This window comes from Pseudomonas sp. GW704-F2, from assembly GCF_059423025.1.
In genome coordinates, this window is the sequence record NZ_JBWKXO010000047.1 from 1 (window position 1) to 43,865 (window position 43,865).

Here is a 43,865-nt window from a genome sequence, read left to right on the forward strand (position 1 = left end):
GAGACAAAGGGAAACCCTACAGTTAAAAGCTGCAGGGCGAGTTGGCTTTTAGCCTTGACTTGAGACCGGCTAATGGGTGTCTCCTTTTGCTGCTTTTGCTCCGCTTCAGGTTTGGAGAGATATTAGAATGCTAAGGGGTCAGGCCTGATATGCGTCCTGATGACGAGGAGGAAATATGCGGGCAGTTGAAAGGGCTTTTGAGGGCGTTGAAAAGCTTTCCATTATTTCCGATTTTGATTTTTATAATCTAAATCTGATGCAGGGGCTCAGCTTGCAGCGTGAAAGTACGGGAGAGGCAATTGAAACTTATAAGGTTAGTCTGGAGATGCTTTATGCGTCTGAACAGTCGGAGTTTGAAGTTGTTTTAGCGTTTACGGGGGTTCGTCGCTTAAAAGTTCCTGATGTGTGTGGAAGTTTTTACTTAAGCGAACTTGAAATGGAAGATGTCTCAGCTGATCAGCTTGAGGGCGTTAAATACAGGCTGAAAGACTATGGAGGCACGGGTTTTGAAGTGCTTGCTCGAGGATTTTCAGTTGTAAGCTGCAAGTCGCGTCAGTGACGCTGGGCCGAGTGGTGTTTACGTGAATGTTCTGCCATCGAAACACAGGGGCGCGCGCCGGTCCATGAGCTGACTTCGGCCGCCTCCTTTTCCTGCAGTTCATTGCTTTGCCACGCTTTGACAAGCTAATCCAACACGACTAACTTTCCTGGCGTGCTCGCTCATGCGGCTCACGCTACGCAGCATCCTTACATCTCTACCACGTTCTTCCGTGGCACCGTTGCGATCAAATGACTGTTAATCATTGGGTCCCTGGTTCGAGTCCAGGTCGTGAGCCAGATAGAGAAAAGCCTGCAGCGATGCAGGCTTTTTTTGGCCTTGGATTTCCCGGGGCGATCAAAACGCACAGCGTGACCAGCATGAATGCATCTCAAATCCTACGATTCAGAGGTAAATATCATGAAAGTCGCCGCAGTCGTTTCAACCAAAGACAGGCCGGGTAAAACTGTCAGTCGCGACAGGCAGAGATCAGCCAGAAGCTGTCACTTAATATCATTCGAAATGTCAGAATCGTAGAGAATACGAGCATCGCGAAAACCTTCGGCGTTCTCTGCTACCCACATCCACAATGGAATCATCCGCGCTAGCAGGCCCCGTCCCAGCTCGGATAATTCGTAGTCGACACGTGGCGGCACCTCGTTGTAATCCCGGCGTAGAACCAGGCCGTCTCTTTCCAGCTGGCGCAAGCTGCGGGTCAACATCCGCTGCGTCACGCCACTCATGCGCCTGGCTATCTCCGCATGCCGCAGCCGTCCCTCCACTCCTAGTGTGTGGACGATTCCCAGCGACCAGCGATTACCTGCATGGGTGAGAACTTCCCGCTTCAAACCATCATCTTCTGCGCTGAGCGCTTCGCATGCAGCTTGCGACTGCCTAATGATTTCTTCGTTGTCCATTCGCCCCCCAGGATCACTCGTGTACCTACTTATGGGCAGGCTCCAATGGTGACAGGATAACGCTCACTCACGTTGATCTGCACATTGGAGAACATTCATGCAAGCGCCAAAACCAGTGGAAACCGACAACATTCTGGTGCTGGGGGCCGGTGAACTCGGCATGTCCGTGCTGCGCGAGTTGGCCAGGGCTGTGCCAAACAAGAAGGATGCAGGCGTTCGTCTTAGCGTGCTTCTGCGTCCACCCGTGGCCGTGATTCAAGACGCTTCTAAAGCGCAGGCCATTGAAGAACTCCGTGGGTTAGGCGTATCCATTTTGCAGGCTGACGTCATTAACGATTCAGTTGAGGAGCTTGCCGAGCATTTCGCCCGATTCGACACGATCATCAGTTGCGTAGGTTTTATCGCCGGTGCCGGCACCCAGCTGAAACTCACCCGTGCTGTGCTTCAGGCACGTGTAAAACGCTACGTGCCGTGGCAGTTTGGCGTGGACTACGACGTGATTGGCAAAGGCAGTGCGCAGGATTTGTTTGATGAGCAACTTGAGGTCCGTGAACTACTGCGTGCGCAGCGCACAACCGAATGGATCATCGTCTCCACAGGGATGTTTACAAGCTTCTTGTTCGAGCCAGCGTTTGGCGTGGTTGACCTGGCAAAAAACACTGTTCATGCGCTAGGCAGTTGGGATACTCAGGTCACCGTTACTACGCCAGAAGATATAGGGATGCTGACGGCGAAGATTGTGTTCGCCAAGCCTCGCCTTGCCAATCAGGTGGTCTTCGTGGCCGGAGACACTCTGACCTACGCACAGTTGGCGGATGCGATTGATGCAAGACTCAACCGCACGGTATCTCGCATCGAATGGAGCGTTCCCAAATTGAAGAACGATCTCGATGCTGCTCCGAATGACCAGCTAAGCAAGTACCGGGCTGTGTTCGCTGAAGGTAAAGGAGTCGCTTGGGATAAGAGTCAGACCTTCAACGCCGCACACGGTATTGATCTGACGACGACGGCCGGTTGGATTGAGCAGAACCTGAAGTGAATGGGAGGGGCTGCCAGATGTCTAGTCCTGAAATAGGTTTACACCTATTTCAGGACTAGACAGGGTTGACCCAACAACCAAAGCGCCCAGCGTGATTTGCATGAAGCTGTCTCTGATCCTTCGATTCAGAGGTAAGCCCCATGAAAGTCACTGCAGTCGTTTCACCTGGTAAAGCTGCACTTACGGGCGACTACCGGAAAGTGAGCTGGGTATTGGCGGTGTCGCGCGGTATCCATAAGACTCCTTCATGGGTAGTGGCGCGTTATAGCAACGCTTGGCCCGGCATAAATCCCTGCCCTGGTGCCAGCCACCGGCATGCCCGGGCTACAGGTTGCGGGCGATGTTCAGCGCAGCGTAACTCTGGGCTACCGGCATGATTTCCACCGAGTTGATGTTCACGTGCGGCGGCTGGCCTGCGATCCACACCACCGTGTTGGCCAGATCCTCAGGGCGGATTGCCTCCACGTCGCGGTACAGCGCGTTCACCGCGTCCTGGTCACCGGCCAGGCGTACCAGTGAAAATTCCGTGCCCGAGCACAGCCCCGGCTCGATGTTGCTGACCCGTACCCTGGTGCCTGCGAGGTCTGCGCGCAGGTTCAGGCTGAACTGTTTAACGAAGGCCTTGCTGGCGCCATATACGTTGCCGCCCGGGTAGGGATACGTGCCGGCAATGGAGCCGATGTTGATGATCAGCCCGTTGTTAGCTTCCACCATGGCCGGCAGCAGCTTGTGGGTGACCATGGCCAGGCCGGTGACGTTCGTGGCGATCATGCGTTCCCAGTTCTTGGCATCGGCGCTCTGGGCGCGGTCGATACCCAGTGCCAGGCCGGCGTTGTTCACCAGCAGGTCGATGTGCAGCGACGCGTCGCGAATCGATTCGCAAGCCGCGTCCAGCGAGGCGGCGTCTGTCACGTCCAGGGGCAGGGCAATGAAGTGCTCGCCCAGTTCGCGCTTCAGTTCCGCCAATTTATCTGCGCGGCGGGCGCCGCCGATCACGCGGTAATTGTCAGCGATCAATGCGCGGCAGATGGCCTTGCCGAAGCCAGCGGAAGCGCCGGTCACAAATGCAGTTTTCATCAGGTTCTCCTTGAGGGTTGAATCAAGCCAGGTACTTCACGCCAAGGCTGGCGAACAGGCAAAGCATCGAAAGCACCAGCACCTTGCGCACAACATCGTTGCCTTTACGGATGGCCAGGGCGCTGCCTATGTGGTTGCCCAGGATGTTGCAGGCCACTAGTGGCAGGGCCAGCAGGTACACCACCTTACCGGCCACAATGAAGGCGACCAGCGCGCCAATGTTGGAGGCGAAGTTGAAGCTTTTCGAGTTGGCCGAGCTGGACACCAGGTCCATCTTCAGCAGGTAGTGGAAGGCGATGATGAACATGCTGCCAGTGCCCGGCCCGAAAAAGCCGTCGTAGAAACCGATGACCAAGCAGGTCAGGGGCACTACGGTGAAGAGCATGCGGTTGCTGAGTGTGTGCTCTTGTACCGGCCGGTCCTTGGGCGTGAGAAAGATCAAGATGCCAAGAGGGATAAGCGCCAGGATGATCTTGCCCACGGTTTCCGGGGAAATCGACACGATCAGGTGGGCGCCCATGTAAGCGCCCAGCAGCGCGAACGGCACGCCCACCAGCGCCACTTTCCACACCATCTTGCTGTTGGCGAAGAAGTTGCGGATGGCGGCCAGAGTGCCTAGGGTGCTGACCAGCTTTTCCTGGCCCAGCGCTACCTGCGGCGGTAGCCCTACCAGCAGGAAACCAGGCACTAGGAACAGCCCGCCCCCCCCGGCAATGCTGTCTACGAAGCCGGCGACAAAAGCGATTGTGCCCAGCAGCATGATGGCCAGTATCCAGTGCTGGGCCCAGAACGATCCGAGTAATTCCATGGTGGTACCTGTTTAGTCAATGTGGCGATCAGGAAAGGACTTCGTAAAGGTGGTCGGCGCGGCTGTGGCGCACACGGGTCAGGTCGTTGACCGCGAACAGACGGATCAGCCAGCGATCAGCGCCGTCGTTCTGCGGCTCGAAACCGTCGCGGGCGTGCAGCACGCGCTGGTTCTTGAAGATCATGAAGTCGCCGGGCAGCAGCAGATGTGGCTCATCGAACTGGCGAGAGTCGAGCAGTGCTTTGAGTGTGTTCAGCGCGCACTCGCCTTTGAGGCTGATTGCGTGGGTGTTTTCGCAGTCCATGCGGCACAGCCATTCGCCGCTCAAGCCACGCACCAGCACGGGTAGCTCGGCGGTCTTGCGACGGTTGCTGGTGAAGGAGTCGGGGCGATGAATCACGAACTGTGGCGCGGTCAGTTCATTAACCGTGCTGGCAGGCAGTGCAGCCACCAGCTCGTCGACATTGACCAGCGTCGTGTTGATGCGTGGGTCACAGCGCATGCCGAAGAACGACAGGTATTCGGGGCAGCAGGAGAGCGTGTCGACGTTTTCCGAAGATAGCGGGAGGTCTGGATTGTCGACGTGGTAGGAGAAGCGCAGGCGCGACCCGTGGGAGCTTTTCTGGCTCGAAGCGTTGCGCGACGGGATCACGTGGCGGAACAGACGGCCGTCATTCTCGCCTTCGTATACCACTGGGTTAATACCTAGCAAGCTGTGAATCGATAGGCTGACCAGGCAGGCGATGGGTGTGCTGCGCGGGCTCAAGACCCCGGAGTAGGGCGTTGGCGGTGTGTCCCGATCACGAGGGCAGTTGCGGATGGTCAGCGCGGTCAACTGCGGGTTATCGACAAAGGAGCGAATCTGCTCGGTCAGCGTCGTGCCCAGCACGTCCTGCGCCTGCTCTTTGAGTTGGAAGTAGATGTCCCGGTTGTGTTCGAACTCAAGTGGCGTCTGATTCAGCACCGCTTGCCAGGCGCTGGCTATGACCCAAGGCAGTCGGATTTCCAGGGCTGTGGTGGCGTCGACTGCGGTCTTGAGGTTTGCGCTTTCCATTTCAGGTGAAGTTCCATATTTTGATGTGGATGGGTAAAAAATATTGAATCGATGCAATCATTCTAATTCCTTGAAATAAATCGACTCAATATGTTTTTGATACCTAAATTGACATTGTTTCGCTTGACTGATCATAACCTAATGATTTTATTGATTTTAATTGGCAATAAAATCTGCAGAAACTGCTGCCGGACTGCACTTTCCCTCCGCGATGGCGCAGATGCTCCGTGCAAAATTCGGTCGCGTTGCCTTGCGGTGACGGCTGAAGTCTTGTGTTACGGTAGAAAATCAATGACATGTATTTGATCGGTGTAATGTTTTGAATCGACTAATATTGAGTCGATTGTTGTGCGATTACGCTTATGAAAAATTTCATGGTAGGATTTCGCGCTTCAGTTGTTTCTGGTGTCGTTCCTATGTGGGTTCCTGAATACAGCGGCCATGGCCAGCCGGTTTACTTGATGATCGCCGACGCACTGGCGCGTGACATCGCTTCCGGGCACTTGGCCGCGGGCGAGCGCCTGCCCACCCTCAAGGAGCTGGCTGAAGCGTTGAAAGTGACGCCGGGCACCATAGGCCGCTCCTACGACGAGGCGGCCAAGCGCGGCCTGGTGATCGGGGAAGTGGGACGAGGCACATTCGTGCTGCCGACCCGCGCTGTCTTGGCGCCGGTGGCCAGACTCGGCGTTGCCTCCAAGGTAGATACCGGGCAGATAGACCTGTCGATCATCAAGCCCTGCGACGCCGGCATGAGCGACTGGCTGCGAGGAGCAATCGAGGAGTTGGCGCAGGCGCCCGAGTTGGGATCGATCCTGGATTACGTCACCGACGGCGGCCATTCCGTGCATAAGGAGGCCGGCGCGTTGTGGGTGCAGCGCAGCTTGCCGGACGCCAACGCCCAACAGATCGTGTTGACCGCCGGTGCCCAGCACGGCTTGCTGGTGGCCATCGGCGGCCTGTCCAGCGTCGGCGATATGATTCTGTGTGAGGAATATTGCTATCCGGGGATCATCTCCCTGGCCCACAGCCTAGGCCGTCGCCTGCACGGGGTGCAGGTCGATGAGTACGGCCTGGTACCGGCGGCGCTGCGGGCCGCGTGCATCGAGCACCGGCCCACGCTGCTGGTGACGGTGGCCACGCACCAGAACCCCACCAACTCGATCATGCCCGAATCGCGTCGCCTGGAAATCGCCGAGATCGCCCGCGAGTTTGACCTGTACATCATCGATGATGATATCTACGGCTTTCTTGAGACACGCCCCGCGCACAAGCCGTTGTCGGCCTATGCCCCGGAGCGCTCGGTATACCTGACCAGCCTGTCCAAGAGCTTGTTACCGGCCCTGCGCATCGGTTACCTGTACGCGCCGCCGCAAACCCTATCGCGGCTGTCGTCCATGGTGCGCAGCAGTGTGTGGATGCCGTCGCCGTTGATGGCTCAATTGGCCAGCAACCTGATCACCAGTGGCCGTGGGGCGCAATTGGTGCGGGTGCAACAGGAGGAAGCTGCGGAGCGCCAGCGCCTGGCGCGGCAGCTACTGGGCTCGTACGATATTCGCACCCAATCCAACAGCTTCCATGTATGGCTCGAATTACCCGAGCCCTGGACCAGCGACGAGTTCGCCAACCTCGCGCGCGCCAACGGCGTGATCGTGGTCAGTGGCAGCCAGTTCCTGGCCCAGCGCAGCGCCAGCACCCGTGGGGTACGCATCGCCCTGATGGGCCCTAGCCGTGCGGAGTTGGGGTTTGCGTTGACCAAGTTGGTCAGCCTGCTTGCTGCGCCGGAGCCGCGGTTGTTTTATTGATTGTTGTGGGGAGGTCGGCGGGAGGCCTGAAGGCGATTGTCTTGAGGTCTTTTGCGCTCTCAAGATTGAGCGCCGCTCGTGCGACGTTCCTCGGCTCACCTTCTCTGCCGCGAGAGTTGGCAAGCCGGATGTCAGCCTAGTCCTTTCATGATACGACTCGCCCAAAACCTTGCGCGGCCAGTCACCCATTCGGCCTCGCGGTTTTTTAGCATTCTTGTGATCTGGCTGCCCATCGTCGGATGGCTTTCTTTGCTGTTGGCGTTTTTTTTAGCCATATGGCGGAGGAGGGAGGGCATGATTCCGGCGAGCAAAACCCTACAAGCAACAGCATACGATCCGGCCAGGCCTTTACCGCTGCTGTTTGGTGAAGGCACGAAACTCAAGATCACCAGCGCATTTGAGCTTCATTCGATGATGGAGAAAGGATTTCCGTCGGAGTTGGTAATCGCCCCCGCTACGTGACCACCATGTGTTTTCGAAGGTGCTCGGGCTTTCGGATCGAACAGTGCAGCGGCGAACCTAAGCGGTGACAAATGAATGTCCTGCTATTATAATTTGATTATCATTGATCGATTTAGGCGACAGGCAATTCCATGGAAAACAAGACTGCACGACTGACTGTGCTCATTGATCCCGTCAAGAAAAAAGCCCTTGAGGAGCTTTGCGCGTCTCAGGACCTGACACCTTCTCAGGTCGTTCGTCAGCTGATTCGGGACTACCTCGAGACGCATGGCGTGTCCTACGCGACCAAAAGCAAAATTGCGGCCAATGCCAAGTAATTCATCCCTGTATGAGCGGGCACGACAAGTGCCTGCTCATCGCGCGTCATTCACTGTCTCCTACGTCTCGCCCTGACTCTCGTTGATCTGGGTATGACTGACCAGTGCGCCATTGAAGTCCGCATGATAATGCTGTGAACCGAGCACCTGAAGAATCCCGGCCCGGTCGAGTTTGCCAAGCACTTTCTCATTGGCTTCACACAGCTTTACGACAATGCCGCGCTTGTGCAGTTGCTCAATGACTTCGAGCAGCGTTTGCAAGCCCGTGATGTCCATGAACGGCACGCGCTTCAGGCGAATAATCAACGTTCTGGGATCGGTGTGCGTTTGCGCCAAAACACGTTCAAAGGTTTCTGCGGCGCCAAAGAACAGAGGCCCCTCGATGGTGTAGACCAAAACACCGGGAGGAAGATGTGCATGTCCATTTGTACGCAACTCTGCCTCCAGCTCATCTTCGACCATTAGCTGTACCTCGACAGAGGACGCCATGCGACGCATGAATTGCAGCATGGCGAGAATCACCCCAATGTTCACGGCGATCGTCAGGTCACTGAAAACGGTCAGGCCGAAGGTGATTAGCAGGATGGCAACGTCGGCTTTGGGCGCGCGGTTGACCATGCGCTTGAAGTGCTTCAGTTCGCTCATGTTGTAAGCGACCACGAACAAGATCGCCGCCAATGCGCAAAGCGGGATATCCGAAGCCAGCGGCGCCAGAAAGAAGATCAGCAAAATCAACGTGAGGGAGTGGGCAATACCCGCGATTGGGCTATTGCCGCCATTGCGGATGTTGGTGGCCGTTCGAGCGATCGCCCCTGTCGCAGCGAAGCCACCGAACAGAGGGGTGACCAGGTTGGCAATGCCTTGTCCGATCAACTCCTGATTGGAGTCATGTTTGGTGCCGGCCATCCCGTCGGCGACAATCGCCGACAACAGTGACTCGATAGCCCCAAGCATCGCGATTGCAAACGCAGGGCCAATCAACTCAATGACCTGGGGCAGCGTTATTGCTGGAAGGCCGATTTGGGGAAGGCCTTGAGGAATGCCCCCAAATGCACTGCCGATCGTGGCCACGCCGTCGAACTGAAAATAGGCATGCAACGCCGTCACCACGACCATCGCGATCAGCGGGCCGGGAACACGCTTTAAACCCGGCAGTTTAGGTGCAAGGATCACCAGCGCCAGGCTCAGCAGGGCCAACAGTGTCGTGGGTACATGAAGGTTGGGGAATGCCTGGATGAGGTGCCACAGCCGCTGGTGGAAGTGCTCGCCACTGATTTTCGGCAAGCCCAGAAAGTCTTTCCATTGCCCGACCCAAATGATCACCCCGATGCCGGCGGTGAATCCCACAATCACCGGGTCAGGGATGAACTTGATGAGTGCGCCAAGTTTGGTGATGCCGAGCAGCAATAAAATTGCCCCGGCCATCATTGTCGCGACCTGCAAGCCATCAACGCCGTACTTGGCTGTCACGCTGGCCAGAATGACGATGAATGCGCCTGTGGGGCCCGCAATCTGCAGCCGGCTTCCGCCGAACAGCGAAACCAGCAAACCACCCACAATGGCTGTGTAGATCCCCTGTTCCGGCTTGACGCCGGAGGCGATCGCAAATGCCATGGCCAAGGGCAGCGCCACGACGCCGACGATGATCCCTGAGACGATATTTCCAAGCCAATGCTCGCGCCCTAACAAGCCCGCTTTCCAAGCTTCTCGTATCGCAATCATGACTAGCCTCGTTCTGGTGGCATGTGCATACTATTCACACGTTATGATAATAGCAAAGCAATTGGCCTAGCCTCGGTACAACACCGGCGACGCTCTAGATTCAGTGCTCAGAGAGCTGAACCCAATGCTCGGAGACCGCGCATGAAACGCGAAGATGTCAAAACCAAACACGGGGAAGGCATGCACTTCGACACGCATGTGATAGCCAACCCGGCCAACACGCACGAGTGGATCATTCTTTTCAAAAAGGATGCCGGGAGAAGCTATTTTCTGGTCAATGACAACGAGGAAGTGGAGTCATTTGGACGCCTCGATGATCTGATCCATGAGCTTCGCGAGCTGGGTATCAAATCTGCCGAAGTACATTTCTGACAGCCACCCTCAGAAAGGTTGAGCAGGTCAGTAAAGATTGAGTTCTGTTAAAGAAAGAATCGACGCCCCCCATCCTTTTTCGCGATCGCCTGACACGGATCAACGCTGATCCGGCCCCATGAGCCGCGTCGACGCCCTTACGCGATTGTCGAAGTGCGTAGGGCGGCTCCAAGACGCGATAAGCAAACCCCGAGTCCTAGTGTGTCGTGCTTGGTGCATGGCGCGCCGGGCTTTCGAGCGCGCAAAAAAAAGGCCACGCAAGGTGGCCTAAACGGGTTCAAGCATAGGAGGGCTCTATTGGCCAAAAAATACAGGCCCGCCCTGAAGTCTTAGGGCCAATAGCGTTGGTCTGCTGGCTGACAAACCCCTTCGTCAGCAGCATTCAAGCCGGCAACTCGATCCTGGTCTGTGGCTCAGGACCTCGTTGCCTTGTATTATAATAGTGTTAACATAATATTGTAATCAACGTCTAATTAGGGGCTCGCATGACTACCGACTTCAAGAAGGCTGCACTGGATTACCATGAATTCCCGACCCCAGGAAAAATCGGCATTGCGCTGAGCAAGCCTGCCGATACCGCTGCCCAACTCGCACTGGCGTACAGCCCTGGCGTGGCCGAACCCGTTCGCGAAATCGCGAAGGACCCGGAGAACGTCTATCGCTTTACCGGAAAAGGCAATCTGGTGGCCGTGATCACAAACGGTACGGCCATTTTGGGTCTCGGCGATCTGGGCCCCTTGGCCAGTAAGCCGGTCATGGAAGGCAAAGCGTTGCTGTTCAAGCGTTTTGCCGGTATCGACTCGATCGATATCGAAGTCAATGCCGAGAGTTCCCAGGCTTTTATCGACACCGTCGTGCGTATCGCCGACACCTTTGGTGGGATCAATCTGGAAGACATCAAAGCCCCTGAGTGCTTTGAAATCGAGGACGCACTGATCGAACAGTGCAACATCCCGGTCTTCCATGACGACCAGCACGGCACCGCCATCGTCACCGCGGCCGGCATGCTCAATGCGCTGGAGATTCAGGGCAAAACGCTGGAGAACGCGAGAATCGTCTGCCTCGGCGCCGGTGCCGCAGCCACGGCGTGCATGCGCCTGCTGCTCAGCCTTGGCGCGCAAAAAAGCAATCTGTACATGGTCGATCGCACCGGTGTCATCCACTCGGCGCGCAAAGACCTCAACCAATACAAAGCACAATTCGTTAACGACGGTGGCCCGCGCACGTTGATGGAAGCCATGAACGGTGCCGATGTGTTCGTGGGGTTGTCTGGAGCCAATCTGCTTCCGGCTGAAGCGCTGGCGGCGATGGCTCCCAAGCCGATCGTGTTTGCCTGCTCGAACCCCGATCCTGAAATCAGCTACGAGTTGGCCATGGCCACGCGTGATGACTTGATCATGGCGACCGGTCGCTCCGACTACCCGAACCAGGTCAATAACGTTCTGGGCTTTCCGTTCATCTTCCGCGGCACCCTGGATGTTCGGGCAACCCGGATCAACGAAGCGATGAAAATTGCGGCAGTGGAAGCACTGCGCCAATTGGCCAAAGAGCCAACCCCTGTGGAAGTGCTGCGAGCGTTCAACGTCGACAAGCTTGAGTTTGGGCGCGATTACATTCTCCCCAAAGCGCTCGATGCTCGCCTGCTCGGGGCAATCGCCGGCGCAGTGGCCAAGGCCGCTATCGACACCGGTGTTGCGAAGCTGCATTACCCGGCGCACTACCCGCTGTAAGCGGAGGTCAATCAGGCTGATGTGCGGCAGTTGCACGACCTTTTGCACGGTTGGCAGCTGTCGCACTCGGCGGACATCCGGCCGCCGCAGCTCCTGAACATCGACAGCCCGCCATTTGCAAGATCATCCGTTCTTGAATGATCCGAGCCACAACCCGTCTTCCTTTTATGCCTGCCTAAAAGCGACCTCACCCTGTCACGCACAGGCGTTCTAAGACCTTGGTATCATCCGGAAAACGCTGCTTTCTACCACGTGGAATTAGCATTGTATGTTAATGTTATGCGCGTCATCGATGGAGCAAATGACTGCACGCTTGATCCGGGCGCTCACCTGTAACCGCCGCATCCATAGCGAGAGCTGACACCCGTTCAGGTCGCTCGTCAATTGATCCGCAATGACCTGCGCGGTCACGGCGCGGAGGATGAAACATAGCACTCTGCCGCGGTGAAAGCCGTCAGACAGTCAATGCCTATCAGCAGACTCGTGACACCAGTCTCAGTGACCCCATCAATACAGCAGGCTGACACAGCGCTGTTAAGGAAGAGACCATGAGCAAAACCATCGCAATCATCAAGGGTGACGGCATCGGCCCTGAGATCATGCAAGCGACGCTACGCGTACTCGATGCCCTTGACTGCAATCTTCAGTACGACTTCGTTGAGGCCGGCTTGGAGGCCTTGCAGCAGCATGGGCAGCTGATGCCGCCCGCGTCCATCGATACGATCGCCAAACACGGCGTCGCACTCAAAGGCCCTCTGACCACGCCGATTGGCCGCGGCTTCTCCTCGATCAACGTCCACCTTCGCCGCCACTTCGATCTCTACGCCAACGTCCGACCGGCGATCAGTTTCCCCGGCACTCGTTCGCGCTTCGAAGGTATCGATATCATCACGGTGCGTGAAAATACCGAAGGGGCGTACCTGCCAGAAGGGCAAAGTATTTCGGAAGACGGCGAAGTCGCTCTGGCAAGCATTCGCGTAACACGCACAGCCTCCGAACGCATCGTGCGCTACGCGTTCGAGCTGGCTCGTAGCAAAGGTCGCAAAAAAGTGACCGCGGTACACAAGGCCAACATCATCAAGTCGTGCTCCGGGCTGTTCCTTGACGTGGCGCGTGAGGTCGCCGAGGATTATCCGGAAATCGAATTCCACGAGATGATCGTCGACAATGCCTGTATGCAGTTGGTGATGAATCCCCATCAATTCGATGTCATCGTCACCACCAACCTGTTTGGCGACATCCTTTCAGACCTGTGCGCAGGCCTGGTCGGTGGGTTGGGCTTGGCGCCGGGGTCCAACATCGGCGCCGATGCTGCCATCTTCGAAGCGGTCCACGGTTCGGCACCGGACATCGCCGGCAAGAACATCGCGAACCCGTGTGCATTGTTATTGGCCGCCGCAGACATGCTTGATTACCTGGGTATGGTGGACAAGGGCACGCGCATTCGTACCGCTATCCGCGTTGTTCTGGAAAACTCCCGTGATCAAGTGACACCCGATATGGGCGGGGCCGGTACCACTGAGTCCTTCGCCGATGCCTTGGTGGCCTACTTGCATGCCTGAGTAGAGCGTCAGGAAACTCGCGCCAGCTCACTGTGAGCTGGCGACTTTCTACGTGTGCTCCACGCGGACCTGCCCGTAGGGCCGCTGGCTGGAAAACCTTCCGATACTCGAGTCCTCCAGCAGTCTTTTGTTGCCGTAACGTTGGCGTTAATAGACGTTAATCCAACATCATTATTTGCTGCGATCGCACTTGTAGATGCGCGAGGTGCCAAGGAAACAATTCAGAAATGAATTTCAGCTACCTTGATACCGATTTCGCGCAGCTCATGAATCAAATCATCAAGGTACCGAAAAGGTTCGATTTCTTCGTTGTCATTGACTAGGAAGAAGCTTCTTCCGGCATCCTTTTTAAAGAAGACGATCCACTCCTGGGTGTTGGCCGGGTTGGCAATCAAATGGGTATCAAACTGAATGCCTTCAGCGTATTTGGTTTTTACGTCTTCACGTTTCATACGGGTCTCCAAGCGCTCACGTAGTGCTGCTTTCATGCATGTCTCTGCCTCCTGGCAATCAATCAAAAGACCTCGTCCGGGCCTGAGGCCAGGGCGACGTCGATTGCCTTTCTATTATCACTGCATGATAATATTATGCACATATGATCCAGTGGAGGATAGTCGTGTGCAGAGCTGTCGAAGCGCCTGAGCCACGCGGGTCTGCCCGATGCCCTGGCGTTCAAGGCACACCGCCATGCGGCTGGCTTTGCTTTTGATTCAATGCATAAGGTTTCTGAATTTTAAGGACGACAGTCATCATGCGCAAAACAGCAATTGAGAAACGCCTTGCGCTGAATGCTCCGCCCCTGGAGCCAGGGCAGCGACTGTTGGTTGGCCTTGAGCAATGCGTCGTCGTTCGGCAGCGAGAAACAGGGATCTATCAAGTTGTATTCGACTGCAAAGCCCCCAAGACTTCTCGGGTTTTTTGGGCGGAATACGAGTGGATGTTCATCGGCCGGATTAAGCGGCACGCTGAGCAAGATCCTTCATTGGAACGCTTTGTCTCGGTGCTGAGAGCAGGGTCTGAAGACTGACAGGCAGTCACGGCTCTGATCTACAGTACGCTTGGCTGAGCGCAGCCAGGTTCGCCTAGGATACGAACTTGATTGGGATCATCGTAAAGATATAAATCAGCCTGATTTCATTGGGACACAGATGCTGGTTTTCTATTCGCATCCAGGCCGTGCCAGATAGAGAAAAGCCTGCAGCCCTGCAGGCTTTTTTGCTGGTGTCGTTCCAGTCATCCAGGCGCACGGTGTGAGCAAGCCGAGCGACACTTCAATCCAGCAAGCGCTTCAACCCGGCGACGCCAACCGGCGGCTCCGCCGTCCACGGCACTACGATGACAGCATGGTTGGTTTCTTCGGCCACTCTCGCCATTTGTTTGCGCTCGCTATCCAGGCGCGCTCGTAGCAGCGGGTCTGTCGTATCGGTGGCCAGCAACGACTTATTGACCACCCAGGCAAACGGTTCGATGTCGGCCCTGCGCAAGTCCTCCTGCAGCGCTGCCGCCTGCGACACCGGGGTGGCTTCGGGCAGCGTGACGAGGATGATCTTGGTGTAGTCGGCATCTTGCAGGCGCATCAACGGCGTGACGATGTGGTCCGAGGCTTTGCCTTTGAATTCGCGAACCATCTGGCGGTGATAGGCGCCTGTGGCGTCCATCAGGAGCAGGGAGTGACCTGTGGGGGCCGTGTCGAGTACCACGAACGCGCTTCTGGCTTGCGCAACCACACGGGAGAATGCGTGGAACACCGCGACCTCTTCGGTACACGGGGATTGCAGATCCTCGATGAGCAAGGCGGTTTCGTCTTCCGTCAGGCTTGGCGCGCGGGAGGCGACGATCTTGTCCACGTACTTTTGGGTCTCGACCTTAGGGTCGATGCGGCCGACGCTGAGCCCCTGCACATCGGCATTGAGGGTTACCGCCAGATGCGCCGCAGGATCTGTCGTACTCAGGTGTACGGACTTGCCATGCTGTACCAGTCCCAGGGCGATGGCGGCGGCAATGGTGGTTTTGCCCACGCCGCCTTTGCCCATGACCATGATCAGGCCGCGCTGGTCGTGGGCTAACTCGGCGATCAATTCCGCGAGTGCGGGATATTCCAGGCGCGACGGAACTGGGTTTGCAATGCTGGCAGGGACAGCAAGCTCGGGTGTCAGCAGTGCGCGAAGCGCGGGCAAGCCAACCGAATCCACGGCCTTGAGTGGGATGTAGTCGGCTGAAAGCTGGCGCAGTGACGCGGGCATCTCGTCGAGCGCTTGCTGGCCCATAGCTTCGATCGCGGCGGCGATCGGGTCATTCAAGTCGCTGCGTTTGAATACAGCATTGACCACCAGGCGCTGGTGGTTCAAGCCCAGTTCACGGAGTTCGTCGCTGGAGCGTGCAGCCTCGCTGAGCGCGCCTTTATCAGGACGAGTCACCAGAACAACGGTGGTCAGGGCTGGATCATTGAGCGCCACCAATGCCTGATTGAACAACTGCTCCTGCATTTTCAAGCCCGAATGCGGCCCCAGGCATGATGCGCCACGATCGTTGCCTTTTAGAAAACCGCTCCACGCTTTTGGCAGGCTCAACAATCTGAGCGTGTGCCCCGTGGGCGCGGTATCGAACACGATGTGGTCATACGCCGCGCTGCCCTGCGACAGCAGGTGGGAGAACTCATCGAAGGTTGCGATTTCGGTCGTGCATGCCCCGGAGAGTTGCTCACGCACCAAGGCGATGTCTTCATCGCGGGCATGGTCGCCCATTTGCTCGATCACCCGGGCCCGATAGTCAATTGCTGCGGTCCCTGGGTCGATATTGAGCACGAACATTCCAGGCACGTGCGGCACCGCGACAGGCTGATTGCTCAGCTCGACGCCGAGCATCTCGTCAAGGTTCGAGGCGGCGTCCGTGCTGACCAGCAGTACCTTCTTGCCTGCCTCGGCCAGTGCGAGTGATACCGCGGTTGAGACCGACGTTTTGCCGACACCGCCCTTGCCGGTGAAGAACATATATCGGGTGGGTTGATCGAGCAATTTGAGGGTGGGCTGCATGGCGCGCTGACTCCCTTGCGGAGCATGACTGGGTTTTGCAGTTTAGACCGATGTTCAGAATCGCCAATGGGGTCATATCAATCAAACGGTAATTTTTACCGTCCTGATAGAGGAGTGTTCTGTCGGAAGAGGGCAGTAATCCACAGCCCAAGTGAACAGCCTGTTTGGCTGGTTTTTGCCCTGCGGATCACATCGTCGAGCGTGCTGCAATTCAAATAATTGGAAAACAGAGAAAAGCCCCACAGCACACGCCGATTTTTCGACGTAGGTATTTCTTTAAAAAGCCTTGATCATCGACGCCGCTCTCTCACAACAAGAGGGCAAATCTGAAAAGCAAAGACGAGCTGGCTGACAGTCATCCGCCTGTGGAGCTGTTTGCTCTAGAAAAAGGTTGGCATTGAGACTTGCTCCCCAGTAGTTAGTTGAATGCCTGCATAACTTGACGTGATAAGGAATAGTCGTGTGAATAAAAAATTAATCGTATGCACATTGTTGGCGTGCTCTGCATTTTCGGCGCTCAGCCATGCGGCGGACGGCACTATTAACTTCACCGGTACGATCACCGATGCCGCGTGTACTGTTACACCCGGTACTGCCAATCAGACGGTGACAATGGGGACGGTCAGTTCAACGGCATTGGCCAATGTCGGCGATACCGCAGCCCCGACCCGGTTCGATATCGTCCTGACTAACTGCCCGGCCACGGCCACCAGCGCGGTCGTAAAGTTTGATGGCCCGACCGACGGGAATAACAGCAGTTTGATTGCCCTGACGAGTGGGGCTGGAACCGCCGAGGGTGTGGCGATCGGTGTGTATGAGGGGGATGCCGCTACGTTGATTCCCGTGGGCTCCCCGTCCGTCAGCAAGCCTCTTTCTCCGGTAGCCGACACCACCTTCAACTTCTTCGCCAAATATGTGGCAACCGCTCCAGTGGTGGCCGGTTCCGGCAACGCCGTCAGTGATTTCACAGTTATTTATAACTGATCACTAAGACAGGCCGGGCACGCTGCTCGGCCTTCTCAACAAGTGGGTTTGCTCACGTGCAGGCTTGAGCAAAGCGTCGGTAGGAGATACGTCGATGGGGTGGCTGAAATACATGTTAACCGCCGGCCTGCTGGTCGGTACGGTGCATACGGCTATTGCGGGTGTGGTGGTGGGGGGCACGCGGGTGGTGTACGACGGCTCAAGGAAAGAAGCCTCGATTTCGGTGAAAAACACCGAGAAGACCAAACCGTATCTGATTCAGTCATGGGTTGATGACGGGGCGCAGACTGCACCTGGCAAGGCGCCGTTTATCATGACGCCGCCGCTGTTTCGGCTGGATGCCGAGCAGGAGAATGTGCTGCGCATCATTCGCACCGGAGGGGATTTTCCGCAGGACAGAGAGTCGGTGTTCTGGGTGAATATCAAGTCGATTCCCGCCTCGGAAAAAACCGAAGAAAACCAACTGCTGATTTCTGTGAAGAGTCGGATAAAACTCTTCTATCGCCCGCCGGGAATGCCAGGAGAGTCGCTGAATGCTTATAAGGCACTGGTCTTTACGCGGGTAGGTAAAGCGTTGCAGGTCAACAACCCTACGGCGTATCACGTGTCTTTTTTTCGCGTGAGCGTGGGTGACCAGGTTATTAACGATGCCGGTATGGTTGCTCCCAAAAGTACATTGGCCTGGTCGATGCCGGAAGGTGCAAGTGGAGCCGTCAGTTGGCAAGCCATCAATGATTATGGCGGTATTACGCCGCAGGCCAGTGCGCCACTCTAATTCATAAGGGCTGTTAGTTTTAACGGCTACCTGTTTCGTTAATGCGTTGGATCAACCGCCCTTTGGTGTTGGGGTGGCGGGCACTGTGTTGCCCGGATTGCGGGGCTTCTTATATGAACGCTATAAATAATGGAATGCTACGCCTGAAACTAAAGGTGCTGGCCGCGCATGCACTCAAATGCATGATAGGCATTACGCTGTGTTCGTCCAATGCGCTGGCGCGTGAGTATTTCAATGCCAGTGCCTTGGAGATCGACAATGCAGAACAAACGTGGGTCGACCTCGACGCATTCTCCAATCAGGGCGGGCAGTTGCCTGGAAGTTATTCAGTGGACCTCTACTTGAACGACCGACGAATAGCCAGTCGCGATATTAACTTCGTTGCGCTGGACGGTCTGTTGCAACCTGAACTTACCCCACGACAATTACAGGAGATGGGCGTCAAGTTGCAGGCGTTTCCTGCGTTGCGCGAACTGCCCCAGGAAACCCCCATCAGCAACCTGCAGGCATACATTCCAGATGCGGGCAGCGTGTTCAACTTTCATCAGCGCCGTCTGGACATCAGCATTCCCCAAGCGGCGCTCACCCGTGAAGCACGCGGGCAGATTGATCCTGAACAGTGGGACCAAGGCCTGCCGGCCGCGCTGCTCAATTACAGTTTCAGCGGCGCGAACACCCGGCGCGAAGGGCGTTCCGGCAGCGATGACAATTACTACCTGAACCTGCGCAGCGGGTTGAACCTGGGCGCCTGGCGGCTACGTAACTACTCGACTTACACCCAAGGTGACAGCCGAGCCCAATGGGCCAGCCTCAATACGTACCTTCAGCGTGATGTGCATTCGTTGAAGAGCCAGTTGGTCGTGGGGGACAGCTTCACGCCGGGGGAGTTGTTCAACAGCGTGCAGTATCAGGGCATTCAATTGGCCTCGGACGACAACATGTACCCCGACAGCCTGCGTGGGTTCGCTCCGGTGGTGAGAGGCATCGCCCGCAGCAACGCCCAGGTGACGGTGCGCCAGAACGGTTACATCATCTATCAGACTTATGTGCCCGCCGGCGCATTCGAAATCACGGATTTGTACCCCACGTCTTCCAGCGGCGATATGGAAGTCACCATCACTGAGGCCGATGGCAGCGTGCGCAGCTCGATTCAGCCTTTTTCGGCGGTGCCGGTGATGGTCCGGGAAGGGCGCTTCAAGTATTCGCTGGTCGCGGGCGAATACCGTTCGACGGCGAGCAAGAGCAGCACCCCCGCATTTGCCCAGGGTACGCTGATTTACGGGTTGCCCGGCGACACCACCGTGTACACGGGTGTCCTTGCCTCGGCGAAGTATTCGGCGACGTCCTTGGGCGTCGGCCACGGGTTTGGCGAATGGGGCTCGCTTTCCATGGATGTGAGCCAGGCCCGCACCGAGTTGCGCCAGGGTTCCCGGCACGATGGCCAGTCGGTGCGCTTTCAATATGCGAAGGATATCGCGGCCACCAACACCACGTTCACCCTGGCCGGTTACCGTTATTCCACCAGCGGTTATTACGATTTCCAGGAAGCCAATGAGATCGACCCCGGCAACTTCAATGACTGGCGACGCCTGTATAACCGGCGCAGCCGTGCGCAACTCAATATCAACCAGTCCCTGGGCGAATACGGCAACTTTTATATCAATGGCTATCAGCAGGACTTCTGGCGACAAACCGGTTACGAACGGAGCCTGAGTGCCGGTTATAACCTGAGCCGGGGCGGCGTGACCTACGGTTTGAGTTATGCCTACACGCAGACCCCCGCGTATAACGGGCGCAAGCGCAATGACCAGCAACTGGCATTCAATATCCAGTTGCCGTTGGGGAGTGCTCTGCGTAATAGCTGGGTGAATTACAACCTGAATACCGATGCACAGGGAAAGACCGCCCACGAACTGGGGCTCAGTGGCGCGACGCTGCCGGACGATAATCTGATCTACAGCGTCAGCCAGGGCTATGCCAGCCCAGGGCAAGGCAACAGCGGCAATGCTCACGCGACGTATAAAGGCGCTTACGCGGAAACCAAGCTCGGTTACAACTACGAGCGACACTCCCGACAACTCAACTATGGCGCACAGGGTGGCGTCGTTGCGCACCCGTTCGGCATCACCTTCTCCCAACCCCAGGGCGAAACCATGGCGCTGGTGCGCGCGCCTGGCGCTGCCGGGGTCAAAGTGCAAAACAACACTGGGGTCAATACCGATTGGCGCGGTTATGCGCTGGTTCCTCATGTCAGCACCTATCGTCGCAACCGCATTGCGTTGAGCACCGAAACACTGGCCGATGACATCGACATCGAGGCCAATACCCAATCGGTCATCCCGACCCGTGGCGCCTTGGTGCTCGCGGATTTCCAGACCCGCGTCGGCAGCCGGGTACTGATGGCCCTCACATATCAGGGAAAACCCGTCACGTTCGGCGCCAGCGCAACGCTGGTGCAAGAGTCGACGACGTTTGCCAGCAGCGGCATTGTCGGCCTGGAAGGGGAGGTTTATCTAAGCGGCATGCCGGAACAGGGTGAAGTGAAGGTTCAGTGGGGCGAGCAAGCGGACCAACAATGCACGGCAGCTTTTGTTTTACCGATATCCATTGAAGGGTCGCAGCCTTTTTCAATCATCAGGACGTTATCGGTGTCATGCAATTAATCGAGGGCTTTTTATGCTGGGTGTACAACGGACGCTGATTAGGTTTTTCTGTTTTGGCAGTGCGGCATGGGCTTTAACGGTGTTATCGAATAACGCATTGGCATCGTGCCGTTTTTACAATGGCGTGTCGTCGGCGTTGACGCGAACGGTAAATTTTGGAACGTTGATTGTCCAGCGTGATACTCCCATCGGCACGGTTTTGGCAACCGCCAATACCGGCGCCTACAATGGTGGCCGGTATTTTTACGGCTGCAGTGTGAATTATGTGCATCGCTTTGCAATGGAACAGTTCAGAGTCATCAGTGCATATGGGAATAACGTATACAACACCAATATAGCGGGTGTGGGGATTCGTGTATTATTCTTCGGCGGCGCTATGCCTTACGATGTCAACTTTAACGGGCCCAGCACTGTTGCGCTGCCTGAACCCGGAATTACCGTGCAGTTGGTAAAAACCACTTCGGGGGCAGTTGGGGCCGGTGTTCTGACGAATGGAAGACTCGCCTCAGGCAGTATCGTTAATTATTTTTATGCTGCTTACGCCAGCCTGTCCGGCACCAATACCATCATTCCCGTCGCTTGTTCGGTCTCCAATACGTCCATCCCTGTGCCCATGGGCAATGTGCCGCGAAGCCAGTTCACCGGCCCGGGAAGCGCGGGAGATGAAATCAACTTTTCCATCCCGCTCGATTGCGATGCCAATACACGGGTCAAAGTTGCCCTGGATGGCAACGCCCACAGCTCCGGGATTGCTGGGGTGCTGGCACTGAATGCGTCTCCTACCGCCGCAACCGGGGTTGGCGTAAGGCTCTACTACAACAATGCCCCCGTCACGCTTAGAACGCCGATTGCCGCGGGCACTACGGTCAGCGACGGCCCCTATGCAATCCCGTTGGTGGCACGTTACTACCAGACCGATGCCAGCGTTACCGCCGGCCAGGCCAACAGCACCGCGACGTTTACCATGACCTACAACTGACCAAACCCGAGGGTCGGACGTAGCGCTGCGGGGTGTCGGAATTTTCTGCTGTAATGCCGGGGCTAGAGCAGGCGCAGCCCTGCGGCACTAACCTGGTTTTTCACGGTCAACAGCCCCCGCACCATCGTTGATGGTTGTCGGTTTATCCTCAGCCAAAAGATCTAGAACATGTACCTACGCAACATTGCAGTCGGGCTGTCGGCCCTTGTTTTACTCTCGACCGCGGCCCATGCCCGCAGTCTGCCTGACCTCTACACGGCCACCGAACAACGTGCCTCCTTTGATGGCTGTGCCGATCTTTTCCCCGCCGCCAAACCCATCAACACTGCCACCGTGCCCGCCAGCATGCGGCCCCTGGCCCTGTGTTCGGACAATTTTGCGGTGCTCTATTCGCAGACCAGCAAGACGCCGCTGGTGGTGGTCGAGCGCCTGAACGCCGAGCAATTGCAGGATGCCAAGGGCGAGGAGCGCACCAACCTGTTCTACCCCGACCCGCGCATCCCCAAGGATGGCCGTGCAGAGTTGAGTGACTACCACAGCCAGCATCCGGCCTTCGACCGTGGCCACCAGTCGCCGGCCGCCGACGCACCGAACGCCCATGCCATGGCGCAGTCGTTTGCACTGTCGAACATGGTGCCGCAAGACCCTACCAACAACCGTAAGATCTGGAGCAAGGTCGAGGCGGATGTGCGCAAGTTCGCCAAGCGCGCTGGCGGTGATGTGTTTGTGTTCACCGGCCCGTTGTTTGACCCCGGCTACGGCACCATCGGCGACAACCAGGTCTGGGTGCCGACGCGCCTGTTCAAGCTGGTGTACGACGCTTCGTCGAAACGCGCCTGGGCTTACGTGCTGCCCAACGCGCAGACGCGCATCCAGCGGCCAATGGACTATGACGCGTTCGTGAAGAGTACCGGGCTGAAGTTGCTCGGTAATCTTCCGGTCTCCGGGTCAGTAGGGCGCACGTAAGAGGGGGCGTCACCCGGCGTCGCGCTACGCCACATCGAGCGTGCGAAACTCGACGGTGAGGTGACTCACTTCATGCACCGGTTTGAGGCGCTCGCGAATGCTGTCGGCATCCGCTGTGGAGCGGCCGACAACGCTCACGATTGCCGCATGCACACCGGGCCCTACCTGCCAGACGTGCAAGTCGGTAATCGTCGCGTCGCCCGGTTGTTCCACCAGCTCCCGGATCTCCGCAGCAACATGCTCATGGGTCTGATCGAGTAGTACGCCGGCAGTCACGCCCATCAAGCTCCAGGCCCAGCGTGCGATCACGATGGCGCCGACGATACCCATCGCCGGGTCCAGCCAGACCCAACCCAGGTACCGCCCCGCCAGCAGCGCAGCGATTGCCAGCACCGAGGTCAGTGCATCGGCGAGAACATGCACATAGGCGGATCTCAGGTTGTTATCGTGGCCATGGTGGCCGTGGGCATGTTCGTGTTCGTGGTCATGCCCGTGGCTATGACCGTGGCCGAGCAACAGCGCACTGACGATATTGACCACCAGCCCCACCACGGCAATCAACGTCGCGGTGCCGAACTGCACGTCGGTCGGTTGCAACAGGCGCATGACCGACTCGATGCCAATGCCCAGGGACACCAGCGCCAGGATCAGCGCCGAGGCAAAGCCGCCCAGATCACCGACCTTGCCGGTGCCGAAGCTGAAACGCGGGCTCGACGCATGGCGTCGGGCATAGGCGTAGGCCGCGGCGGCGATGCCCAACGCACCCGCGTGGGTGGCCATATGAAAACCGTCGGCCAGCAGGGCCATCGAACCGGTGAGGGCGCCGGCGGCGATTTCCGCGACCATCATCACCACCGTCAACATCACCACCCATAAGGTGCGCTTGGCGTTTTCTTCGTGGGCCGAGCCGAGGAAGACATGCTCGTGGGTATGATCAAGGCTCATTTGGAGTACCGCCGAATGGCTTCAAGCAACTCTTCGACGCCCTGGTTGCGTTCTTCCTCGCTGAGGGATGGGTCCGCCACATGCGCCCGGGCATGTTCTTCGATGATTTCTTCCATCAAGCCGTTGATGGCGCCGCGTGTGGCGGCGACCAGGTGCAGGGTCTTGGCGCAATCGCTGTCCGATTCCAACGCTCTTTCCACCGCTTGAATCTGACCGGCAATGCGCTTGACGCGCTTGATCAGACTGTCTTTATTGGCCGCTATATGGCTCAAAATATACCCCCCCTACCTATGAGGCGCGGAGCATGGCATACCCCTCCCCCCTATGCAATCTTCCGCCGAGAGACAGGCCCTCTCGGTTTATACTCGACGATCTGGTCATCAACCCCCTTCAAATGAATTGAGATACCTCATGAGCACCTCTCTTTCCACAACCTCTGCGCGCAAGCCTGTCGCGCCCCTGGTGGCCTTTGCGCTCCTGGTGCTGGGCGCCGTATTCCTGCACAACCTTGTCGGCATGCGCCAGGTGCTGTTGCTGGTCGTCGGCGCCGCGCTGGGCTTGACCCTGTACCACGCCGCCTTCGGTTTCACCTCGGCCTGGCGGGTGTTTATCAATGACCGGCGCGGCGCCGGTTTGCGTGCGCAAATGGTGATGCTGGCGATAGCGGTATTGCTGTTCTTCCCGGCGCTGGGGGCGGGCACGTTGTTCGGCCAGCCGGTGGTCGGGCTGGTAGCGCCGGCCGGGGTATCGGTGGTGTTCGGCGCATTTATTTTCGGCATCGGCATGCAGCTGGGCGGCGGCTGTGCGTCGGGCACCCTGTTCACCGTGGGCGGCGGTAATGCGCGCATGTTGGTGACGCTGTTCTTCTTTATCTGTGGTTCGTTGATCGCCACGCACCATGTGGGCTGGTGGTTTGCACTGCCGGCGTTCCCGGCGACGTCGATCGTCAAAAGTGTCGGCGTCATGCCGGCGCTGCTTCTGAACCTGGCGGTGTTCGGCCTTATCGCAGCCGTCAGCGTGCGCCTGGAAAAGGCCCGTCATGGTCAACTGGAAGCCGGCGTGACCAGCGAACACCAAGGCTTGCGCCGTTTCCTGCGTGGCCCCTGGCCCTTGGTGTGGGGCGCGATTGGCCTGGCCCTGCTCAATTACGCAACCCTGGCCCTGGCCGGGCGGCCTTGGGGCATCACCTCGGCGTTCGCGCTGTGGGGCGCCAAGGTGGCGAGTGGCCTGGGTGTGGAGGTGGGCAGTTGGGCGTTCTGGCAAATGCCGGGCAACGCCAAGGCTCTGGCCGCGCCGGTGTGGGAAGACATCACCAGCGTGATGGACATCGGCATCGTCCTCGGTGCGCTTCTGGCCGCCGGTCTGGCCGGGCGTTTCGCCCCCAACCTGAACATTCCTGCGCGCTTGCTGATAGCGGCGGTGATCGGTGGCCTGCTGCTCGGTTACGGCTCGCGCCTGGCCTACGGTTGCAACATCGGCGCGTACTTCAGCGGCATCGCCTCCGGCAGCCTGCATGGCTGGGTGTGGCTGGTGGCGGCGTTCATCGGCAACAGCGTCGGCGTGCGGTTGCGTCCGTTTTTCTTTGCCGGCGAGCGGCCGCAGGTGGCGTTGAGCGGGTGCTGAGAATGCTCGCACACGTGCTGCCCCGATGCGCTTTGTCTTGAGCCGCCCTTTGTTTTAATTGTGCGGTGTCGGCTGCAGAAACTGTGTGATCAGCGCGACGACCTGCTGCTGGATCACCTGCCGTGGCCGCGCGCCGTCGCCGTCCCGGCAGATCACGCCATCGCCTGGCGAATCTTCCTCAATCAACGCCACCGCGCCGGGCTTGCAGCTCGACATAAAGCTGAAGTGGGTGGCGTCGCTGATCGCTACGTAGCGCGTCGAGGCTGTTGGCAGGCGCCTGGCCAAGTCGGCGGACTCCAACTCGGCGGGCATATCCTCCGAGGGCACGCCCCCCGCAATCACCAGCGTCGGCACTGACAATGCGGCCAGACTGGCGTCGGTCATGCCGCGTGACAGGCCCAGGTCCAATGACACCACGGCGCTGACGCGCTTGTCGCGCAGGTCCGCGGCCAGTTGGGCCTTTGCGGCTGGCGTGTTGGCGGGGTTGATCTGGTGGTAGACGATGCAACCGCCCAACTTCGGGTGTGCGTCGCAGTCCTGGGCGAAAAGGTCGGGGTCGAACCGTGCCCCGGCGAGTTCCATCACGGTCCAGCCACCGAGGGAATGGCCTGCCGCAGCGATCCGGTTTTTGGCGACCGCGCCAAATTGCTTCGGCTGCGCCAGCACCGCATCGATGGCCCGGCTCACGTCTTTGGGCCGTTGCCATAACTGCGCGGCGGCTTGCGGGCTGCGATCCCTGGTGGTGGTGCCCGGGTGATTGACCGCTGCGACGATGTAACCCCGGTGCGCCAATGCACTGGCCAGCCACGCCTGATTGCCCCAATTACCGCCGTAACCGTGGGAGAGCACAACCAGCGGATGCTCGCCGCTCGCCGGCGGTGCGTTGGGCACCGCGAGGGCGCCGATAAAAGCCACGTTGTCGGCGATCGGTTCGGCGGTTGCGGTGGTGGTGGCGGGGTACCAGACGACCATCTCCAGCGGACGCTCATGGTGAGCATCGGCCAGCGTAGCGGTTTGGAAGCCGATGGCGTTGTCGACCGCGAGCGCGGGCGTGGTCAGGCAGATCAGGAGCAGAGCGGTGAGGGCGGTTTTCACGGTTTTTATCGTCCTTGATGTGAGCGCCGCATCATAGCCTGAAAGGCGGCCCAGCCAGATACTCGCGAGCAGCCCAACACGCGCGACCTCTGGCTGAACACGCTGTTCCCGCTACTCGAACATCCGACGTCGACCCCGTGGGGGCCTACGCGTGCGTAAGTCCAGTCAGCGTATCCGCAATCGTCTTGGTCCGTTGCGCGGTCCCCTCGGTGGCGCGGCTTGACGCCTCCAGCGCATCAAGCATTTCGCGCAAGGCGCCGACGCCGCTGGACTGGTCTTCAATCTGCTGGGCAACACGCTGGATTTCGCCGGACAGCAGGTCGATATCCACACCGATTTCCGCCGCATTCTTGCGGGTGATTTCCGCCAGCTTACGCACCTCATCCGCCACTACCGCAAAACCGCGGCCCAGGTCGCCTGCGCGCGCGGCTTCGATGGCGGCGTTGAGCGCCAGCAGGTTGGTCTGGCCGGCGATTTGCTGAATCACCTGCACAATCGACTGGATACGCAAACTCGAACCGGCCAGGGTCCGCGCGCCGACTACGGCATCGTCCGCCTGGCTGGACAAGCCCTCGACCGTCGCCCCGGCCTTTGCAGACACGCTGTTCTGCTGGTCGATGGTGCCCACCAGTTCGTCCATCGAGGCGTGCAATTCGCCGGAGTAATGCTTGATCTGCGAGGCGATTTCCGCCTGTTGACGTTCGGCCTGGGCCAGCACTTGGCCGAGGTCTGCCAGGCCCTCGAACACCGGCAGGATATTGCTGTCCAGCCCGCGGGTATTCAGGGCGCCGCTGAAGTCATTGTTTTTGAACGCGGCAATCTGCTTGACCACCACATGGTTTAATCCGGCCAGCTTATTTACCTGGCGGCGTAGGAAGAAGGCTTTGAACTCGCCGTAGTGCGCAATGAAGTTGTCCAGGTATTCGTCGCTGTAGCTGGCGCCCTTGGCCACTCGAAAGAAGAAAATCGCGGTCAGGGTCTGGTTCAGGTTCAGGCCAAGGATTTCACCGAAGGTCGACAGCCCCGCCAGCGGCACATCGCCAAACGTCCCGGCCATGCCGCCCAATTCGCTGGGGTTGTTCAGCCTGCGCAAAATGCAGTCATTGAGAATGCCCGCCACCGGCTGGCCGCCCTTGCCGCGCAGGAACTGCGCGTAGTCGGTGCGGGTGGCCTCACGCAACGGCGTGCGCCGCACCATCACCAGCTCCTCGCCGGGGGCCACGTCGCAATACAGCTGGACGATCTGCTGTTCATAGTCGATCCGTGCGATGGAGCGCACGAACAATTCATTGCCCACGCGGATAGCAAACGAGAAATCCGCCAACTTCGCTTCCAGCGCCTGGGGCGCGCAACTGAACGCGTCACACAGCGCCTGCACCATGCTCTTGATATTGCCCGCGCTGTCGATCACCTGGTCAATCGTGCGGTCCTCTTCGGAGGCGGTCAGCACGCTGAAGGTCAAGTCAGCCGGTTTGAAATTCTGGCTTTTAAATACGCCAAAACGCACATTCGCGGCGGTTTTCAGGAACACGATCTGTGCGTGGTTCTGATAACTGCGCTGGCCGTCATGGATCAGGGTTTTCTGGAAATCCAACTTACCCCCGGCCGAACCGCCGACAAACAGGCAGGGGAAGCGCCCCGACTCATACAGCGCCTCCATGAAAAACGACTCCGACGCGGACAGCCCATCGAACACCACATAGGCCAGGGTGTCGCGATGGTCGATCGGCGTGTGTGCCTGTACCCGCTTGATATTGCTCGTCAGCTTGGCAATCCGCTCCTTCATCCCCATGCGCTTGCCGCCGCTGCGGATGTCCTCACACTCCAGCGGCACCATCACCACCTCGGCCGAGGCGATCAGACTGTCGTCGAACAACTGCAGGACAATCCGGTCCCAGCGCTCGCCGGTGGTGCAATACAGCGAATTCGCCGCGTTGCACAACTCGCCAGCGGTGGTACACAGGCTGATGCTGGTGTGGGGAAAGCGACGCTTGAGCTTGGCGGCAATCTGGTCGATGTCCAGGTGCGGAGAGATGAAACCGGTGATCAGCACGGGCGCGATGCGCAGGTTGGCCAATGAGGACTCCAGTTCATTGGCGGTGCAGGTGAGGGTGGCGGTGCCTTGTCGATCGGCCCGGGCTTTTTTTAGAAGGTTGAGTGGGTTCATGGCGGCGGGCTCGATCCAGTGAGGGGCGCATGCGTTGGGCTTGCGGTTAATCAAGTTATCGGCCGATAGGGCGGGGGCTGGAGCAGTAACAGAGGGGGTGCGACAAAGTGAACAGGACAATTTATTGCCGCCATTTAACTGGCGAATAAGTGTGCCCCCTTTATCGCGGATCAGTGTAGGCGTTGACTGACAACTTCACCGGTCTTGACACCTTCCAGCCAGATTTCCCATTGATTGAGGCCAATATACTTTGCGCGCGCAATTGTCTTTTGGTCGCGGGCGCCATTGAACTCAAGGTCGGCAAACATAAAGCGTCGAAGCCGCCGGTATTCCAACTGGATCTACGGTTGCGCGGTCCACACGGCCAGTTCATAGCCGTCGGGATCAATGAAGTGGAACCTGCTTCCACCGGGGAACGCAAAGGTTTCGCGGGAGATCACCGCGCCCAGAGCCTTGAGCCGCTGTTGCGCGTCTGCCAGATTGTCCGAATACAAGATGATTAAAGGGCCGCCCGGTCGAACCGGCTCCCCGGTGGTGAAACCACCGGTCAGCCGGCCATCGCTGAATTCGGTATAGGTCGGGCCGTAGTCGACGAACGTCCAGCCGAAGGCGTTGCCGTAGAAGGCTTTGCTGCGGGCAATGTCGCTGACATTGAACTCGATATTGTCGATCTGTCGATCTTGACCACGAACGCTCATGGTTGCCTCCTTGGCGAATGTCCAAAGCGGCGATTGTAACGGATCGAGCGTTGAAATGGCGCTGGGAGCAAGGCGCTAAGCCTTGCCATACGCCATGTACTCGTTCTGCAACACGATGTGATCCGCCACGTACTTCGCATCATGCCAAACCCCATAGATAAACGACGACGCCCGGTTTACCAGGTTTGGCAGGCCCAGGAAGTAGATCCCGCTCTGTGCCGAAATCCCGCGTTTGTGGAACGGTTCGCCGTTCTCGTCGAACGCATCCACCTTCAACCAACTGAAGTCGAACTTGAAGCCGGTGGCCCATAGAATCGTGGTCACGCCGGCTTCGGCCAGGTCCAGGCTGAGGGTCGGGTTCAGCAGGCATTGCGGGTCGGGCAGCAGTTCCCAGGCTTGCGGTTCTTCGGGGAACGGCAAGCCGTTTGCCTCGATGTACGCATCGGCGTCGCGCAGTACGTCGAAGTACGCCCGATCGCCCTGCGCCACGTTGGCGGCCAGGCCTGGGGCGAAGGTCATGACGCCTGCGTTCCACTGTTCGGTGACGCCCACCAGGTTGATCCCTTGATGCGCGAGGCGGCGGAAGTCGACGGTCTTGCCGCCTTCGTAGCCGCTGACGGCAAAGGCCACGTGTTTTTTCTTCGGCTGGATTTTGACTTCGTCCCACAGGCCCAGGGCGCCGAGCCACCAGCAGTAGTCGCGGCCGCGGTAGGCGCGGGGAGGGCGGTAGTGTTCGCCGACCGAGAGGTACACGGTTTTGCCGGCCTTTTGCAGTTCTTCGGCGATTTGCGTGCCGGAGGCCCCGGCGCCGACCACCAGCACGGCGCCTTCGGGCAGTTGGCCGGGGTTCTTGTAGGCGCAGGAATGCAACTGATGCAGCGGCGCGGTGGCGGGGACGATGTCCGGGATCGAGGGGCGTTGGAACGGGCCGGTGGCGGCCACCACGTTAGCGGCCTCGATCACGCCCGCCGAGGTGGTCACCTTGAAGCCGGGGCGCCCGACATGGCGCTCCACTTGCTGCACTTCGACGCCGGTACGCACCGGGGCGTTGAGCATTTCGACATAGGCTTGGAAGTAGTCGGCCATGCGCTCCTTGGGCGGGAAGGCTTCGGGGGAGATGCCCTCGAATTTCAGGCCGGGGAAGCGGTCGTGCCAGGCCGGGCCGTTGGCGACCAGCGAGTCCCAGCGCTCCGAACGCCAGCGCTCGGCGATGCGGCTGCGCTCCAGCACGATATGCGGCACGCCCATCAGGGACAGGTGTTCGCTTATGGCGACGCCGGCCTGGCCAGCGCCGACTACCAGGGTGTTGATGGTTTCTACTGACATAGGAAGGGCCTGAATAGTAAGAAGTCTGTCTGAAAAGAACGGGCGCGGTCGCGGTGGACTGCCAATGTGGACGCGTGGGTGATTCCGTTCACTGCGGCGGCTCTGCGAGCAGTTCGGCCACCGCCGTGAGTGCCAGTTGGTAACCCAGCGCGCCCAGCCCGGCGATCACGCCGGTGGCGGCTTTGGACACGTAGGAGTGATGCCGGAAGCTTTCGCGCTTCCAGATATTGCTCATGTGCGCTTCGATGATCGGGCCGTCGAACGCCAGCAGCGCATCGAGGATCGGCACCGAGCTGTAGCTCAGCCCGGCGGCGTTGATCACGATGGCGTCGGCGTTCAGGCGGGCCTCTTGAATCCAGTCCACCAGCACGCCTTCATGGTTGCTCTGGCGAAAGTCCAGGGTCAGGCCCAACTCCGCGGCGTGGCCCTGGCAACGCGCTTCGATGCTGGCGAAGCTGGCACTGCCGTAGGTGCCGTCCTTGCCCAGCCCGTAGAGGTTGGCGTTGGGGCCATTGAGGAAGTACACGGTGTGGGGCATGAGGTTCTCCGGCTTATTCGGCGAGGTGCAGCACGAGGTGGGCGTCGGCCGCCTTCATACGCTCCAGTCGTCCGGCACCACGGCGATCACATCGATCTCCATCAACCACTCCGGTTGGCCGAGGCCGGAAATCACCAGCCCGGTGGAAATCGGGAACACGCCCTTGAGCCATTTGCCGACCTCCTGGTACACCGGCTCGCGGTAGCGCGGGTCGATCAGATAGGTGGTGGTCTTGACGATATGGGACAGGTCGGAACCCGCCTCCTCAAGCAGTTGCTTGACGTTTTTCATGGCCTGTTCGGCCTGGGCTCGCGGGTCGCCGAGGCCGACCAGGTTGCCGTCGAAATCGGTGCCGATCTGGCCGCGCACATAGATGGTGTTGCCGGCGCGCACGGCCTGGCACAGGTCGTTGTCCAGCGCCTGGTTGGGATAGGTCTGTTTGGTATTGAACATGCGGATACGGGTATGGGTGGGCATGGCGAGCGACTCGTCGGAAGCGGGATGCAATCAGCTTCACATCGCCGGTCGCCGGACGAAACCAGCATTTGTGCGGGGTAGTGCTTAGGAAAAACCGAAGCCCGTGCAGGTCATCGCCCTGCGCAGGGCCCGCGCCTATCCCGGCATGAACCCTGCAACGCGCTGGGCATACAGTCATTACCGAGGTACAGGCCTGATGCTCAGTCGTATCACTCAGCGCCAACTGGAATATTTCGTCGCGTCGGGCGAGGCCGGCAGCATCAGTGCCGCGGCTGAACGCATCCATGTCTCGTCGCCGTCGATCTCGGCGGCGATCACTCACATGGAGGCCGAGCTGGGCATCCAGCTGTTTATCCGGCATCACGCCCAGGGCATTTCGCTGACGGCAGTGGGGCGCCTGGTGATGCAAGAAGCCAAACAGATCCTGGAGCAGGTGAGCAACCTCTACACCATCGCCTCGGAGTCGTTGAACACCGTGCGCGGGCCGCTGCGCGTGGGTTGCCTGGAGTCGCTGGCGCCGATGATCACCCCCGAGCTGGTGTTTGGTTTCGGTCGTGCGTTTCCCGGCGTGCGCCTGACCCAGGCCGAAGGCAACCACGAGGAACTGCTGGAAAAACTGCGCAGTGGCGAGCTGGACATCGCCCTGACCTACGACCTGGTGACCAGCCCCGACATCGATTTCCAACCCCTGGCGCACCTGCCGCCGTATGTGATGGTCGGCGAGTACCACCCGCTGGCGAGTTTGTCGGCGGTCAGCATGCAGGACCTGGAGGCGTACCCGGTGGTGCTGCTCGACACGCCCTGGAGCCGCGACTATTTCCTCAGCCTGTTTATGCAGGCAGGCACCACGCCGAACATCATCATGCGCTCCACCAACCTCGAAACGGTGCGCGCCATGGTCGGCAACGGGATCGGTTATTCCTTCGCGAATGCGCGGCCCAAATCGAACCTGTCCCAGGACGGCAAACGCGTGATCCGCCTGCGCCTGGCGGGCGCGCACCGGCCGATGAAGCTGGGCTACGCCACGGCGAGCAACACCCAGCTGTCGCGTGTGGTGTCGGCGTTTGCCGAGCGCTGCCGCATGTTTGTGTCCGACCAGTACATCCCCGGCATGGCCCCGCCGAGCTTTTTTGACCCGCATGCGGTGCGCTCGCTCAGCAGTGTGAGCTGAATTTGCACCAAAAGGTGGCGTGTTCGGCGCGGTGAGTTCAGGCGCGCACCCTTTCGGTCAGGGCCTACAGCCTATCCAATGTGGGAGGGGGCTTGCCCCCGATTGCAGTGGGTCAGCTTGCTGATGCGCCGCTATCGGGGGCAAGCCCCCTCCCACATTGATTTTTGGTGGTTTCGAGGGCGGCGGGGGGCTGCGTAGGTTCTGCCTACCCAGTGGACCGGGTTTTACGAATTGACCCCAAGGGCCCGTCCCCACGACTCTGATTTCATTGACGCAGATCAATTTCCTTCTTTTGGGGCAGGGCAGCGCGACGATGACATTCGATTGGAATTATATGTTGGGTCTGCTGGGTGACGCCGAGTTCTGGCGCGCAACGTGGACGGTGATCAAGCTCAGCACCCTGACCTGGGTCTTGAGCATCGGTCTGGGCTTTCTGCTGGCGCTGGCCAAGCAATCCAGGCATGGGCTGCTCAGCGTTCCTGCGCGTGGCTATATCTGGCTGTTCCGCAGCCTGCCGTTGTTGGTGTTGTTGATCTTTATCTACAACCTGCCGCAAGCGCTGCCCGGCACGTCGGCGATTCTGGCCGACCCGTTCTGGTCCGGCCTGTTGGCCCTGGTGATCTGCGAAACGGCGTATGTGGCCGAGATCCATCGCGGCGGTCTGCTCTCGATCCCCAAAGGCCAGGGCGAGGCAGCGCGGGCGTTGGGCTTGAAGTTTTTCGGCACCCAATGGCGCGTGGTGATCCCCCAGGCCGTGCGGGTGGCGCTGCCGTCCCTGGCCAACGAATACATCTCCATCGTCAAGCTCACCTCGCTGGTGTCGGTGATCTCGCTGACGGAAATCCTGATGGTCGGCCAGCGCCTGTATTCGCAGAACTTCCTGGTGATCGAAACCATGGCGGCGGTGGCGTTTTTCTACGTGTTTATCGTCACCGTGTTCGACTTCCTGCTCAAACGCCTGGAGCGCTTTCTCGACGTCAACCAACGCAATGTGTCGCGGGTTCCCGATGCGGCGGTGCTGGCGCTGGTCACGCAACAACGGGTTGCGCTGCAACGCCCGGCAACCACCGGGGCCCCGGCGCTGCAAGCCACGCGGCTGCACAAGGCCTACAACGACATCGAGGTGCTGGGCTCGGTCAACCTGCAGGTCCAGCCCGGTGAAGTGGTGTCGGTGATCGGGCCGTCGGGGTCGGGCAAAACCACCTTGATTCGCCTGCTCAACGGCCTGGAGCAACTGGACAACGGCGAGATCAGGATCAATGGTCAGCCGTTCATCCACCTGAACAAAACCGGCGCGCAGAAACCGCAGTACGTCGAACACGCCGAGCATCGCCTGAACATCGGCATGGTGTTCCAGAGCTTCAACCTGTTCCCGCACTTGAGCGTGCTCGACAACCTGCTGATGGCGCCGAAATACCACGGCCTGGGGCGTACCGACGCGCTCAAGCAACAGGCCTACGCGCTGCTGCACAAGGTTGGCATGCTCGACCACGCCTGGAAGTACCCGCACCAACTCTCCGGCGGCCAGCAGCAACGCGTGGCCATCGCCCGCGCGTTGATGATGCGCCCGCAGATCATGCTGTTCGACGAGCCCACCTCGGCGCTCGACCCGGAGAAAGTCAACGAAGTGCTGCAAGTCATCGAAGCCTTGGCCGAGGAGGGCATCACCATGGTGATCGTCACCCACGAGATGAATTTCGCGTTCAAGGTCTCCGATCGGATCGTGTTCATGGAGAAGGGGCGTGTGGTCTGCGACGACACGCCTGCGGTATTGCGCAGCGGCCAGAACCCACGCGTGGAGGCGTTCCTCAAGGACGTCTCGCTGGCGTGACCCTCTAACGTTCAGGAAAAACAAAATGATCGAGCAACATCAAATCGAGCAGTTCCAGCGCGACGGCTACCTGGTGGTGGAAGGCGTGTTGTCGATGGACGAAGTGGCCGCGCTGCAGCACGACTTCGACCAATGGGTAGAAGAAAGTCGCCGCCATGACCAGGGCTGGGGCACCACCGTGGATGGCCGCGCACGCTTCGATCTGGAGGGCGACCATCGCGCCGATCACCCGTCGCTGCGGCGGGTCAGTTCGCCCACCGAGATTTCCCCGGTGTATGAGCGCGTGGCGTTGCATTCACGCATGGCGGCGATTTCCGCGCAGTTGATCGGCGCCAGTGGCACGCGCTTTCACCACAGCAAGATCAACTCGAAGCTGCCCCGCACCGCGACCCAGGTGAAGTGGCACCAGGACTTTTTATTCACGCCCCACAGCAACGACGACATCATCACTGCCTTGCTGATGGTCAGCGAAGTGACCCCGCAAAACGGCCCGCTGAATGTGATCCCCGGCAGCCATAAAGGCCCGTTGTGGTCGCACTGGCAGAACCAGCGTTTCACCGGCGCGGTGGACGACGCCGTGGTCGCGCAACACTGTCGGCAACCGGTCGCCTGCTACGGCCCGGCCGGTTCCGTGTGCTTCATGCACACCCGGCTTTTGCATGCCTCCAGCCCTAACGAGACCGAACTGCCGCGCACCCTGTTCATCAGCGTCTACGCCGCTGAAGACGCGCTGCCATTCGGCGAAAACCCTCTGCCCAGCGCACATGCCGGCCTGCTGGTGGCCGGTGAAGAAAGTGGCTTGATACGTTCCACGGACAACCAACTGCGCTTGCCGCAGAAACCCCGTGGCGCGTCTTTCTTCGTGCAACAGGCCGGACAAGATTCTGCCACTGCCTAACTTCCCAACCCCCTTGCAGGTATTGACCATGACAGCGTTTCGTAAAAGTGTTCGTCCCCTTGCCGTGTGCCTGCTGGGCGCAGCGGTTGCGATGACCTCGTTGGCGGCTTCGGCGTTCCAGCAGGACGGCAAGATCATCGCCGGTTCCGATGTGACGTTCTTCCCCTATGAGTACATGGATAACAACAAGCCAGCGGGCTTCGATATCGAGTTCATGGACGGCCTGGGCAAGGTCATGGGGCGCAAGGTCGAGACTCTCGACACGCGTTTTCCCAACCTGATCACCGGCCTGCAGGCCGGGCGTTTCGATGTGACCAACTCGTCGATGTACATCACCGCCGAGCGGGTCAAGGTCATCGACATGATCCCCTACCTGAAAAGCGGTGAGTCGATCCTGACCCTTAAGGACAGCACCTTCCAACCCAAGACCCCGGAAGAATTCTGCGGCCACAAGATCGGTTCCATGGGCGCTACGTCCTGGCTCGCGCAGATGAACAAACTGTCGGCCGAGTACTGCGTGGCCAAGGGCTTGAAGCCGATCCAGATCAGCGAGTACAGCACCGACCCGCAAACCACCCAGGCGCTGCTGGCCCATGCGGTCGAAGCGCAGATCACCGACGCGGCCGTGGCCCGTGGCGTGATCGACAAGCTCGGCAGCCGCGTGGTGATTTCCTCCGACGCCTTGATCTACCCGGTGCTGAACGGCTTCGGCGTGAAGAAGGGCAACGACACGGTGAAAAAAGCCCTGCTCGATGGCCTGGAGAAGTACCGCGCCACGCCGGAATACGCGGCCTTGCTCAAGAAGTACAACTTCGAGGCCCCCACCGATGCCGACCTTGCGGCGCTGATGCCCAAGTAAGCCTATTGCGCGGCCGCCGTCTTGCGGTCGCGCCCTGCGGAGACCGATCCATGGCGTTATCCCTCGAAGAACAGACGCGCATTGACCTGGCAGTGACCTTTCGCATCGTCGCCCACCTGGGTATGCACGAAGCGGTGGCCAACCACTTCAGCGCTGCCGTGTCGGCCGATGGCAAACAGTTTTTGCTCAACCCGAAGTGGAAGCACTTCTCGCGCATTCGCGCCAGCGACTTGCTGCTATTGAACGCCGATGACCCCAGCTGTGCCGACCACCCGAACGTGGACGCCACCGCCTGGTCGATCCACGGGCAGATCCACCGACTGCTGCCGCACACCCGCGCCGTGCTGCACCTGCACCCGGTCTACACCACGGCGGTGGCGTGCCTGGCCAAGCCGCACATCCCGGCGATCGACCAGAACACCGCGCGCTATTTCAACCGCGTGGCGGTGGACGAACTCTACGGCGGCATGGCCGATACCGAAGCCGAAGGCGCGCGCCTGGTCGGCCTGCTCGACGGCAAGAGCCGCCTGTTGATGGGCAACCACGGCGTGATGGTGACCGCTTCGTCCATCGGTGAAGCGTTCGACGATATCTGGACCCTGGAGCGCGCCTGCCAGATCCTCGTCACGGCGTGGTCCACCGGGCAGCCGCTGCGGGTGTTGTCCGATGAAGTGGCGGAAAAAACCGCGCGAGGCTGGGAAGGCATTACTGATTTCTCGCGCCGGCATTTTGAAGAAATGAAGCAAATGATGATCGATGCCGATGCGTCGGTGCTCGACTGAGGAAGCGCTATGACCTTTTCCGTTGTTGCCCGCTGTGCCGAGACGGGCCAGTTGGGGATCGCCATCAGTTCGTCGAGCATCGCCGTGGGCGCACGTTGCCCGTGGCTGCGCCCCGGTGTGGGCGCGGTGGCGTCGCAGAACATCACTTTGCCGAGCCTGGGCCCGCAGATTCTCGACCTGCTGGAGCAGGGCATGACGCCGAGTGAAGCCGTGGCGGCAGTGTTCGCCGGGCAGGACCATCGCGACTATCGGCAGGTGACGGTGATCGATAGGCTGGGCCGCACCGCGCACTTCAGCGGCGCGCAGACCCTCGGCCTGCATGCCGCGCAGAGCGGCGAGCAATGTGTTGCGGCCGGGAACATGCTGGCCAATCCCGGTGTGATTGCCGCGATGGTCGGCGCGTTCGAAAACGCCTCGGGGCATCTGGCTGACCGGCTGCTCGCCGCGATGCACGCAGGCCAGGCCCTCGGCGGCGAAGCGGGGCCGGTGCATTCGGCAGCCTTGGTGGTGGTCGACGATCTGCTCTGGCCCATCGTCAATCTGCGCGTGGACTGGGCCGATGCCGAGCCGATCGGCGCCCTCGATCAGTTGTGGCAAGCCTATCGCGGGCAACTGCAAGACTACCTCGACCGCGCCCTCCACCCGCACATCGCGCCGGGCTATGCGGTGCCGGGAGATGACCGATGAGCCACAGCCGTGACCTGCTGGCGCAACTGGTGCGCTTCGACACCACCAGCCGCGAATCCAACCTCGCGTTGATCGACTTCGTGCGTACTTATTTGCAGGGCCACGGCGTCACCTGTGAACTGGTGTTCAACGAACACAAGAACAAGGCCAACCTGCTGGCCACCATCGGCCCGGCGGATGTGCCCGGCATCGTGTTGTCCGGGCATACCGATGGGGTGCCGGTGGACGGCCAGCGCTGGAGCGTGGCGCCGTTCGACCTCACCGAACAAGACGGCAAGTTGTACGGGCGTGGCACCGCCGACATGAAGGGCTATATCGCCTGTGTGTTGGCCTGTGTGCCGGCGTTGGTGCGGGCGTCGTTGCGCATGCCGGTGCATATCGCGCTGTCCTATGACGAGGAGGTGGGGTGCCTGGGCGTGCGTTCATTGATCGAACGGTTTTGCGCGCAGCCGGTCAAGCCGCTGTTGTGCGTGATCGGCGAGCCCACCGAGCTCAAGCCGGTGCTGGGGCACAAAGGCAAATTGGCCATGCGTTGCGATGTGCATGGCGCGGCGTGTCATTCGGCCTATGCGCCGTCGGGCGTCAACGCCATCGAATACGCGGCCTGCTTGATCCGGGAACTGGTGCGGCTCGGTGAAGAACTCAAGGCGCCGCAACACCTGAACGCGGCGTTCGATCCGCCGTTTTCCACGGTGCAAACCGGGGTGATGAGCGGCGGCAAGGCGCTGAATATCGTGCCGCAGCAGTGCAGCTTCGATTTCGAAGTGCGCTCGCTGCCGGCCCAGGATCCGTGGCAGGTGGCGCACCAGTTACGGTTGTATGCCGAGCACACCCTGCTGCCGGCGATGCAGGCGGTGAGTGCGCAGTGCGCGATCGGTTTCAGTGAGTTGTCCAGCTATCCGGGGTTGGCGACTTCGTCGCAAAGCCAGGCCGCTGAGTGGGTCGCGCAGTTTTGCGGTTCGCGGGACTTCGGTACCGTCGCCTTCGGCAGCGAAGGCGGGTTGTTCGATCAGGCGGGGATTCCCACCGTGGTGTGTGGGCCTGGCAGCATGGAGCAGGGGCACAAGGCGGATGAATTCATCAGCCTGCAACAACTGGATGCCTGTGATCGAATGCTGGAGCGGGTGGTGGAGTTTGTGCGTCAATAGCCCTCGCACTGACACTCGTGGTGAAGAAGGGGCCCCAGTTGAACGAACACACATTGTCCATGCGCCTGGAACGCGTGGCGGCGCATGTGCCGGCCGGGGCGCGGTTGGCGGATATCGGCTCCGACCATGGCTACCTGCCGGTGGCGTTGCTGCGCCGCGGCCTGATCGCGGCGGCGGTGGCGGGGGAGGTGGCCGCGACGCCATTCCAGGCCGCCGAACGCACCGTGCGTGAAAATGGCCTGGAGCGACATGTCAGCGTGCGCCTGGCCGATGGCCTGGCAGCCATCGAACCCGGCGACGCGATCAGTGCGATCAGCGTCTGCGGCATGGGCGGCGAGACCATCCGCGACATCCTCGACAGCGGCAAGGCCTATCTCACTGGCCAGGAGCGCCTGATCCTGCAACCCAACGGCGGTGAACAACCGTTGCGCCAATGGCTGATGGACAACGGTTACCGCATCCTGGTCGAAGAGTTGTTGCGGGAAAATCGCTTCTACTACGAGATCATCGTCGCCGAGCGCGCCGAACCGCGGGTGTACAGTGCCGAGGAGTTGTACTTCGGCCCGCTGCACCTGCAGGCCCGCAGCCCGGACTTCCTGGCCAAGTGGCAACGCCTGCTGCGGCAAAAGCAGAAAACCCTGGCCGGTTTCGAACACGCCCGCCAGGCGTTACCGCCGGCCAAGGTGCAAGAGGTCGCCCAGCAAGTGCGGTGGATCACCGCGTTGCTGGCGTGAGCGCAGCGGGTTGATCGAACCCACTCGCTACGCGGTCGTTCCCGACGCTGAGTGCTTTCGCCCCATCTTCGCGCACGGCACACGATTTTTCGGGTGTCGCACCGCCTGTTCAGGGGGGCGCTCTCTGCGGCCCGTATCTTGCTTGAGCCTTCCCAATCAATGACATGGCACTTTGCTGTTAGTCATTTCAAGGCGTCACCCATCGTTGCCGCGTGTGGGTGGTTTTAGGGAGTAGTCGGCCATGCACAGTCTTTTGTCACCCGGTATCCGCCTGCTCGGACGTTTCGGCTTCGCACGCAAATTCCAGATTCTGTTCATTCTGTTCATGCTGCCCTTGGCCGGGAGCCTCTGGATGATCGGGCTGGACTATCGCGACAAACTCGCGGTGATTTCCAGCGAAAAGTCCGGCGTTTCTCAACTGCTGACCCTGGACGCGCTAGATGGCCAATTAACGGCCCAACGCAACCTGGCGTCGCGCTGGAAAGCGCTGGACCTGCTGCGTGAACCGACTCCCGCAGCCAAGGCGGCGATGGACCAGGTGGATGCGAACAACCCGCTCATCCTGCAAAGCCTGCAAGCCCTGGGCGACGCGCTCAAGAAACAGGGCGCGAGCGCCGATACCCTGGCCCGCTTCGATGCGTTGCAGGCAGCGGTCAAGGGGATGGATGTGCAATCCCTGCGCACCGTCGGCTGGTGGCCAGACGGCTACGACCGCTTCACCTCGGCGCTGAGCGCCATGCAAACCCTGCGTGAACAGATCACCCTCGACGCCGGCCTGATCCTCGACCCCTGGTTGGAGACTTACCTGCTGATGCAGATTTCCAGCCAGCACACGCCGGACCTGATCGAGCGTATCGGGCGCATGGCCAGTATCGGTCAGTCGTCCATCGCCTCGGGCCAGTTCACCTTGCAAAGCCGCTTGCAGATGCGCGACCTGCGCGGTCGTATCGGCGATGCGCGGGACCAGTTGGTCAAGGCAGCGGCATCGCTCAAGGCCAAGCCATACGCCGGCCTGGAACCCTGGACCGCGCAGTACGACAACAGCCTGCAACAACTGGACAGCGAGCTCAAAGTGCTCGACGACGGCGTGTTTGGCGGCACCATCAAGCTTGACCCTGCCAGTTTCGAGCGCAGTGTCGACACCATGCTCGGCAGCCTGGGCGCGTTGCGCAAGCAATCGCTCGGCTCGCTGGATGCGCGCCTGACCCATTACCACGACCGCTCCTTGCAACAATTCATCCCCGTAGCGGCTGTTTTCAGCCTGCTGGCCCTGGCGGCGCTGTACCTGTTCATGTGCTTGCAAGCCTCGATCCGCCGCAGTGCCAGCGGTATCACCACGCTGGCTGAGTCGTTGCGCGACGGCAACCTGTGTGTGGAAGTGGCTGTGGACGGTCGCGATGAGCTGGCGGCGATCAGCGCGGCGCTCAACGTGGCGGTGGTGCAACTGCGTACCAGCCTGCTGGGGGTCAATCACGAGACTCAGCAACTCGGGTCGGCGGTGCTTACGCTCAATTCGCAGTCGGGCAGCACCCTCAGCGACGTCGAAGACCAGCAACACCAGATCAGCCAGATCGCTGCGGCGGCGACGCAATTGGCCGCCACCTCCATGGGCGTCGCCAAAAGTTGTGAGCAAGCCTCCGGCAGCGCCCAACACACCCGCCGCATCGCTGAAGACAGCAGCCGCGACAGCCAGCGCACCACGGCGAGCATCCAGCAACTCAACCAGCGCCTGACCGACACCGCCAACGCCCTGGAGCAAGTGAGCCAACAGGGCCAGCAGATTCAGTCGGTGGTCGACACCATTCGAGGCATCGCCGAGCAAACCAACCTGTTGGCACTCAACGCCGCCATCGAAGCCGCGCGGGCCGGCGAACAGGGCAGGGGGTTTGCCGTGGTCGCCGATGAAGTGCGCAGCCTGTCGCAACGCACTCAGGCCTCCACCGCGCAAATCGCCGGCACCGTCGACAGCCTGCGCGCCACGGTCAGCCAGGCCGTCACACTGATGAGCGTCGCCTGTGCCCAGGCGCTGACCGATGCCGAATCCGTTACCGGGCTGGGCGCGCGGCTGGGCGAGATCGCTGGAGCCGTGCAGAACGTCACCGACACCCTGGCGCACATCGCGGCGGCGGTGGAAGAACAAGCGACGACGGCGGACGAGGTGAGCGGCAATATCCAGCAAGTGGATCAGGCGGCAGGGCGCTTGCTCGATGGCGCGCGGGCGGTGAATCAGGCAGCGGATACGTTGAGCAAGGGCAGCCGTGCGCTGAGTGACAACACCGCACGTTTCCGCCTGAGTTGAATAGGCCGCCGGGTGTAAGCCGGTCTAGTTTGTGTCCTGACTGGACTTTACCTCGAGTTTCAATCGGTCAGCCTTGCTGATGTACTTGTCCTTGGTTTTCGGCGCCAATTTGGCGCTGGCCTTTTTCGCGTTGGCCTTTAATAGCTGATTGATCTTTTTACGACGGTTCATGTTGGTCTCACCCACCTGGTCAATTCTCGAATGATATCAGCTAAAAACAATGGGCCCGATTTTGACGGTGCGGTGTCATAAAATAGTGGCACAATGCCTCATTCTCAGGCATCGCAAGCACAAGGAGATGAGCCTTGCACCTATTGATCACTCGCGCCGCCTCACTCAGGGCCACGCTTCATCGCCCTGAACCCTTCAACCTGTTCACGCTGTTGCGCAGCGCTTCGGACGAGGTCCGCCTGCACTCTCGCTACCTGGCTTTTTTGCTCAACCCCAAGGGCGCCCACGCCGCGGGCGGGAAACTGCTGGAGCTGTGGCTCGCGGCGTTGAATATAGAAGGCTTCGATTGTCGCGCTGTCACGGTGGATGTCGAGTACCGCAATGTCGACATCCTGATCCGCAACGGCAAGCGCCAGGCGATCATCATTGAGAACAAGCTCAACGCCGAGGACCAGGACGCCCAGTTGCACCGTTATCTGGAAGCGCTCCAGGGCGAGGGCTACCAGACGTTCCCGCCGTTGTACCTCACCCTGGACGGGCGCGACGCCGACACGCGCAGTTGCCTGGGCATCGACTACCAACGCATCAGCTACGCCGCCGACATCCTGCCTTGGCTTGCGCAATGCCAACCTTGGGTGATCCGCGAAGCGGGCGTGCGAGAAAGCCTGCTGCAGTACATCGACCTCATCGCAAAACTGACTTTCCAGAACCAAGGACACGCCTACATGGACGCGCTCAAGCAGACGTTACGCCAGGACAACAACCTGCTCGTGGTCAAGGACCTGCAGAGAGCCTTCACCGAGACGCTCAAAGACCTGCAACTGGAACTCTGGCAAGCCGTTGCCAAGTGCGTCGAAGATAAATACCCCGCGCTGCCCAAGCCCTCTGAAGCGCCCACCGCGGCGGTTATCGACCGTTACTACAGCGCGGCCAGGGATAACCGTTATTACGGCCTTCACTACGAGCTGGGCTTTATGGCGGGCTCGGTCTACATCGAGCTCAATCATCGCTTCTATTGTGGCTATTGCTGCGATGCCGAATCCCATCCTCGCGATTTCGGGCAACTGGAAATGTTGACGCTGTTGTTGGAGAACGATGGTGTCAGCGACAATGGCTTGCTCTGGCGCTTCACCACCGAACTCAATATGAAACACCCCAGCGACGAGCACCTGATGACACTGCTTGCATCGGGGACGCGAGCGCAAGCGGCAGAGCGCATGGCAGACGACCTGTACGACCTCTGGTACAAGGCGCATGAACTCTACGGCGCAGCAGCGTCGGGCGCGGGCCGCATGGCGGTCGATCAGCCAGGTTAGGCTTGGGGCCGCGCGGCTGGACAGCTACTTGCCCTACTCAGACTCCTGAGCCTGAGTAGGGAAAAGAATTTTGATCTGGGGGTTGACCGCGTAATTTAATCCTGTATTATTTGCCTCCCGCTAACGAGCAGTTCGCTGCTGGTCTGGCTTAAGTAATTGATTTTGTTGATAAAATTAAAAACTTTTAGGGTTGCTACTTCGAAGAGTGTGCTGTAGAGTGCGCTCCTCGGTTGAGACGAAAGATCTTAACCAACCGCTCTTTAACAACTGAATCAAGCAATTCGTGTGGGTGCTTGTGGAG

General features: G+C 59.6%; 41 protein-coding genes and 1 tRNA gene. 26 read left to right on the forward strand and 16 right to left on the reverse strand.

The features are described from left to right. Positions 1 to 175 precede the first annotated feature (175 nt). Both AC07W0_RS26750 and AC07W0_RS26755 read left to right on the forward strand, forming a co-directional pair. Positions 176 to 559: a PIM8 family immunity protein gene (locus AC07W0_RS26750; RefSeq protein ID WP_046483930.1), complete on the forward strand. Its 384-nt coding sequence runs from the start codon at positions 176 to 178 to the stop codon at positions 557 to 559. Positions 560 to 758: 199 nt separating this feature from the next. Beyond that, positions 759 to 837 (forward strand) — tRNA-Asn (locus tag AC07W0_RS26755). 204 nt (positions 838 to 1,041) lie between these two features. Here the strand turns inward: AC07W0_RS26755 and AC07W0_RS26760 are convergent. Then, positions 1,042 to 1,455 (reverse strand): winged helix-turn-helix transcriptional regulator, encoded by a 414-nt coding sequence (locus AC07W0_RS26760; protein WP_046483929.1) that lies wholly within the window; start codon positions 1,453 to 1,455, stop codon positions 1,042 to 1,044. 97 nt (positions 1,456 to 1,552) lie between these two features. On the opposite strand from AC07W0_RS26760, the gene AC07W0_RS26765 reads away from it, so the two are divergent. Continuing rightward, positions 1,553 to 2,494, forward strand: coding sequence for an aromatic alcohol reductase (locus tag AC07W0_RS26765; RefSeq protein WP_046483927.1), 942 nt, complete (start codon positions 1,553 to 1,555; stop codon positions 2,492 to 2,494). A 324-nt stretch (positions 2,495 to 2,818) separates the two neighbouring features. Here AC07W0_RS26765 and AC07W0_RS26770 read toward each other — a convergent pair whose 3' ends face one another. From AC07W0_RS26770 to AC07W0_RS26780, 3 genes are read right to left on the reverse strand one after another with little or no spacing between them, the layout of a single operon-like run. Further along, positions 2,819 to 3,571, reverse strand: a complete 753-nt coding sequence (locus AC07W0_RS26770; RefSeq protein WP_046483925.1) for an SDR family NAD(P)-dependent oxidoreductase — start codon at positions 3,569 to 3,571, stop codon at positions 2,819 to 2,821. Between the two features lie 22 nt (positions 3,572 to 3,593). Then, positions 3,594 to 4,379, reverse strand: a complete 786-nt coding sequence (locus AC07W0_RS26775; RefSeq protein WP_017845884.1) for a sulfite exporter TauE/SafE family protein — start codon at positions 4,377 to 4,379, stop codon at positions 3,594 to 3,596. 28 nt (positions 4,380 to 4,407) lie between these two features. After that, positions 4,408 to 5,433, reverse strand: a complete 1,026-nt coding sequence (locus tag AC07W0_RS26780) for a TauD/TfdA family dioxygenase (protein ID WP_102618566.1) — start codon at positions 5,431 to 5,433, stop codon at positions 4,408 to 4,410. Positions 5,434 to 5,849: 416 nt separating this feature from the next. On the opposite strand from AC07W0_RS26780, the gene AC07W0_RS26785 reads away from it, so the two are divergent. From AC07W0_RS26785 to AC07W0_RS26795, 3 genes are all read left to right on the forward strand, one after another. Next, on the forward strand, positions 5,850 to 7,235 hold the full coding sequence (locus tag AC07W0_RS26785) for an aminotransferase-like domain-containing protein (protein WP_102618565.1): 1,386 nt from the start codon (positions 5,850 to 5,852) through the stop codon (positions 7,233 to 7,235). Between the two features lie 294 nt (positions 7,236 to 7,529). Further along, positions 7,530 to 7,697, forward strand: coding sequence for a hypothetical protein (locus tag AC07W0_RS26790; RefSeq protein WP_158243621.1), 168 nt, complete (start codon positions 7,530 to 7,532; stop codon positions 7,695 to 7,697). A 131-nt stretch (positions 7,698 to 7,828) separates the two neighbouring features. Beyond that, positions 7,829 to 8,014, forward strand: coding sequence for a ribbon-helix-helix protein, CopG family (locus AC07W0_RS26795; RefSeq protein ID WP_017845887.1), 186 nt, complete (start codon positions 7,829 to 7,831; stop codon positions 8,012 to 8,014). Between the two features lie 60 nt (positions 8,015 to 8,074). On the opposite strand, the gene AC07W0_RS26800 is transcribed toward AC07W0_RS26795, so the two are convergent. Beyond that, positions 8,075 to 9,736, reverse strand: coding sequence for a SulP family inorganic anion transporter (locus tag AC07W0_RS26800; protein WP_102618563.1), 1,662 nt, complete (start codon positions 9,734 to 9,736; stop codon positions 8,075 to 8,077). A gap of 141 nt (positions 9,737 to 9,877) precedes the next feature. Between AC07W0_RS26800 and AC07W0_RS26805 the strand changes: the two genes are divergently transcribed. The 3 genes from AC07W0_RS26805 (at position 9,878) to AC07W0_RS26815 (ending at position 13,400) form a co-directional block, all read left to right on the forward strand. Next, complete coding sequence (locus AC07W0_RS26805) at positions 9,878 to 10,108, forward strand: hypothetical protein (protein ID WP_017845889.1); 231 nt, start codon at positions 9,878 to 9,880, stop codon at positions 10,106 to 10,108. Positions 10,109 to 10,593: 485 nt separating this feature from the next. Continuing rightward, complete coding sequence (locus AC07W0_RS26810) at positions 10,594 to 11,838, forward strand: malic enzyme-like NAD(P)-binding protein (RefSeq protein WP_102618562.1); 1,245 nt, start codon at positions 10,594 to 10,596, stop codon at positions 11,836 to 11,838. A gap of 548 nt (positions 11,839 to 12,386) precedes the next feature. Next, a complete protein-coding gene (locus AC07W0_RS26815; protein WP_017845891.1) occupies positions 12,387 to 13,400 on the forward strand; it encodes an isocitrate dehydrogenase in 1,014 nt (337 codons plus the stop codon). A 221-nt stretch (positions 13,401 to 13,621) separates the two neighbouring features. On the opposite strand, the gene AC07W0_RS26820 is transcribed toward AC07W0_RS26815, so the two are convergent. Further along, positions 13,622 to 13,852 carry a hypothetical protein gene (locus tag AC07W0_RS26820; protein WP_017845892.1) on the reverse strand — a complete coding sequence of 77 codons (231 nt, stop codon included), beginning with the start codon at positions 13,850 to 13,852 and terminating at the stop codon, positions 13,622 to 13,624. A gap of 299 nt (positions 13,853 to 14,151) precedes the next feature. Here AC07W0_RS26820 and AC07W0_RS26825 point away from each other — a divergent pair, with 299 nt between their 5' ends. Then, positions 14,152 to 14,427 carry a hypothetical protein gene (locus AC07W0_RS26825; protein ID WP_102618561.1) on the forward strand — a complete coding sequence of 92 codons (276 nt, stop codon included), beginning with the start codon at positions 14,152 to 14,154 and terminating at the stop codon, positions 14,425 to 14,427. Between the two features lie 244 nt (positions 14,428 to 14,671). On the opposite strand, the gene arsA is transcribed toward AC07W0_RS26825, so the two are convergent. Then, positions 14,672 to 16,432, reverse strand: coding sequence for an arsenical pump-driving ATPase (gene arsA, locus AC07W0_RS26830; RefSeq protein WP_102618560.1), 1,761 nt, complete (start codon positions 16,430 to 16,432; stop codon positions 14,672 to 14,674). A gap of 462 nt (positions 16,433 to 16,894) precedes the next feature. On the opposite strand from arsA, the gene AC07W0_RS26835 reads away from it, so the two are divergent. The 5 genes from AC07W0_RS26835 (at position 16,895) to AC07W0_RS26855 (ending at position 22,799) form a co-directional block, all read left to right on the forward strand. Further along, the gene (locus AC07W0_RS26835) at positions 16,895 to 17,416 is read left to right on the forward strand and encodes a fimbrial protein (RefSeq protein ID WP_017845895.1); all 522 of its coding nucleotides are present in this window, start codon (positions 16,895 to 16,897) and stop codon (positions 17,414 to 17,416) included. Between the two features lie 94 nt (positions 17,417 to 17,510). Further along, positions 17,511 to 18,191 carry a fimbrial biogenesis chaperone gene (locus tag AC07W0_RS26840; RefSeq protein WP_017845896.1) on the forward strand — a complete coding sequence of 227 codons (681 nt, stop codon included), beginning with the start codon at positions 17,511 to 17,513 and terminating at the stop codon, positions 18,189 to 18,191. Positions 18,192 to 18,304: 113 nt separating this feature from the next. Beyond that, positions 18,305 to 20,854: a fimbria/pilus outer membrane usher protein gene (locus AC07W0_RS26845; RefSeq protein ID WP_256580885.1), complete on the forward strand. Its 2,550-nt coding sequence runs from the start codon at positions 18,305 to 18,307 to the stop codon at positions 20,852 to 20,854. Between the two features lie 13 nt (positions 20,855 to 20,867). Beyond that, the gene (locus tag AC07W0_RS26850; RefSeq protein ID WP_102618559.1) at positions 20,868 to 21,833 is read left to right on the forward strand and encodes a fimbrial protein; all 966 of its coding nucleotides are present in this window, start codon (positions 20,868 to 20,870) and stop codon (positions 21,831 to 21,833) included. Positions 21,834 to 22,001: 168 nt separating this feature from the next. Next, positions 22,002 to 22,799 (forward strand): DNA/RNA non-specific endonuclease, encoded by a 798-nt coding sequence (locus tag AC07W0_RS26855; protein WP_102618558.1) that lies wholly within the window; start codon positions 22,002 to 22,004, stop codon positions 22,797 to 22,799. A 24-nt stretch (positions 22,800 to 22,823) separates the two neighbouring features. On the opposite strand, the gene dmeF is transcribed toward AC07W0_RS26855, so the two are convergent. After that, entirely contained in the window at positions 22,824 to 23,744 is a 921-nt protein-coding gene (gene dmeF / locus AC07W0_RS26860; RefSeq protein WP_102618557.1) for a CDF family Co(II)/Ni(II) efflux transporter DmeF, read from the reverse strand. After that, positions 23,741 to 24,016: a metal/formaldehyde-sensitive transcriptional repressor gene (locus AC07W0_RS26865; protein WP_017849380.1), complete on the reverse strand. Its 276-nt coding sequence runs from the start codon at positions 24,014 to 24,016 to the stop codon at positions 23,741 to 23,743. The genes dmeF and AC07W0_RS26865 overlap by 4 nt, the downstream gene beginning before the upstream one ends. 139 nt (positions 24,017 to 24,155) lie before the next feature. Between AC07W0_RS26865 and AC07W0_RS26870 the strand changes: the two genes are divergently transcribed. After that, complete coding sequence (locus tag AC07W0_RS26870; RefSeq protein ID WP_102618556.1) at positions 24,156 to 25,367, forward strand: YeeE/YedE family protein; 1,212 nt, start codon at positions 24,156 to 24,158, stop codon at positions 25,365 to 25,367. A gap of 54 nt (positions 25,368 to 25,421) precedes the next feature. Here AC07W0_RS26870 and AC07W0_RS26875 read toward each other — a convergent pair whose 3' ends face one another. The 6 genes from AC07W0_RS26875 to AC07W0_RS26900 form a co-directional block, all read right to left on the reverse strand. Further along, entirely contained in the window at positions 25,422 to 26,462 is a 1,041-nt protein-coding gene (locus AC07W0_RS26875; RefSeq protein WP_102618555.1) for an alpha/beta hydrolase family protein, read from the reverse strand. A gap of 145 nt (positions 26,463 to 26,607) precedes the next feature. Continuing rightward, the gene (locus tag AC07W0_RS26880; RefSeq protein WP_017849377.1) at positions 26,608 to 28,629 is read right to left on the reverse strand and encodes an FIST N-terminal domain-containing protein; all 2,022 of its coding nucleotides are present in this window, start codon (positions 28,627 to 28,629) and stop codon (positions 26,608 to 26,610) included. Between the two features lie 341 nt (positions 28,630 to 28,970). Further along, positions 28,971 to 29,327, reverse strand: coding sequence for a VOC family protein (locus AC07W0_RS26885; protein ID WP_017849375.1), 357 nt, complete (start codon positions 29,325 to 29,327; stop codon positions 28,971 to 28,973). A gap of 75 nt (positions 29,328 to 29,402) precedes the next feature. Next, positions 29,403 to 30,653, reverse strand: coding sequence for a flavin-containing monooxygenase (locus AC07W0_RS26890; protein WP_102618554.1), 1,251 nt, complete (start codon positions 30,651 to 30,653; stop codon positions 29,403 to 29,405). An 88-nt stretch (positions 30,654 to 30,741) separates the two neighbouring features. Next, positions 30,742 to 31,191 (reverse strand): type II 3-dehydroquinate dehydratase, encoded by a 450-nt coding sequence (locus AC07W0_RS26895; RefSeq protein ID WP_102618553.1) that lies wholly within the window; start codon positions 31,189 to 31,191, stop codon positions 30,742 to 30,744. Positions 31,192 to 31,245: 54 nt separating this feature from the next. Further along, positions 31,246 to 31,668 (reverse strand): RidA family protein, encoded by a 423-nt coding sequence (locus AC07W0_RS26900; protein WP_017849372.1) that lies wholly within the window; start codon positions 31,666 to 31,668, stop codon positions 31,246 to 31,248. Positions 31,669 to 31,864: 196 nt separating this feature from the next. On the opposite strand from AC07W0_RS26900, the gene AC07W0_RS26905 reads away from it, so the two are divergent. From AC07W0_RS26905 to AC07W0_RS26945, 9 genes are all read left to right on the forward strand, one after another. Then, positions 31,865 to 32,839, forward strand: a complete 975-nt coding sequence (locus tag AC07W0_RS26905) for a LysR family transcriptional regulator (protein ID WP_017849371.1) — start codon at positions 31,865 to 31,867, stop codon at positions 32,837 to 32,839. Between the two features lie 313 nt (positions 32,840 to 33,152). Next, a complete protein-coding gene (locus AC07W0_RS26910; RefSeq protein WP_102618552.1) occupies positions 33,153 to 34,670 on the forward strand; it encodes an amino acid ABC transporter permease/ATP-binding protein in 1,518 nt (505 codons plus the stop codon). A gap of 25 nt (positions 34,671 to 34,695) precedes the next feature. Continuing rightward, entirely contained in the window at positions 34,696 to 35,568 is an 873-nt protein-coding gene (locus AC07W0_RS26915) for a phytanoyl-CoA dioxygenase family protein (RefSeq protein ID WP_017849369.1), read from the forward strand. 28 nt (positions 35,569 to 35,596) lie between these two features. After that, positions 35,597 to 36,427, forward strand: coding sequence for an ABC transporter substrate-binding protein (locus AC07W0_RS26920; RefSeq protein ID WP_079444401.1), 831 nt, complete (start codon positions 35,597 to 35,599; stop codon positions 36,425 to 36,427). A gap of 50 nt (positions 36,428 to 36,477) precedes the next feature. Continuing rightward, complete coding sequence (locus tag AC07W0_RS26925; protein ID WP_017849367.1) at positions 36,478 to 37,209, forward strand: class II aldolase and adducin N-terminal domain-containing protein; 732 nt, start codon at positions 36,478 to 36,480, stop codon at positions 37,207 to 37,209. Between the two features lie 9 nt (positions 37,210 to 37,218). Beyond that, positions 37,219 to 37,896 carry a DUF1028 domain-containing protein gene (locus tag AC07W0_RS26930; protein ID WP_017849366.1) on the forward strand — a complete coding sequence of 226 codons (678 nt, stop codon included), beginning with the start codon at positions 37,219 to 37,221 and terminating at the stop codon, positions 37,894 to 37,896. Beyond that, entirely contained in the window at positions 37,893 to 39,044 is a 1,152-nt protein-coding gene (argE, locus tag AC07W0_RS26935) for an acetylornithine deacetylase (RefSeq protein WP_102618551.1), read from the forward strand. Before AC07W0_RS26930 ends, argE begins: the two co-directional genes overlap by 4 nt. 38 nt (positions 39,045 to 39,082) lie before the next feature. Continuing rightward, the gene (locus tag AC07W0_RS26940) at positions 39,083 to 39,778 is read left to right on the forward strand and encodes a tRNA (adenine(22)-N(1))-methyltransferase (protein ID WP_102618550.1); all 696 of its coding nucleotides are present in this window, start codon (positions 39,083 to 39,085) and stop codon (positions 39,776 to 39,778) included. 241 nt (positions 39,779 to 40,019) lie between these two features. Continuing rightward, positions 40,020 to 42,077, forward strand: coding sequence for a methyl-accepting chemotaxis protein (locus AC07W0_RS26945; RefSeq protein ID WP_017849363.1), 2,058 nt, complete (start codon positions 40,020 to 40,022; stop codon positions 42,075 to 42,077). 24 nt (positions 42,078 to 42,101) lie between these two features. Here AC07W0_RS26945 and AC07W0_RS26950 read toward each other — a convergent pair whose 3' ends face one another. Continuing rightward, positions 42,102 to 42,248 carry a DUF2986 domain-containing protein gene (locus tag AC07W0_RS26950; protein WP_102618549.1) on the reverse strand — a complete coding sequence of 49 codons (147 nt, stop codon included), beginning with the start codon at positions 42,246 to 42,248 and terminating at the stop codon, positions 42,102 to 42,104. A 134-nt stretch (positions 42,249 to 42,382) separates the two neighbouring features. Between AC07W0_RS26950 and AC07W0_RS26955 the strand changes: the two genes are divergently transcribed. Then, positions 42,383 to 43,564 (forward strand): PDDEXK-like family protein, encoded by a 1,182-nt coding sequence (locus AC07W0_RS26955; protein ID WP_102618548.1) that lies wholly within the window; start codon positions 42,383 to 42,385, stop codon positions 43,562 to 43,564. Positions 43,565 to 43,865: the final 301 nt, after the last annotated feature.

Coding starts and splice junctions, on each gene's coding strand:
- AC07W0_RS26765 (WP_046483927.1), top strand. CDS start 1,553: ATGCAAGCGCCAAAACCAGTGGAAACCGACAACATTCTGGTGCTGGGG.
- AC07W0_RS26840 (WP_017845896.1), top strand. CDS start 17,511: ATGGGGTGGCTGAAATACATGTTAACCGCCGGCCTGCTGGTCGGTACG.
- AC07W0_RS26950 (WP_102618549.1), bottom strand. CDS start 42,248: ATGAACCGTCGTAAAAAGATCAATCAGCTATTAAAGGCCAACGCGAAA.
- AC07W0_RS26770 (WP_046483925.1), bottom strand. CDS start 3,571: ATGAAAACTGCATTTGTGACCGGCGCTTCCGCTGGCTTCGGCAAGGCC.
- AC07W0_RS26760 (WP_046483929.1), bottom strand. CDS start 1,455: ATGGACAACGAAGAAATCATTAGGCAGTCGCAAGCTGCATGCGAAGCG.
- dmeF (WP_102618557.1), bottom strand. CDS start 23,744: ATGAGCCTTGATCATACCCACGAGCATGTCTTCCTCGGCTCGGCCCAC.
- AC07W0_RS26805 (WP_017845889.1), top strand. CDS start 9,878: ATGAAACGCGAAGATGTCAAAACCAAACACGGGGAAGGCATGCACTTC.
- AC07W0_RS26900 (WP_017849372.1), bottom strand. CDS start 31,668: ATGCCCACCCATACCCGTATCCGCATGTTCAATACCAAACAGACCTAT.
- AC07W0_RS26795 (WP_017845887.1), top strand. CDS start 7,829: ATGGAAAACAAGACTGCACGACTGACTGTGCTCATTGATCCCGTCAAG.
- AC07W0_RS26845 (WP_256580885.1), top strand. CDS start 18,305: ATGAACGCTATAAATAATGGAATGCTACGCCTGAAACTAAAGGTGCTG.
- AC07W0_RS26800 (WP_102618563.1), bottom strand. CDS start 9,736: ATGATTGCGATACGAGAAGCTTGGAAAGCGGGCTTGTTAGGGCGCGAG.
- AC07W0_RS26815 (WP_017845891.1), top strand. CDS start 12,387: ATGAGCAAAACCATCGCAATCATCAAGGGTGACGGCATCGGCCCTGAG.
- AC07W0_RS26930 (WP_017849366.1), top strand. CDS start 37,219: ATGACCTTTTCCGTTGTTGCCCGCTGTGCCGAGACGGGCCAGTTGGGG.
- AC07W0_RS26885 (WP_017849375.1), bottom strand. CDS start 29,327: ATGAGCGTTCGTGGTCAAGATCGACAGATCGACAATATCGAGTTCAAT.
- AC07W0_RS26785 (WP_102618565.1), top strand. CDS start 5,850: ATGTGGGTTCCTGAATACAGCGGCCATGGCCAGCCGGTTTACTTGATG.
- AC07W0_RS26870 (WP_102618556.1), top strand. CDS start 24,156: ATGAGCACCTCTCTTTCCACAACCTCTGCGCGCAAGCCTGTCGCGCCC.
- AC07W0_RS26810 (WP_102618562.1), top strand. CDS start 10,594: ATGACTACCGACTTCAAGAAGGCTGCACTGGATTACCATGAATTCCCG.
- AC07W0_RS26750 (WP_046483930.1), top strand. CDS start 176: ATGCGGGCAGTTGAAAGGGCTTTTGAGGGCGTTGAAAAGCTTTCCATT.
- AC07W0_RS26945 (WP_017849363.1), top strand. CDS start 40,020: ATGCACAGTCTTTTGTCACCCGGTATCCGCCTGCTCGGACGTTTCGGC.
- AC07W0_RS26905 (WP_017849371.1), top strand. CDS start 31,865: ATGCTCAGTCGTATCACTCAGCGCCAACTGGAATATTTCGTCGCGTCG.
- AC07W0_RS26925 (WP_017849367.1), top strand. CDS start 36,478: ATGGCGTTATCCCTCGAAGAACAGACGCGCATTGACCTGGCAGTGACC.
- arsA (WP_102618560.1), bottom strand. CDS start 16,432: ATGCAGCCCACCCTCAAATTGCTCGATCAACCCACCCGATATATGTTC.
- AC07W0_RS26915 (WP_017849369.1), top strand. CDS start 34,696: ATGATCGAGCAACATCAAATCGAGCAGTTCCAGCGCGACGGCTACCTG.
- AC07W0_RS26890 (WP_102618554.1), bottom strand. CDS start 30,653: ATGTCAGTAGAAACCATCAACACCCTGGTAGTCGGCGCTGGCCAGGCC.
- AC07W0_RS26790 (WP_158243621.1), top strand. CDS start 7,530: ATGATTCCGGCGAGCAAAACCCTACAAGCAACAGCATACGATCCGGCC.
- AC07W0_RS26895 (WP_102618553.1), bottom strand. CDS start 31,191: ATGCCCCACACCGTGTACTTCCTCAATGGCCCCAACGCCAACCTCTAC.
- AC07W0_RS26920 (WP_079444401.1), top strand. CDS start 35,597: ATGACAGCGTTTCGTAAAAGTGTTCGTCCCCTTGCCGTGTGCCTGCTG.
- AC07W0_RS26775 (WP_017845884.1), bottom strand. CDS start 4,379: ATGGAATTACTCGGATCGTTCTGGGCCCAGCACTGGATACTGGCCATC.
- AC07W0_RS26880 (WP_017849377.1), bottom strand. CDS start 28,629: ATGAACCCACTCAACCTTCTAAAAAAAGCCCGGGCCGATCGACAAGGC.
- AC07W0_RS26850 (WP_102618559.1), top strand. CDS start 20,868: ATGCTGGGTGTACAACGGACGCTGATTAGGTTTTTCTGTTTTGGCAGT.
- AC07W0_RS26820 (WP_017845892.1), bottom strand. CDS start 13,852: ATGAAACGTGAAGACGTAAAAACCAAATACGCTGAAGGCATTCAGTTT.
- AC07W0_RS26825 (WP_102618561.1), top strand. CDS start 14,152: ATGCGCAAAACAGCAATTGAGAAACGCCTTGCGCTGAATGCTCCGCCC.
- AC07W0_RS26855 (WP_102618558.1), top strand. CDS start 22,002: ATGTACCTACGCAACATTGCAGTCGGGCTGTCGGCCCTTGTTTTACTC.
- argE (WP_102618551.1), top strand. CDS start 37,893: ATGAGCCACAGCCGTGACCTGCTGGCGCAACTGGTGCGCTTCGACACC.
- AC07W0_RS26910 (WP_102618552.1), top strand. CDS start 33,153: ATGACATTCGATTGGAATTATATGTTGGGTCTGCTGGGTGACGCCGAG.
- AC07W0_RS26780 (WP_102618566.1), bottom strand. CDS start 5,433: ATGGAAAGCGCAAACCTCAAGACCGCAGTCGACGCCACCACAGCCCTG.